This is a genomic window from Microcoleus sp. A2-C3, from assembly GCF_036706065.1.
Classification (GTDB): Bacteria; Cyanobacteriota; Cyanobacteriia; order Cyanobacteriales; family Microcoleaceae; genus Microcoleus.
Genome location: NZ_JAUBVX010000045.1, coordinates 1 through 54,174 on the forward strand (window position 1 = coordinate 1; position 54,174 = coordinate 54,174).

The 54,174-nt window shown below is 46.0% G+C and carries 48 protein-coding genes, 1 rRNA gene and 1 pseudogene; 26 read left to right on the forward strand and 24 right to left on the reverse strand.

Annotated features, from left to right (window positions below; translation table 11 throughout):
* Positions 1–60: 60 nt before the first annotated feature.
* The 4 genes and pseudogenes from QUB66_RS21960 to QUB66_RS21975 all read right to left on the reverse strand — a co-directional run.
* Positions 61–1,755: pseudogene (locus QUB66_RS21960) on the reverse strand (two-partner secretion domain-containing protein); the annotation flags it as partial.
* 144 nt (positions 1,756–1,899) lie between these two features.
* Positions 1,900–4,923, reverse strand: coding sequence for an S-layer family protein (locus QUB66_RS21965; protein WP_332971275.1), 3,024 nt, complete (start codon positions 4,921–4,923; stop codon positions 1,900–1,902).
* Between the two features lie 36 nt (positions 4,924–4,959).
* Complete coding sequence (locus QUB66_RS21970) at positions 4,960–8,007, reverse strand: S-layer family protein (protein WP_332969724.1); 3,048 nt, start codon at positions 8,005–8,007, stop codon at positions 4,960–4,962.
* Between the two features lie 36 nt (positions 8,008–8,043).
* Entirely contained in the window at positions 8,044–10,986 is a 2,943-nt protein-coding gene (locus QUB66_RS21975; protein ID WP_332969725.1) for a two-partner secretion domain-containing protein, read from the reverse strand.
* Positions 10,987–11,323: 337 nt separating this feature from the next.
* Between QUB66_RS21975 and QUB66_RS21980 the strand changes: the two genes are divergently transcribed.
* The 3 genes from QUB66_RS21980 (at position 11,324) to QUB66_RS21990 (ending at position 12,336) form a co-directional block, all read left to right on the forward strand.
* The gene (locus QUB66_RS21980; protein WP_332969726.1) at positions 11,324–11,629 is read left to right on the forward strand and encodes a hypothetical protein; all 306 of its coding nucleotides are present in this window, start codon (positions 11,324–11,326) and stop codon (positions 11,627–11,629) included.
* Between the two features lie 120 nt (positions 11,630–11,749).
* Entirely contained in the window at positions 11,750–11,965 is a 216-nt protein-coding gene (locus tag QUB66_RS21985) for a hypothetical protein (protein ID WP_332969727.1), read from the forward strand.
* Positions 11,962–12,336 carry a type II toxin-antitoxin system VapC family toxin gene (locus QUB66_RS21990; protein ID WP_332969728.1) on the forward strand — a complete coding sequence of 125 codons (375 nt, stop codon included), beginning with the start codon at positions 11,962–11,964 and terminating at the stop codon, positions 12,334–12,336. The genes QUB66_RS21985 and QUB66_RS21990 overlap by 4 nt, the downstream gene beginning before the upstream one ends.
* Positions 12,337–12,445: 109 nt before the next feature.
* Here the strand turns inward: QUB66_RS21990 and QUB66_RS21995 are convergent, their stop codons facing one another.
* The 4 genes from QUB66_RS21995 to nadC form a co-directional block, all read right to left on the reverse strand.
* Positions 12,446–12,598 (reverse strand): WD40 repeat domain-containing protein, encoded by a 153-nt coding sequence (locus QUB66_RS21995; protein WP_332969730.1) that lies wholly within the window; start codon positions 12,596–12,598, stop codon positions 12,446–12,448.
* Between the two features lie 13 nt (positions 12,599–12,611).
* Positions 12,612–14,633: a ShlB/FhaC/HecB family hemolysin secretion/activation protein gene (locus QUB66_RS22000; protein ID WP_332969731.1), complete on the reverse strand. Its 2,022-nt coding sequence runs from the start codon at positions 14,631–14,633 to the stop codon at positions 12,612–12,614.
* A gap of 125 nt (positions 14,634–14,758) precedes the next feature.
* Entirely contained in the window at positions 14,759–15,004 is a 246-nt protein-coding gene (locus QUB66_RS22005) for a hypothetical protein (protein ID WP_265234303.1), read from the reverse strand.
* 529 nt (positions 15,005–15,533) lie between these two features.
* Positions 15,534–16,397 (reverse strand): carboxylating nicotinate-nucleotide diphosphorylase, encoded by an 864-nt coding sequence (gene nadC / locus QUB66_RS22010; protein ID WP_332969763.1) that lies wholly within the window; start codon positions 16,395–16,397, stop codon positions 15,534–15,536.
* 181 nt (positions 16,398–16,578) lie between these two features.
* On the opposite strand from nadC, the gene vapB reads away from it, so the two are divergent.
* The 3 genes from vapB to QUB66_RS22025 all read left to right on the forward strand — a co-directional run bounded on the left by vapB (position 16,579) and on the right by QUB66_RS22025 (position 18,863).
* Positions 16,579–16,782, forward strand: a complete 204-nt coding sequence (gene vapB, locus QUB66_RS22015; RefSeq protein ID WP_332969733.1) for a type II toxin-antitoxin system VapB family antitoxin — start codon at positions 16,579–16,581, stop codon at positions 16,780–16,782.
* A gap of 171 nt (positions 16,783–16,953) precedes the next feature.
* Positions 16,954–18,087 carry an AAA family ATPase gene (locus tag QUB66_RS22020; RefSeq protein WP_332969734.1) on the forward strand — a complete coding sequence of 378 codons (1,134 nt, stop codon included), beginning with the start codon at positions 16,954–16,956 and terminating at the stop codon, positions 18,085–18,087.
* 2 nt (positions 18,088–18,089) lie between these two features.
* A complete protein-coding gene (locus QUB66_RS22025; RefSeq protein WP_332969735.1) occupies positions 18,090–18,863 on the forward strand; it encodes a DUF3226 domain-containing protein in 774 nt (257 codons plus the stop codon).
* A 60-nt stretch (positions 18,864–18,923) separates the two neighbouring features.
* On the opposite strand, the gene rrf is transcribed toward QUB66_RS22025, so the two are convergent.
* The 3 genes from rrf to sufR all read right to left on the reverse strand — a co-directional run bounded on the left by rrf (position 18,924) and on the right by sufR (position 20,507).
* Positions 18,924–19,040 (reverse strand): 5S ribosomal RNA (rrf, locus tag QUB66_RS22030).
* A 243-nt stretch (positions 19,041–19,283) separates the two neighbouring features.
* Positions 19,284–19,691, reverse strand: a complete 408-nt coding sequence (locus tag QUB66_RS22035) for a hypothetical protein (RefSeq protein WP_332969736.1) — start codon at positions 19,689–19,691, stop codon at positions 19,284–19,286.
* A gap of 57 nt (positions 19,692–19,748) precedes the next feature.
* Entirely contained in the window at positions 19,749–20,507 is a 759-nt protein-coding gene (sufR, locus tag QUB66_RS22040) for an iron-sulfur cluster biosynthesis transcriptional regulator SufR (RefSeq protein ID WP_332969737.1), read from the reverse strand.
* Positions 20,508–20,692: 185 nt separating this feature from the next.
* Between sufR and sufB the strand changes: the two genes are divergently transcribed.
* The 8 genes from sufB (at position 20,693) to QUB66_RS22080 (ending at position 28,160) form a co-directional block, all read left to right on the forward strand.
* Positions 20,693–22,132 (forward strand): Fe-S cluster assembly protein SufB, encoded by a 1,440-nt coding sequence (gene sufB, locus QUB66_RS22045; RefSeq protein WP_332969738.1) that lies wholly within the window; start codon positions 20,693–20,695, stop codon positions 22,130–22,132.
* Positions 22,133–22,357: 225 nt separating this feature from the next.
* Entirely contained in the window at positions 22,358–23,149 is a 792-nt protein-coding gene (gene sufC, locus QUB66_RS22050; RefSeq protein ID WP_332969739.1) for a Fe-S cluster assembly ATPase SufC, read from the forward strand.
* Positions 23,146–24,489: a Fe-S cluster assembly protein SufD gene (gene sufD, locus QUB66_RS22055; RefSeq protein WP_332969740.1), complete on the forward strand. Its 1,344-nt coding sequence runs from the start codon at positions 23,146–23,148 to the stop codon at positions 24,487–24,489. Before sufC ends, sufD begins: the two co-directional genes overlap by 4 nt.
* A gap of 193 nt (positions 24,490–24,682) precedes the next feature.
* Positions 24,683–25,933: a cysteine desulfurase gene (locus tag QUB66_RS22060; RefSeq protein ID WP_332969741.1), complete on the forward strand. Its 1,251-nt coding sequence runs from the start codon at positions 24,683–24,685 to the stop codon at positions 25,931–25,933.
* A gap of 178 nt (positions 25,934–26,111) precedes the next feature.
* Positions 26,112–26,507 (forward strand): deaminase, encoded by a 396-nt coding sequence (locus tag QUB66_RS22065; protein WP_332969742.1) that lies wholly within the window; start codon positions 26,112–26,114, stop codon positions 26,505–26,507.
* On the forward strand, positions 26,507–26,935 hold the full coding sequence (locus QUB66_RS22070) for an Imm1 family immunity protein (RefSeq protein WP_332969743.1): 429 nt from the start codon (positions 26,507–26,509) through the stop codon (positions 26,933–26,935). Before QUB66_RS22065 ends, QUB66_RS22070 begins: the two co-directional genes overlap by 1 nt.
* Positions 26,936–27,093: 158 nt before the next feature.
* Positions 27,094–27,726, forward strand: a complete 633-nt coding sequence (locus QUB66_RS22075; RefSeq protein ID WP_332969745.1) for a Uma2 family endonuclease — start codon at positions 27,094–27,096, stop codon at positions 27,724–27,726.
* A gap of 2 nt (positions 27,727–27,728) precedes the next feature.
* Positions 27,729–28,160, forward strand: a complete 432-nt coding sequence (locus QUB66_RS22080) for a hypothetical protein (protein WP_265234290.1) — start codon at positions 27,729–27,731, stop codon at positions 28,158–28,160.
* A 7-nt stretch (positions 28,161–28,167) separates the two neighbouring features.
* Here the strand turns inward: QUB66_RS22080 and QUB66_RS22085 are convergent, their stop codons facing one another.
* Together QUB66_RS22085 and QUB66_RS22090 are read right to left on the reverse strand one after the other, a co-directional pair.
* Entirely contained in the window at positions 28,168–28,992 is an 825-nt protein-coding gene (locus QUB66_RS22085; RefSeq protein ID WP_332969747.1) for an SDR family oxidoreductase, read from the reverse strand.
* Between the two features lie 269 nt (positions 28,993–29,261).
* Complete coding sequence (locus QUB66_RS22090; protein ID WP_265234288.1) at positions 29,262–29,576, reverse strand: zinc ribbon domain-containing protein; 315 nt, start codon at positions 29,574–29,576, stop codon at positions 29,262–29,264.
* Positions 29,577–29,937: 361 nt separating this feature from the next.
* Between QUB66_RS22090 and QUB66_RS22095 the strand changes: the two genes are divergently transcribed.
* From QUB66_RS22095 to QUB66_RS22110, 4 genes are all read left to right on the forward strand, one after another.
* Positions 29,938–30,519 carry a hypothetical protein gene (locus QUB66_RS22095; RefSeq protein WP_332969748.1) on the forward strand — a complete coding sequence of 194 codons (582 nt, stop codon included), beginning with the start codon at positions 29,938–29,940 and terminating at the stop codon, positions 30,517–30,519.
* 228 nt (positions 30,520–30,747) lie between these two features.
* Complete coding sequence (locus QUB66_RS22100; protein WP_265234286.1) at positions 30,748–31,221, forward strand: TspO/MBR family protein; 474 nt, start codon at positions 30,748–30,750, stop codon at positions 31,219–31,221.
* A 6-nt stretch (positions 31,222–31,227) separates the two neighbouring features.
* Positions 31,228–31,713, forward strand: coding sequence for an AAA family ATPase (locus QUB66_RS22105; RefSeq protein ID WP_332969750.1), 486 nt, complete (start codon positions 31,228–31,230; stop codon positions 31,711–31,713).
* A complete protein-coding gene (locus tag QUB66_RS22110) occupies positions 31,694–32,449 on the forward strand; it encodes a tRNA(His) guanylyltransferase Thg1 family protein (RefSeq protein ID WP_332969751.1) in 756 nt (251 codons plus the stop codon). The genes QUB66_RS22105 and QUB66_RS22110 overlap by 20 nt, the downstream gene beginning before the upstream one ends.
* A 121-nt stretch (positions 32,450–32,570) precedes the next feature.
* On the opposite strand, the gene QUB66_RS22115 is transcribed toward QUB66_RS22110, so the two are convergent.
* The 4 genes from QUB66_RS22115 to QUB66_RS22130 all read right to left on the reverse strand — a co-directional run bounded on the left by QUB66_RS22115 (position 32,571) and on the right by QUB66_RS22130 (position 41,579).
* Complete coding sequence (locus QUB66_RS22115) at positions 32,571–34,631, reverse strand: hypothetical protein (RefSeq protein ID WP_265234282.1); 2,061 nt, start codon at positions 34,629–34,631, stop codon at positions 32,571–32,573.
* Positions 34,628–34,783, reverse strand: coding sequence for a hypothetical protein (locus QUB66_RS22120; protein ID WP_265234281.1), 156 nt, complete (start codon positions 34,781–34,783; stop codon positions 34,628–34,630). Before QUB66_RS22120 ends, QUB66_RS22115 begins: the two co-directional genes overlap by 4 nt.
* A gap of 99 nt (positions 34,784–34,882) precedes the next feature.
* Positions 34,883–35,782: an Hsp33 family molecular chaperone HslO gene (gene hslO, locus QUB66_RS22125; RefSeq protein WP_332969753.1), complete on the reverse strand. Its 900-nt coding sequence runs from the start codon at positions 35,780–35,782 to the stop codon at positions 34,883–34,885.
* 163 nt (positions 35,783–35,945) lie between these two features.
* Positions 35,946–41,579 (reverse strand): choice-of-anchor D domain-containing protein, encoded by a 5,634-nt coding sequence (locus QUB66_RS22130; RefSeq protein ID WP_332969755.1) that lies wholly within the window; start codon positions 41,577–41,579, stop codon positions 35,946–35,948.
* On the opposite strand from QUB66_RS22130, the gene QUB66_RS22135 reads away from it, so the two are divergent.
* On the forward strand, positions 41,563–42,639 hold the full coding sequence (locus tag QUB66_RS22135; protein ID WP_332969756.1) for a TIGR03032 family protein: 1,077 nt from the start codon (positions 41,563–41,565) through the stop codon (positions 42,637–42,639). The genes QUB66_RS22130 and QUB66_RS22135 overlap by 17 nt on opposite strands.
* A gap of 143 nt (positions 42,640–42,782) precedes the next feature.
* The gene (locus QUB66_RS22140; RefSeq protein ID WP_332969757.1) at positions 42,783–43,436 is read left to right on the forward strand and encodes a Crp/Fnr family transcriptional regulator; all 654 of its coding nucleotides are present in this window, start codon (positions 42,783–42,785) and stop codon (positions 43,434–43,436) included.
* A gap of 362 nt (positions 43,437–43,798) precedes the next feature.
* Here QUB66_RS22140 and QUB66_RS22145 read toward each other — a convergent pair whose 3' ends face one another.
* Both QUB66_RS22145 and QUB66_RS22150 read right to left on the reverse strand, forming a co-directional pair.
* Positions 43,799–45,019 carry an FtsW/RodA/SpoVE family cell cycle protein gene (locus tag QUB66_RS22145; RefSeq protein ID WP_265234276.1) on the reverse strand — a complete coding sequence of 407 codons (1,221 nt, stop codon included), beginning with the start codon at positions 45,017–45,019 and terminating at the stop codon, positions 43,799–43,801.
* Positions 45,020–45,469: 450 nt separating this feature from the next.
* The gene (locus QUB66_RS22150; protein WP_006634929.1) at positions 45,470–45,673 is read right to left on the reverse strand and encodes a phycobilisome linker polypeptide; all 204 of its coding nucleotides are present in this window, start codon (positions 45,671–45,673) and stop codon (positions 45,470–45,472) included.
* Between the two features lie 37 nt (positions 45,674–45,710).
* Between QUB66_RS22150 and QUB66_RS22155 the strand changes: the two genes are divergently transcribed.
* A complete protein-coding gene (locus tag QUB66_RS22155) occupies positions 45,711–45,842 on the forward strand; it encodes a hypothetical protein (RefSeq protein WP_265234274.1) in 132 nt (43 codons plus the stop codon).
* A 207-nt stretch (positions 45,843–46,049) separates the two neighbouring features.
* Here the strand turns inward: QUB66_RS22155 and apcB are convergent, their stop codons facing one another.
* From apcB to QUB66_RS22170, 3 genes are all read right to left on the reverse strand, one after another.
* Positions 46,050–46,535 (reverse strand): allophycocyanin subunit beta, encoded by a 486-nt coding sequence (apcB, locus tag QUB66_RS22160; RefSeq protein ID WP_006634930.1) that lies wholly within the window; start codon positions 46,533–46,535, stop codon positions 46,050–46,052.
* A gap of 176 nt (positions 46,536–46,711) precedes the next feature.
* Positions 46,712–47,197, reverse strand: a complete 486-nt coding sequence (apcA, locus tag QUB66_RS22165) for an allophycocyanin subunit alpha (protein WP_265234273.1) — start codon at positions 47,195–47,197, stop codon at positions 46,712–46,714.
* A gap of 69 nt (positions 47,198–47,266) precedes the next feature.
* The gene (locus tag QUB66_RS22170; RefSeq protein ID WP_265234272.1) at positions 47,267–47,392 is read right to left on the reverse strand and encodes a hypothetical protein; all 126 of its coding nucleotides are present in this window, start codon (positions 47,390–47,392) and stop codon (positions 47,267–47,269) included.
* A gap of 52 nt (positions 47,393–47,444) precedes the next feature.
* Between QUB66_RS22170 and QUB66_RS22175 the strand changes: the two genes are divergently transcribed.
* Together QUB66_RS22175 and QUB66_RS22180 are read left to right on the forward strand one after the other, a co-directional pair.
* Positions 47,445–47,651, forward strand: a complete 207-nt coding sequence (locus tag QUB66_RS22175) for a hypothetical protein (RefSeq protein WP_265234271.1) — start codon at positions 47,445–47,447, stop codon at positions 47,649–47,651.
* 269 nt (positions 47,652–47,920) lie between these two features.
* Positions 47,921–49,129 carry a hypothetical protein gene (locus QUB66_RS22180; RefSeq protein ID WP_332969758.1) on the forward strand — a complete coding sequence of 403 codons (1,209 nt, stop codon included), beginning with the start codon at positions 47,921–47,923 and terminating at the stop codon, positions 49,127–49,129.
* Positions 49,130–49,239: 110 nt separating this feature from the next.
* Here QUB66_RS22180 and QUB66_RS22185 read toward each other — a convergent pair whose 3' ends face one another.
* Positions 49,240–49,824 carry an endonuclease dU gene (locus QUB66_RS22185; RefSeq protein WP_332969759.1) on the reverse strand — a complete coding sequence of 195 codons (585 nt, stop codon included), beginning with the start codon at positions 49,822–49,824 and terminating at the stop codon, positions 49,240–49,242.
* A gap of 97 nt (positions 49,825–49,921) precedes the next feature.
* Here QUB66_RS22185 and glpK point away from each other — a divergent pair, with 97 nt between their 5' ends.
* Both glpK and QUB66_RS22195 read left to right on the forward strand, forming a co-directional pair.
* Positions 49,922–51,409, forward strand: a complete 1,488-nt coding sequence (gene glpK, locus QUB66_RS22190) for a glycerol kinase GlpK (protein WP_332969760.1) — start codon at positions 49,922–49,924, stop codon at positions 51,407–51,409.
* A gap of 232 nt (positions 51,410–51,641) precedes the next feature.
* On the forward strand, positions 51,642–52,019 hold the full coding sequence (locus QUB66_RS22195; RefSeq protein WP_265234267.1) for a c-type cytochrome: 378 nt from the start codon (positions 51,642–51,644) through the stop codon (positions 52,017–52,019).
* A 16-nt stretch (positions 52,020–52,035) separates the two neighbouring features.
* Here the strand turns inward: QUB66_RS22195 and QUB66_RS22200 are convergent, their stop codons facing one another.
* A complete protein-coding gene (locus QUB66_RS22200; protein WP_332969762.1) occupies positions 52,036–53,580 on the reverse strand; it encodes an NB-ARC domain-containing protein in 1,545 nt (514 codons plus the stop codon).
* A gap of 279 nt (positions 53,581–53,859) precedes the next feature.
* Here QUB66_RS22200 and QUB66_RS22205 point away from each other — a divergent pair, with 279 nt between their 5' ends.
* Positions 53,860–54,120, forward strand: a complete 261-nt coding sequence (locus tag QUB66_RS22205; protein ID WP_332971276.1) for a hypothetical protein — start codon at positions 53,860–53,862, stop codon at positions 54,118–54,120.
* Positions 54,121–54,174: the final 54 nt, after the last annotated feature.

Here is a 54,174-nt window from a genome sequence, read left to right on the forward strand (position 1 = left end):
GGTACTGGTACTCAGCGCCAGGAGCTTCATTTTTCTATTCTCAGTACCGCTTAGACCTTAACCGAGAAGTATTGAGACACCTGCCACTTCTATCGACTCAGTGGCCCTAATTGTTAAATTCCCCCCAGATCCCCCAGTCGTAGCAAATAAGCTTTCTCCTATAATGCCACCACTTGATAAACTAATCCCGGCTCCCTCTGAGGCAATCAACCGCTTCGTGTCGATGGTTATGTCTCCCGCCCTGCCATTCAAACCGATCGCGTTCGTACCGATCAGGGTTTCCACCGCAGTTCCAGTAGGACTGCGTAACACTTCTACTGATTCAGACGCTTTAATATCGATATTCCCCGATGCTGCGTCACTACGGGTAACGCTGACAATAACACCACCATCCCGCACTATCAAACGTTCTCCCTCAAAGGTGATGTTTCCTGCTGTACCTGTACTCCCCTCGAATGTCCCGTTGTCGATAGCAGAACCAGCCAGATCAAAAACTCTGGCACGAATGGTCAGATTTGCCCCATTGCCGGAACCTAACGTGCCGCTACCTAATCCCACCCCATTTTCTATCAGCACTCTAGGGGCATCAATCGTAATATTTCCGGAGTTTCCAGAACCACCAGTGGCACCAATGAGAACAATTTGCGGGTCAAAAGGGTCGATGGTTCCCGATGTCAGAAACTTAGCGAGAAACTGTTGATAACTCTCAAATCCAATCCCACTGAGTTCAACTGAGTCGGTAGCGCGGATATTCACAGCACCCCCCGTACCATTTCCCACTGTCAGGGTGGAGATTTGTGCTCCACCCTCTGCCCGCAACTTTTGGGCATTGATATCGATGCCTCTACCATCAATATTTCCCAGTGTCAGTGCATAAATTCGCGAACCACTCAGGCTGACATTTCCACCTCTAATATCCACTTTGCCACCACCGAGTCCGCTGGTATTAATCAGCGATCCGTTGGTTATTTGAATGTTACCAAAGTTGGAAATATTATCATAATTTAAATTCAAACCTAGCGCAGTTGGCTCGAAACTAACTAAACCCGGACTCGCCACACTACCCAAGTTAATTTGTCCGGTACTAGCAGTTAAATTACCGCCTGTGAGTTGGATATCACCGCCAACTAAGGCTAAAGTTTGACCGGGAGCTACTGCTAAACCAACAGCGTTGTCAATGGGAAGTTCCGGGGGAAAGAGCCGTTCTCCCTCAACCACAGCCCTTGACTGATTGACAATTGTACCGGGATTGTCTCTAAACCTTAAACCCACAGGAATATTAATTGCTAATAATGGTACTGCGTTGGGATTCGCAGCGTTGAATTCAAAACCATTATTAAACACAACACCCGCAGCAGAGGAACCAATAAATGAACCGCGCAAATCTAACCGAGCATTGGGGCCAAAAATAAGTCCTCTGGGATTGATTAAAAATAAATTAGCATTGCCTTGCACTCCCAATACACCTAAAATATTGGAAGGATTACCCCCAGTAACACGGGTGAAAATATTAGAAATGCCGTTAGGATTGACAAAATATGCTCCTCTGCCTGCACCGACGTTAAATTCCCGGAAACTGTGAAATAAACTTACACCACGATTTGCGCCGCCAGTGATTCTATCTGAGGGTAAATTGTTGATATTATCGGGAAGAGTGCGCGAACTTTCCGCGCCCAAGCTGCCATCGGGGACGATTTGGGCGAGGCTGCAAGTAGGAAACAGGCACAAATAACAACTCACAAATAAAAGCTGAATCGCTGCTGAAATATAGTATTTATTTCGGTTTGTGAGTTCGTTGATTTTGGATAGTTGCCAGAAAAAGAGATGTTGGGAAACCATAATTAACCTATTGTTAGCTAACATTCGGCGAGAAATTTTCAAGCATAAACTATTTTGAGATCATCGGGGCGGACAACCCGACACTTGGTGCTTCGTGCGCCCTGGAAATTGACCCGCATCGTCAGCAGCCACCAGCGTAACTTCTCCTTGAGCATTCACCACCCAACCCCGCGCCGGAACAACTTCCTGAGCTTTTTTCCCCCTTTCTTCCCGCATTCCTTCTTCCCTCTTCCCTCTTCCTTCTTCTTCCTCCCTTCTTCCTTCTTCCTTCTTCCTTCTTCCTTCTTCTTCCACCCACGGAAACGGCGTTTCTGCGCTGCTGAGGGCATCGTTAGGACTCGGTGCCACTCCCCCTTTCCCGGTGACAGTAAACTCGTTCTCGCCCCCTTCGAGACAGGGATTTGCAGCAATTAATGCAGCCGGATCGACCACATTTTGTGGCAACTCCACTAAACCTTGAGCGGGATTCACCCCAGAAGAACTAAAAGTTACTGTACCTTGCAAAGCCGGGCCGGCGTTTTGGGAAATCGCGGCGATGTCGCTGGTGGGAACTAGGGAAGTAGGGCTTACTTGCAACGCTGCAAATTGAGCATCTGTTAATCCCAAAGTACCTCTAACTTGTTCGCGAGTGACTGAACTAAAACCGAAAACATTGGGGACATTGATATTAACCCGACCACCTTGGGCCGATCGCGCATTCGCAGTAATATCGCTATTTTCCTTGGGTAAAGCAGCCAGAATATCACTGTTAATATTGATGTTCCCACCGTCAGAACTACCTGCATCCGTTGTAATTCTGCTCCCTCGGCGCAATAGAATGTCTCTCGCTTGCAGGTTAATATTTGCTCCCCTACCCGATACAGTCGTGCCATCAATTATGCTTTTATTATCCAGAGCAATTGAGTCGGCGACAACGTTAATATTGCCAGCCCTACCTGTTCCTGAAGATTGAACATTAACCACTGCACTATCCCGAATAATCAATTGATTAGCATTCAAATTCAGCGACCCTGCATTTCCGGTAGCATTGGAATTAATAGCATTAAACGCCCTACCAGCCGAGGCCTCAATTCCACTCCTCAACCGACTGTTACTCCCAATACCTTGCACTTTTAAGCGATCGGCATTAATTGTAATATCTCCTGCATTTGCTATACCCAAAGAAGCCGCAGAAATAACGCCGCCATTCTGCACAGTTAGTTTAGGTGTTGAGAGGCGGATATCTCCACCCCTACCAGAACTTGCAGTTTGAGTAACAAAAGAACTTGCTACATAGCCCGCATTCCCCAAAAATCTTGACTCGCCGCTCACTTCTATAGACTCGGAGGCTCTCACTGTTAAATTTCCTCCAGTCCCCCCACTTGTAGAAAACACGACTTCGCCAAAAATCGCACCCGTCGTTAAACTAATTGTGGCTCCATTAGAAACACTCAATCGCTTAGTGTCGATGGTAATATCCCCACCTTTTCCATTAGCATCAAAAGTATTCGTACCGAGCCGAGTTTGCCCTAAACCTACAGGGAGACTACCCGACAATTCCACAGATTCACTAGCTTTAATCGCAATATTCCCCGATGCTCCATCACTAAGGCTGAAGCTGGCAAAAGCACCGCCATCGCGCAGCATTAACCGTTGGGCTTCAACAGTGATGTTTCCGCCTTGACCAGTGCTTTCGTTCGTTGTTCCGTTATAGAGCGTTGAACTGACGAGTTCGACGGTGTTGGCGCGGATAGACAGATTTCCGCCATTCCCAGCACCAAAGGTGGGAGCACCGGCCACTACCCCATTGCTCATTAACAGCCGTCCGGCTTCAATGTTAATGTCCCCAGCGGCTCCACTACCAATAGTGCTAGTAAACAAAACAATTTGCGAAATAAAGGGGTTCCCTGTTCCAGATGTCTGAAAATTTTCTGTAAGCTGCTGATAGCCCTCAATTCCTAGGCCGATCATTTCTACCAAGTCAGTAGCGCGAATATTAATATTGCTCCCTTTCCCCTCTCCCAGTGTAGAGGCGAAAATTTGCGCCCCCTGATCTAATCGTAAGTTTTTGGCATTGATGTCAATACCTCTACCATCAATATTTCCCAGGGTCAGTCCATAAATTCCTGAATTACTGAGAGTTACATTTCCACCCCTGATGTCAATTTTTCCACCTCCTAATCCGCTGGTATTTATCAATGCACCATTCATGTCAATATTGCCGAAGTTCTGAATATTGCTGTAGTTTAAATTCAGACCTAAAGCTGTTGGTTCAAATTGCACTAAACCTGGACTTTTGACGCTTCCCAGAAGAATTTGTCCGCTACTGGCGGTAGCGATTCCCCCGTTGAATTGGATATTTCCCCCTACTAGCGCTAAGGTTTGACCGGGGTCTACTGCTAAACCAATATTCTTGAAAATTGGTACTGGTAAGGGAATGTCAGGCGGTGATGGGTTAGGAGCAATTGACTGATTGACAATTGTGCCGGGATTATCTCGAAATCTCAAACCCACAGGAATATTAATTGCTAACAATGGCACTGCATTAGAATTAGCTGCACTAAATTCAAAGCCATTATCAAAGAGAATACCGCTACCAGTTGAACCGATAAATGAACCGCGTAAATCTAACCTCGCATTAGGGCCGAAGAGAATTCCTTTGGGATTAAGTAAAAATAAGTTAGCATTTCCTTGCACTCCCAACACGCCTAAAATATTGGAAAGATTACCCCCAGTAACACGGGTAAAAATATTAGCAATGCCGTTAGGATTGGCAAAATATGCTCCTCTGCCTTCACCCACGTTAAATTCTCTGAAACTGTGAAAGAGATTAGAGCCGCGAGTTGCGCCACCAGTGATTTTATCTGAGGGTAAATTGTTGATAGTATCGGGAACAGTGCGCGAACTTTCCGCGCCCAAGCTGCTGTCGGGGACGATTTGGGCGAGGCCCGAAGTGGGAAAAAAGCACAAGTAACAACTCACAAATAAAAGCTGAATCGCTGCTGAGATATAGTATTTATCTCGGTTTTTGAATTCGTTGATTTTGGATAGTTGCCAGAAAAAGAGATGTTGGGAAACCATAATTAACCTATTGTTAGCTGACATTCTGCGAAAAATTTTCAAGCATAAACTATTTTGAGCTCATCGGGGCGGACAACCCGACACTTGCTGCTTCGTGCGCCCTGGAAATTGACCCGCATCGTCAGCAGCCACCAGCGTAACTTCTCCTTGAGCATTCACCACCCAACCCCGCGCCGGAACAACTTCCTGAGCTTTTTCCCCCCTTTCTTCCCTCGAACCTCTATCCGTTACATCCGTTAAATCCCGTACAGTGCTCGCTGCCGAATCCGTTACATCCGTTACAGAATCCGCTGCCGAACCTTCTGCTTCCACCCACGGAAACGGTGTTTCTGCGTTGCTGAGGGCATCATTAGGACTCGGCGGCACTCCCCCTTTTCCAGTAACAGTAAACTCGTTATCGGCCCCTTCGATGCAGGGATTTGCCGCAATTAACGCAGCCGGATTCACAACATTTTGCGGCAACTCTACTAAACCTTGAGCGGGATTCACCCCAGAAGAACTAAAATTAACAGTACCTTGCAAAGCCGGGCCCCCACTTTGGGAAATCGCGGCGATATCGCTACTCCGAAGCAGAGAAGTAGGACTTACTTGCAAATCTGCAAATTGCGCGTCACTGAGATTCAACCTGCTTCTGACTTGTTCGCGGCTAACTGCTGCAAAGCCCAAGACATTGGAGACATTGACATTCACGCGGCCACCTTGGGCCGATCGCGCATTCGCAGTAATATCGCTATTTTCCTTGGGTAAAGCAGCCAGAATCTCACTGTTAATATTGATATTTCCACCCTCAGCAATACCTGCATCCGTTGTAATTCGGCTCCCTCGGCGCAATTGAATATCTTGTGTCCTGATATTAATATTTCCCCCACCGCCAGAGTTAGTTCTACCGTCAATACTAGCTTGGTTATCCAAGTCAATTGAGTCAGCTAAAACATTAATATTTCCAGCCCTTCCCCTTCCTAAAGACTGAACGCTAACCGTTCCGCCATCTCGGATACTCAATCGATTTACATTCAAATTCAATGAACCCGCATTCCCCGTAGCATTGGGATTGACAATAATCGAAAAACTGCCAGCCGAAGCCTCTATTCTACTTCCAAACAGACCGTTACTTCCTTTGCCTTGAACTTCTATGCGATCGGCATCAATTGTAATATTTCCGGCATCTACTTCACCCAACGCAGCCGCAGAAATAATCCCCCCATTTCGCAGATTGAGTATGGGCGTAGAGAGGTAGATATCTCCACCCCGACCAGAACTTGAAGTTTGAGTAGCCAAAGCACTCGCTCCGAATCCTACATTTGCCAAAACTCCAGACACGCCGTTAACTTCAATTGACTCGGAAGCTCTCACACTTAAATTTCCTCCTAACCCCCCATTCCTAGAAAATACGACTTGCCCAATAACTGCACCCGTAGATAAACTAATTGAGGCTCCATCAGTAACAGTTAGCCGCTTAGTATCGATGGTAATATCCCCGGATTTGCCATTGCCATCAAAAGAGTTTGTACCGATACGAGTTTGCGCGGCACTTCCAGAAATACCACCCGACAATTCTACAGATTCAGTTGTTTTAATCGTGATATTCCCCGATGCTCCATCACTACGGCTGATGCTAACCAAACCACCAGCATCCCGTATGATTAACCGTTCGCCCTCAATATTAATGCTGCCGCCAGAGCCGGTACTTTCTTTAGTTGTTCCATTATTGATTGCTGAACTGACGATCTCGAAGGTTTGAGCGTGGACAGTTAGATTGCCCCCATTTCCAGCACCCAGGGTGGCAGTACCGCCCACTACGCCATCACGCAGCAGCAACCTTCCGGTATTGATATTAACCTCTCCAGCGGCTCCACTACCGACAGTACCACTATTAATTACAATTTGGGGATCAAATGGGTTAAGAGTTCCAGATAATATATATTGGGTATAAAATCGCTGATAGCCTTCTATTCCCAACCCAACCATTTCTACTGAGTCAGTAGCGCGGATATTAATATTACTCCCCTTTCCATCCCCCAGAGTTGAAGTGAGAATTTGCGATCCTTTATCTACTCGTAAATTGTGAGCATTAATGTCAATTCCTCTCCCATCAATATCCCCTAGTGTTAAGCTATAAATTCCTGAACTGCTGACTGTGACATTTCCACCTTGAATGTCAATTTTTCCACCTCCTAACCCACTGGTATTTATAAGTGCCTCATTCATTTCAATATTGCCAAAATTATGAATATTTCCGTAGTCTAACTTTAGACCTAAAGCCGTTGGTTCAAATTGCACTAAGCCGGGACTTTTCACACTTCCCAGAATAATTTGTCCGGTATAAGCTGTTAAGTTTCCACCTTGTAGTTGAATGTCTCCACCAATTAATGCTAAAGTTTGACGGGGATCTACTGTCAAACCAAGTTTATTAGACACAGGAATTTCTATGGGCAATGGCGGTAAAGTTGGTGTGGGGCCAATTGCTTGGGAAGAGTTGACAATTGTGCCGGGATTTTCTCTAAATCTCAAACCCACAGGAATATTAATCGCTAACAATGGCACTGCATTAGAATTAGCTGCACTAAATTCAAAGCCATTATCAAAGAGAATACCGCTACCAGTTGAACCGATAAATGAACCGCGTAAATCTAACCTCGCATTAGGGCCGAAGAGAATTCCTTTGGGATTAAGTAAAAATAAGTTAGCATTTCCTTGCACTCCCAACACGCCTAAAATATTGGAAAGATTACCCCCAGTAACACGGGTAAAAATATTAGCAATGCCGTTAGGATTGGCAAAATATGCTCCTCTGCCTTCACCCACGTTAAATTCTCTGAAACTGTGAAAGAGATTAGAGCCGCGAGTTGCACCGCCAGTGATTCTATCTGAGGGTAAATTGTTGATATTATCGGGAACAGTGCGCGAACTTTCCGCGCCCAAGCTGCCATCGGGGACGATTTGAGCGAGGCTGCAAGTGGGAAACAGGCACAAATAACAACTCACAAATAAAAGCTGAATCGCTGCTGAAATATAGTATTTATTTCGGTTTTTGAGTTCGTTGATTTTGGATAGTTGCCAGAAAAAGAGATGTTGGGAAACCATAATTAACCTATTGTTAGCTGACATTCTGCGAAAAATTTTCAAGCATAAACTATTTTGAGCTCATCGGGGCGGACAACCCGACACTTGGCGCTTCGTGCGCCCTGGAAATTGACCCGCATCGTCAGCAGCCACCAGCGTAACTTCTCCTTGAGCATTCACCACCCAACCCCGCGCCGGAACAACTTCCTGAGCTTTTTTCCCCCTTTCTTCCCGCATTCCTTCTTCCCTCTTCCCTCTTCCTTCTTCTTCCTCCCTTCTTCCTTCTTCCTTCTTCCTTCTTCCTTCTTCTTCCACCCACGGAAACGGTATTTCTGCGCTGCTGAGGGCATCATTAGGACTCGGCGGCACTCCCCCTTTTCCAGTAACAGTAAACTCGTTATCGGCCCCTTCGATGCAGGGATTTGCCGCAATTAACGCAGCCGGATTCACAACATTTTGCGGCAACTCTACTAAACCTTGAGCGGGATTCACCCCAGAAGAACTAAAATTAACAGTACCTTGCAAAGCCGGGCCCCCACTTTGGGAAATCGCGGCGATATCGCTACTCCGAAGCAGAGAAGTAGGACTTACTTGCAAAGCTGCAAATTGGGCGTCACTGAGATTCAACCTGCTTCTGACTTGTTCGCGCCCCACTGCTGCAAAGCCCAAGACATTTGGGACATTGACATTCACGCGGCCACCGGCGGCTGTGCGGGCGTTGGCGGTGATATCGCTGTTTTCTTGGGGAATAGCCAGCAAAGTATTGCTTTTGATGTTGATATTGCCGCCGTCAGAATTGCCTGCATCGGTGGTAATTCGACTCCCGCGCCGCAATTGGATGTTTTGTGCTTGCAGGTTAATATTTGCCCCTGTACCCGATACAGTTGTACCATCAATTCTGGCTTTGTTGTCAAGGTCGATCGCATTTGCGACAATATTGATATTACCAGCGCGCCCGGTTCCCGTAGCCTGCACCGTTACTGTAGCTCCATTTCTGACGGTTAGTCGATCGCGCGCCGTCAGATTCAACGAGCCAGCATTTGCTGTAGCATTGGGATTAGTACCAAAAGTCTTGCCAACCGAAGCATCAATTGTACTGACAAACAGACCGTTATTGCCGCTGCCGCTGACTAAAATGCGATCGGCATTAACAGTAATATTCCCCACATCTCCCCTACCCAAAGAACTCGTAGAAATAATCCCCCCATCCCGCACAGTTAGGCTGGGCGTATCAATCCGAATATCCCCGCCCCGACTAGAGCTCAAAGTTCCAGAAGTCAGCCCACTAGCATTTTGAATTCCGCTGGTCAAAAGTGGAGAAATACCGGAAATTTCCACTGATTCACTCGCCCTAACAGTTAAATTTCCCGCAGGCCCGCCATCCTGAGAAAACAAAAGCCTGCCAATCAATACACCCGTTCCTAATGTAAACGCAGAACCCCCAGAGAGACTCAACCGCTTCGTCTCAACATTAATATTACCAGCACGTCCGGTAGAACCGATAGTTAGTGTGCTAATTCCGGTTGACACAACTGTTCTCGGGCCGCGGTTAGACAATTCGATTGATTCAGCAGCTTTAACATTAATACTCCCAGACGGGCCGCTGCTGTAACTCGTAGTACCCAGAAGAGAACCGTCGCGCATAATTAATTGACTGACATCAATACTAATACCTCCTCCCGCCCCGGTACTTTCTTTCGCCGTCCCGTTGTTGACTCCAGAACCCACCATTTCAAAAGTATTGGCGCGAACAATCAAATTGCCGCCCCGGCCAGCACCAAAAGTTATCCCGCTACCCAGTACCCCATTGTTGAATAGCAAGCGTCCGGTGTCGAAGGTAATACTCCCCCCAGCACCAGCACCTGCACTAGCATTAAACAGCGTAAATAGCGGATCAAACGGGTCTGTGGTTCCCGATACCAGATATGTAATTGCCACCTTTTGAAAGGCATCAACTCCCAGCCCGCTCATTTCTATTGAATCAGCAGCGCGGAAATTGATATTACCTCCGGCACCATCTCCTAGAGTCAAAGTAGAAAATTGCGTGCCGTTTTGCGATCGCAACTTTTGGGCGTCGATATCGATACCTCTACCATCAATATTGCCCAGTGTAATCGCATAAAATCGCGCCGCGTCGAGGGTAATATTTCCACCTTTTAACTCTACTCTGCCGCCACCGATGCCGCTGGTGTTGATGAGTGTTCCATTGGATATTTGAATATTGCCGAAGTTCTGAATATTGTCATAATTCAAACTTAAACTTCCCTGCTGCCGGCCCGATGTCAGTGCCAAATTAACTAAACCGGGACTGGCTATGCTAGTGAGTGAAATTTGTCCGCCACTAGCGGTTAAATTGCCGCCTGGGATTTGGATATCGCCACCAATCAGTGCTAAAGTTTGACCTGGATCTACGGCTAAACCAACTTTATTTGTAATCGGAATTGGCATCGGAGATGCTGGCAGGTTGCTCTTTCCCGTCGCCGTCGATTGATTGACAATTGTACCGGGACTGTCTCTAAATCTTAAACCCACGGGAATATTAACTGTTAAAAGTGGCGGTGGTTGTGGGTTGGTGCTGCTGAATTCAAAGCCGTTATTAAACACAACACTGTCAGCGGTTGTACCGATAAACGAACCGCGCAAATCTAACCGCGCATTTTGCCCGAATACAATCCCTTTCGGGTTAATTAAAAATAAATTAGCATTTCCTAAAACTCCCAGAATTCCTAAAATATTTGAGGATTTACCGCCCGTAACGCGGGTGAAAATGTTAGAAACACCGTTAGGATTTTCTAAATAAGCTCCCTGGCCTTCTTTGATATTGAATTCGCGGAAACTGTGAAAGAGATTCGAGCCGCGAGTTGCACCACCAGTGATTCTATCTGAGGGTAAATTGTTGATATTATTGGGAATTGTGCGCGAACTTTCTGCGCCCAAGCTGCTGTCGGGGATGATTTGGGCGAAGGTTTTCGAGGGAAATAGCAACAGAAAAGCAAACAGTAGGCTGGAAGACAGGCGAGACATAGCTTAAATCCTGTTATATAAATAATATCGTTTCCGGTTCCATCAGAATTATATATTTGGATTATATCAGTGCGATCGCCCCAGTGTTCGATTGACTCTCTTTCACCACTAAAGTGGACTTTTCCCAAATATAATAAAGATAGCTTTTTTCAGTGCGACGGCTGAGGAAATCTGTTGCTGTTTAAATATGTGTGTAGAATATGCGTCCGAACGTTGACTCTCAGAAGATAGAACGATTGATGCAAGTCTTGGGTAGAGAAGCTCAGGGTTCAGTGCTTAGAAGCAAAGTTGAGAACTTGATCGAACGTTTTGAACGTAACTCAGAGGAGGAACAGTCATGAGCTTGAATGAGTTGCCGGGAGCGGAGCTAATTCTACCTGGATTCGACGAGCTTCATCATGGTAAGACGAATACAGTTGGGTCATTGTTAGTCGCGATCGCAGCAACGCGCCTAGCCGAAGCCGGCTTAGATGTTCCTAAAGATCGTCTAGCAGCAGAGCCAGAACTGACCCTGTATGCTCTTCTGGAAGATGAACGAGATGATGCCTACCTCTATTACAATGCTTTGCTGAATCGCCTGAATAGCTTTTGCAACGCACTTGAACTTCGTTATATGTCTAGCAAAACCAATTGCAAGTTGTGAATGGCTCAGGCAATGTTGAGGTTACAGGCGATGTAATTTTGCGCGGAGCAGATTGTTTGGACATGACTTGCTATACTTTAGATAGGCTTTAGATAGGAAGGATTAATTAGGGAAACTCAAATGGCAATTAACACTTCTTTAGAGGAACGGCTTGCAGCAGTGGAAGCAGCGATCGCACAGTTGCAGAAGCAAATTGTGGCTTCTCAACCAACGAATTGGTTGCAACAAATTATAGGGTCTTTCAAAGATGAACCTGCCTTTGAGGAGCTACTTGCATTAGGACGAGCGATTCGCCAAGGGGATGAGTCTCTCCTCGAAGCTCAAGATGAGCTATGAAATATTTACTGGATACAGATCATCTGAGTATTCTTCAACGTCAAGCAGGGAGGGATTTTAGCAACCTTTCGACGCGCATAGCTCAGTACCCACTATCAGATTTTGCCGTATCGACTGTAACGTTTCATGAACAGATGCTTGGCTGTCACGCTTATATTAATCGTGCTCGTAACCCGGATGACGTAGTGAAAGGGTATACAATGATGGCGCGGCTCGTTAGTGACTTCAAAGTGTTGCCCCTTGTCTCATTCGATGCAGGTGCGGCTACAACATTTGATCGATTACAGTCACAACGGATTCAACTGGCTCTCGATGGATGCTCGGATCGCGGCAATTGCAATGTTCCGTGGGTTGATTTTGTTAACCCGTAATCATAGAGATTTTGGTAAAGTAACAGGGTTATTGATCGAAGATTGGACAGTTTAAAGCGTCAGTAGAAATAGTCGTCAATCTCGTTGCTTCTCGAATATTCATGCCGACCTACAGCCGATCGCCCATCAACGTTCTAATATAACGTCCGGTGGCGACATCCCACAACTTAATCGTGCGATCGAGGCCGCCACTTAATAAAATTTGACCGTCAGCGCTAAAGATGAAAGTGTTGGGCGAAGCGAAGCGTTCGATCGCACTCAACCCAACCTACAATTTAGAAAGCAAAGTAATTAATCCGAAAGTATAAGCCTTTTTCTTGGAAAGTTCGATCGCCCGATCGAGCATTAATCAAAGGAATACCATAATCTAGACGCACATTCAAGCGATCGCCCATTTGCCAAATCAGCCCCAAACCCGCACCCAACAACTTATCCGAGTCAGGATTCGGTTTTTCTCCCGAATGGTTCCACCCTACCCCAAAATCGATAAACGGAGCAACCTGCAACAATCCTTTGACTTTCGGCACCCGCCAAACCGGGATTCGCACTTCCGCAGATGCGATCGCACCGCTATCAGTTAACAGCAAATCTTGGCGATATCCGCGCACGCTTTGCACGCCACCGATCCCGATTTGTTCGAGAGAAAGCAGCGGGCGATCGGCTAATTGAATGTCAGAACGCACAATCAGCAAGGTTTCCGGTGCTAACAGCCGCACATACTGGGCTTGTCCCCGCCACGACAGAAAGCGACTATCAGGGCTGCTATCGTTCGCAGTAGCGCCCAAAAAATTGGTGCCGACGGAAAACTGCGATCGCGCCGCGAACACTTGACTGGTATTCCGCTGCACGTATTCCTGAAAAAACCGCACCGCCGAAACCCGCGTTTCGCCGCGCTCGTTGGCTCCCGCCGATAGCGCAAATCTTTCTCCCAACAGGAATGTATCGCTTTCTTGGCGCGATAAACTTACTCCCACAGCTAAATTGCGATCGGGCTTTTCGACAATCGGCTGGCGGTAAGTTAACTCGTAAGTGCGGGATTTCCCCTCAATTTCGGCCGCAGCAAAGGGTTCCTCGATCACGTTGGTGCTCGCAGCACTCGCAGCGAACCGAATCGTGCCGTTGCGCGGGTTGACGGGAACTGTGTAGCTGCCGTTGAATTCGTTGCTGCCATCGGTGTTAGCATAGGAGACCTCTAACCCGTCGCCCAAACCGAGCAAATTCCCTTGATTGACGCGCACACCGCGCCGAAAACTGCCGACGCTGGGCGATCGATTGTTGTCTGCGAACACTTCACCACTAAAGCTGTCTGCTTCTTTGATCCGCACTTCCAATCGGCTGTTTTCCGGGCGGCTTCCGGCTTGCAATTCGGCGGAAATATTGGCAATTAAGGGGTCGAGTTGCAGCATTTGCAAGGCTTCCAGCAGGCGATCGCGGTTGAGTGGTCTTCTGGTGGCGCGCTCTAGGCGCGATCGCACGTAATTTGCATTTAAACGCTTGTTTCCACTAATCTCAATTGCATCTAATCCGCCTTCGATAATCTGAATTTTCACCACACCTCCTTCTCTGGGAAAGGTTTGGTTGGCGGGAATTAAAGCGCCGGAATTGATGTATCCTGCTGCTACGTATTTTTGAGTCACAGCCGCTTCTGCTGCGATCAGTTCGGCAAAGGTGATTTCGCGCCCCGCAAACTGTTTTGTCACTTCTGCAAGTTCGCGATCGCTAAAAGCTGTGTTTCCCTCAAATTCAAAGCGCAAAACCCGAATTGTACCCGGAATCCCCGGTCTCAAGTCGCCGGGAACTGGTGTGAGCGGGGTTGGTTGGAGGGGAGACGGTGGCGGAGGTTGCGGGGCTGTTGGTACAGGTAATTCCGGCTCTCTGGGTTGAATTGGGTTGGGCAGTTGGCTGAGCTGCGAATCTCGATCGCTATCCAAACCCGTTTTTTTGGCGCTAATACTTTCTTCTAGTTTACCCTGGTTAGAAAGCTCGGTTTCTTGGGCTTTTATGGCTAATGTGCGATCGACAGAATTGGCAACTTCCGGCTGTAAATCGGGACTCTCGACAGGTACAACTGGCGCCAAAGTCGATCGGTCTAATTCTTGGGCACGCAAGTCTTCGCGGTGGCTGATCTCGTCAGTGGGAAGCAAAGGTCGATCGGCTCCGCTGCTGACTGCTGCCAAATCCTCAACATTTGAGGTCAAGATTTCAACGTTGCTCGCGGATGTTTTAGCGGGTTTTCCCAACCAAAGTAATCCAAAGATTCCAGCAATTAAAAATAGTTTTTGCGATTGACAGTTCATATGATCGAGTTACTGTTTAGCTGCATTGGGTGGAAATATTTTAAGGAACCTGTGCACCCTATACTCAAAATTAATCTTAACCGAAAACAAGGTAACAACCGTCGCTGCTAACAGTTTCCCAACAGCTAAAAACCAAAAGCTCGATCGAGCTTTTCGTTCATCTGCCACAAATTACGCAGCAACCGGATGCCGATCCGCAAAAATATCTTAACAGTTGACAGTTGACAGGATTTGTCAATATCGTCTTTGTTACCAATTTTTTGGTTGCCATGATCGACTTTGGCGATCCATTTTTGTATTGGCTCGTATCCGACTCGGCGCGCCAGAACTTGGTCAAACCAAACGGCGGAAAATTTGATAGCTTCTCTCATATTCAAGTCTCGATTCTATGCGGGAAATTGCCTGGGAATTCCATCTCAAGTTATACCACCAATTTGACAAATAAATGCAAGAATATTAATATGGTGTGTCGCCATCGATAATATCCCAAAAAAGACGAAAAATAAGCGAGAGCGACGCACCACCGACAATATTTGAATAAACAAACTCAACTAAGAGTATTGTGGCAAGGATTTTTTAAATTGGTATTAGACTATAGCCAGCTTTTAAGCAATAAAGTGCTTGGATTTTTAGTCGGTCAATTACAGTTTGTTGTGACAAAAGTATTTTCAACTCCTTGACTGTTGCATCAATTATTTCTTGATAGTTGACTTTCATAAAATATCCCTTAATTTTGTGGTCTTGTAGCACTTATTCTGCAAAATGGTATTACCTTGAACTAATGACTAACGTAACTGCTAATTGCGAATGGAAAGGGAGAGAGAAAAAACACTTTTCCTTTCCATTCAATCCGTTATATCCCGTACATTGCCCGTTGCCGAAGTTCCTTTAGAAAAGTGACTAATGACTATGAATTTTCATGCTCAAATCTAGCCAAGTCGATCGCGTAATTGGAGCGCTAGTTGAAATATAATCAACTCCAGTTTCCGCAACACTTCTAATAGTTTCTAAAGTAACATTGCCGGAAGCTTCGATTTTTACCCGATCGCTCTCCTGTCTAATTATTGCCACAGCCTGCCGCATCAAATCACAAGACATATTATCTAACATGATAATATCAGCTTTGTGCTGCAATGCCGTTTGTACCTCAGCAAGAGTTTCGGTTTCGACTTCGATTGTCAGCGGATAGGGGATAGAATTGCGGATACAGGCGATCGCCTCAGCAATACCTCCAGCCGCCGCGATATGATTGTCTTTAATCATCACTGCGTCATCTAATCCCATCCGGTGATTGCAAGCACCGCCGACTTGAGTCGCGTATTTTTCCAACAATCTCAATCCGGGCGTGGTTTTGCGGGTATCGACTAATTGCACAGGTAAATCGGCAATTTTGTCAACATATTTGCGAGTTAAAGTCGCGATGCCACTCAAACGCATTGCCAAGTTTAATGCTACTCTTTCACCGGTTAGCAGCGCATCGAAATTGCCAGAAATCTCGGCAATTACTTGTCCTTTGTCGCACAATGTCCCTTCTGGTACTTGCGGGTTGAAGCTCAAGCGGCTGTCTAAAAGTTTAAAAGTGCGATCGGCGATCGGCAATCCAGCGACGACTCCCGCCTCTTTGACAATCCATTTAGCAGTACCTGGGACGCTCTCTGCGGGGAATAAGGTCGATGTTGTGCGATCGCCCCTACCGATATCTTCTAGCAGCCAGTTGTGCAATAGCGGGTCTAAAACTATCCAAGGCGGTAATATTGCTGGCATTTTTCCTTTGTGATTCCTGCTACTAGGAACGATAGTCGATCGGGCGATTTTAGGCAAGTTGCAGAATGATGATGGTGTTAGTGCGATTTTGGGCGATCGGGCTAGATAATGGGCTATTCTGTTGCTGACATTGGGTTTTGGTGCTTTAATGGAGTAGATGGGGCGATCGCGAGAATAAACAATGATACAGCCAGTCATTTTAGAAAAACTAGAAGAACTCCCTGAGTCTCTTCAGACAGAAGTGCTTCATTATATTGAGTTTTTGCTAGAAAAGCAGGCTAAAAACTCCACCCAAGAAAAGCCGACAAAGCGAGGCGGACTTGGAATTTGGAAAGATAAAATCTGGATGTCTGATGATTTTAATGAACCTCTCAAAGAAAAGTAATCACCGTCTATAATAGTAAAATATTGTGATGGCGAGCTCAAGCGAATAAATCGCGATCGCTTTGATAGAGTATACTTGTGGTGGCTATCCTATTGACAACGTTGAGTCTTAGTGATTTGATAGAAGCAATCTCAACTCTCATAAAAAATCAGGCTCTTGAAGCCATTTCCTATGTCTCAGGTCTTTGACCGTTTACAAATCAGTGGCTATCGTGCTCTTAAATCAGTAAATCTGTCTCAACTGGGACAGGTAAATATTTTTGTGGGCGATAACAATGCAGGAAAAACTAGCATTCTCGAAGCTATTTCCATTCTATGCAATCCACTCGATCCCTTTCAGTGGCTTGAGGTTTCACAACGTAGATTGTATCTCGGTCGATCGCAATTAATGAGACTTCGACCAAACATTGAGGCATTAAAATGGATTTTTAATCAAAAAATAGGTGCTTCTAACGACGAACTTTATCAAACAGAATTTCAGATAGAAGCAAATGGGACTGCACCCATACATGAATTGAGAGCAAAGCTTGGAGAAATTTATGGTAGTGGAGTCGAAAAAAACAATCAAAAAAACTTTGAAGAAGATACATCTCCTCCTGAACTTGAATCAGTTAGAGCAGGTTTAGAATTAGAAATAGCAGTCAATCTAGGTTCAGCACAACTTGATTTATTCTCATCTGAAACAGAAACTGAAATATTTCAGTTCTGGGAAAACGAGCGATTTGTTCAGCGCCGACGTAATAAACCAATCGTTAAAAATGCAACTATATTTCCTTCCTATTCTTCATCTGAACCTATTCTAGAGCGACTGTCACAAATCATATTACAAAAAGAAAATGGTAAACATGAAGTGTTAGAATTAATTCGTTCTTTTGACGATAATATTCTTGACATTCAAATACTTTCCACACCAACCGCTACAGCCACTCTTTACATAAAACATAAAGAACTTGGCTTAGCTCCTCTATATGTATTTGGTGATGGATTTAAGCGAGCTTTAGTTATTGCTCTCACTTTGTTGACTACAGCTAATGGTGTACTGCTAGTTGATGAAATTGAGACATCTATTCATGTTTCAGCTCTTGGTAGTGTATTTTCTTGGCTGATTGAAACCTGTCGTCGCCGAGAAATACAGCTTTTTGTGACAACCCACAGTCTCGAAGCTATCGATGCAATGCTACAGCCTGAAATTGCTACAGACAATGTTGTAGCTTTTCGACTAAACAATAATGGACAAGCACCTCAGAGATTTTCTGGTAATTTGTTATATAGATTGCGTGCAGAGCGTGGACTGGATGTGAGGTGATTATGGTTAGGTATTGTTACATCGTTGCAGAGGGCCCTCAAGATATTGAATTTTTGATTTGCTTTCTCAAATCTTACGGTTTAAAGCGAGTTACTTTTTTCTCTAAGCTTGATTCATTTTGGGAACCTCTTGTACCTAAAACATTTCCGATAAATGATGATTTGATGAAGCGTGTGCCTGTTCCAGTATTTTTACAAAATAGTGAGCTATCAATTGCTTTACATAGTGCTATTGGAATCACACGGTTATCAAATACTATCGAGGAAAGTCTTGCTATAATTCCAGTTTCAGAAATTTTTGGTCTTGGTATTTTTTTAGATGCTGATGATGTCGAAACACCTCAAGAAAGATTCGACAAACTCAAAGCTAAGTTGTTTACACTGGGTTTGTCTTTACCTTCGGCACTGGGAGAAGTGATAAAAGTGAAGGGTTCTCCTAAATGTGGAATTTTTATCGCTCCCAATAACAATGATTCAGGAACTTTAGAAGATATTTTGCTGCAATGTGCAAATTTAAATTATCCAAATCTACTATATTTGTCTACCAACTATGTTTCTAGCATTGATACTAATCAATTAACCAGCAATGACTTGAAGGACTTAAATAAACCAGCAGGTAAAAATAAGGCCTTAATTTCAGTCATCAGTAGCATACTAAGACCGGGCAAGACTCTGCAAGTTTCAATACAGGATAATCGATGGATAGATGAGAAAACAATGGCATTGGATAGCCTGAAGCTTGTCAAAAAGTTTCTTGATGAAGTTATTTTGCCCTAAGCCCCAAAAAACTAAAGCCCTTTTCCGTTGTTGCGGGAAAAGAGCTTTAATTTATTATTAACCTGGCACCGAGCTATTTTACCGGGCAGTGACCCGCCGAGTATCTTCGCCATAGTAACGTTTAACAACCGAGTTCGGGATGGATCGGAGTGGTTCCATTACACCATAAGCACCAGGAAAGCTTTGAAAACTTTAAATCCTGTGTCTGCGTTAAGCTTGATGCGCTGCATCTCTTTCGCTCGACTTAATTACATTACCAAGCTTTCCCCAGTTTGTCAACCCCTTTGTCAAAAGTTTTTTTTCGATGATGTCATGGAGTCGGACGAGGGGCGAGAAACCGGGTTTTTATGAAAATATTTCGTTGCAGGCGACAGATGCCGAAAAAACCCGGTTTCTGCCAGTCTGAGCGCGTCAGCCCAATCACAAATCCAAAAAAGCAGCATCGGTTCCCTGCTCTCGGCGAATCTTCCCATCCTTTACAAACCACGCCACGACCTGCTTAACTGTTAATTGCTCGATCGTCCCTCCAACTTCCACAGCAATTTGCTTCAACGGTCGCAAAGACGCAACCACCAAATTAGTAAAAAAGTTTTCAAAACTAGCATCAACTTGAATCGACTGTTGAATGCTCTGATCATTCTTAATCCAATCCATCACCTGCTGGTTAGACACCTCAGTTATCGGCCTCCCAGTCTCCCCAGCAATTTGCTTGAGCACCCTCAAACCATAAATTGCCAATCGAGTCGAAAACTTTTCCTTCGACGACAGCAGCGCCATATCAACTTCGGCGCACTCTTCCGGCTTTAAAAAATCTGCTAAGGGTTCCATAGTTATTAGTTATTTGTTATTAGTTATTAGTTATTTGTTATTTGTTATTTGTTATTGCTAATCGGTGACATCGGTAACATCCGTTACCAAATCCGTTGCCGAACCGACATCCGTTAAATCGGTTACACTCATCCGCTGCCGAACTTCCTTCCTCGCAATAATCAAATAACCGCAGCGATGTTCCCCATCAATAATCCAGTGAGTCCGCTCTATAGTACAATCCGGCAAAACCCCCGCAAACATTTCCAACTCATTGCCGCAAACACTCGGAAAAGTTTCCGCAACATTAGAAATCGCGCAGTTGTGTTCCATCAACACAAATCGATCGCCCTTAACATCGCGATCGCACATTTCCACACCTACAGATTCTACAGGATAACACTCAGCCATATAACCTTCAGCCCTGCGGAGTTCCACCAACTTACTCACCCGCTCTTGTAGCGAACCCGAACCCACCAACCTGCGATAGTCCGTAGCCTTGCGCTGCCACTGTTTTCGTAGGATACTAATCACTTGCTCGCGGCCGACTGTTTCCGCCAACGTATCCAAGAAAGACACAGCAAAATCGCCGTAACGATTCGGGAAGCGATCGCGCCCCAGACTGGTAAGCTCATAAATATGCTGCGGTCGCCCCATACCAGCCTGAACCGACTGATACCGAATTGCGCCCTCCGCCTCCAAATCCTTCAAGTGACGGCGAATCGCCTGCGGGCTCATCTCCAAAGACTCCGCCAACTCAAGAGCCGTCCCCTGACCCCCCTTGAGCAAATATTGCAGGATGTCTTGTTTCGTGGAAGTCTGCTGAGTCGTCTCCATCTTCACAAAAAATTATTAATTTGACTTTGACAATATCACTATTGTTAATGTAGCTTAAAATATACTAAAGCAACAAAACAGTTGTTTAACTTGCCAGCAGCCCCCAGAACTCGCCGGGCCCCCGACAGTTCAAGCGTCTGCCATCTTTGAGAGACTTATCCAGAACACTCGAAAGCACAAAATTAATGAGCTCTACAGTCACAACCCTAGTCAACCAGCCCTACAAATACGGTTTCGTCACCGACATCGAGTCGGACACCATCGCCCGCGGCTTGAGCGAAGATGTAGTCCGCCTGATTTCCTCCAAGAAAAACGAACCGGAATTCATGCTGCAATTCCGCCTCAAAGCATACCGGAAGTGGCTGACAATGACTGAGCCTACTTGGCCTCATGTCAACTATCCCGCGATCGACTACCAAAACATTATCTACTACTCCGCGCCCAAACAAAAGCCCAAAAAGCTCAACAGTTTGGACGAAGTTGATCCGGCACTATTAGAAACCTTCGAGAAATTGGGAATTCCCCTATCCGAACAAAGACGACTGGGAAACGTCGCCGTCGATGTTGTTTTCGACAGCGTTTCAATTGCCACAACCTTTAGAGAAAAGCTAGCCAAAGACGGCGTTATATTCTGTTCCATCACAGAAGCCATCAAAGATTATCCCGAACTAATCGAAAAATATCTCGGCAGTGTTGTACCAGTCGGCGACAACTTTTTCGCAGCCCTCAACTCCGCCGTATTCACCGACGGTTCCTTCGTTTTCATTCCCAAAGGCGTAAAATGCCCAATGGAATTGTCAACTTATTTTCGCATCAACAACGAAGATTCCGGCCAGTTCGAGCGCACCCTAATTATTGCCGAAGAAAACAGTTCTGTGTCTTACCTAGAAGGCTGCACCGCGCCGATGTTTGACACCAACCAACTCCACGCCGCCGTCGTGGAATTGGTAACAATGGACAATGCCGATATCAAATACTCAACAGTGCAGAACTGGTACGCCGGCGACGCGAATGGTAAAGGCGGAATTTATAACTTTGTTACCAAACGCGGCTTGTGTCAAGGAGTCAACTCTAAGATTTCTTGGACGCAAGTAGAAACAGGTTCAGCGATTACTTGGAAATATCCCAGTTGCGTGTTAGTCGGCGACAACTCGGTGGGCGAATTCTACTCGGTAGCACTAACAAACCACAAACAGCAAGCTGACACCGGCACCAAAATGATCCACGTCGGCAAAAATACTCGCAGCACGATTATTTCTAAAGGAATCTCGGCGGGAAATTCTGCCAACAGCTATCGCGGCTTGGTAAAAATGGGCCCGAATGCTAAGGGCGCTCGGAATTATTCTCAGTGCGATTCGATGCTGATTGGCGACAACGCTCAAGCGAATACTTTCCCCTACATTCAAGTGCAGAACCACACTGCTAAAGTAGAACACGAAGCTTCTACTTCCAAGATTGGAGAAGAGCAATTGTTCTTCTTCGCACAGCGGGGAATTTCCGCAGAAAATGCTATTTCGATGATGATTAGCGGTTTCTGTAAAGATGTTTTCAATCAGTTACCGATGGAATTTGCGGCGGAAGCTGATAAGCTGCTGAGTCTGAAGCTCGAAGGCAGTGTGGGATAATCTCGAAGGAAGAAGGAAGAGGGAAGAAGGAAGAAGGAAGAAAGAAGAGAAAAGAAAATTTATCGAAGTTTCTTTCTTTTTCTTGACTCCCAAATTCTCTTGAAATTATCTGCGTTTATCCGTGTTAATCTGCCTAACATCTGCGGTTCCTTCATCAATGCAGAAGTTAGGCAAAAGTTGAATTACAACAAGACCAAAAAATTAGAGGAGTTAGGAAAAAAAGAGATGATTGTTGAAAATAGTCAAGTGGTGCTATCCGTCCGCGATTTAACTGCGAATGTGGAAGATACCCAAATCCTTAAGGGTTTGAATCTGGAAATTAAATCGGGTGAAATTCACGCGATTATGGGCCCGAACGGTTCGGGAAAAAGCACTTTGTCCAAGATATTAGCCGGCCATCCTGCTTATACAGTAACGGGCGGAGAAGTTATTTTCCTGGGACAGAATCTCCTGGAATTACCGCCGGAAGAACGTTCTTTGGCTGGCATATTTTTGGCTTTTCAATATCCTTTGGAAATTCCCGGCGTTAGCAATGTGGATTTCTTGCGCGTGGCTTACAATTCTCACCGCAAACATCGCGGCTTGGAAGAGTTGGATGCTTTTGATTTCCAAGATTTAATCGAGGATAAGCTGGATGTTGTGAAGATGAATCCGGCTTTCTTGAGCCGCAGCGTCAATGAGGGTTTTTCTGGGGGCGAGAAAAAGCGCAATGAGATTTTGCAAATGGCTCTTTTGGAACCCAAGTTAGCTATTTTGGATGAGACTGATTCTGGTTTGGATATCGATGCTCTCAAGATTGTCGCCGGCGGTGTGAATCAGTTGTCAACTGCTGAAAATTCGATGTTGGTGATTACTCACTATCAGCGGTTGTTGAATTACATTATTCCTGATTTTATTCATGTCATGGAAGCGGGCAGAATTATATTGACTGGCCCGAAAGAGTTGGCGCTGGAATTGGAAGAGCGCGGTTATGATTGGGTTGTGGAAGAGGAAGCAGCAGGAGTTGGCGCGCGATGATAAATACGCAAGTTGCTACTAGGGAAATGTTTTTGGCTGATTTGGTGAATCAGTGCGGTAAGTTGGAGGTTGCTAATGGCAAAGGTTCGGCTTACGGGTTGCAGGATTTGCGGGATGCGGCGACTGAATACGTGCTTGCTGCGAGTTTTCCGACGGTGAAGGATGAGGAATGGCGCTTTACTGATTTGTCGTCGGTGTTGCAAATTCCTTTTCATGTACCGCAGAGCTATCAGTCAACGGTTAAGCTGGCTGATATCATTATGCCTGTGAAGAATCGGGATGATTTACCGTTAAGATTGGTATTTGTCAACGGTTTTTATGCGCCGGATTTGTCTACCGTGGAGTCGGCGGTTTTGCCGAATTTGCCTAGCGACTTTTATGCTGGTAATCTATCTAATGTACCCGAAAAATATCGATCGCGCATCACCGATGTTTTGAGCAAGCACAGCCAGCAAACGGAAGTTTTTACAGCGCTGAATACTGCGGGTTTGGCGGATTCTGCGGTGGTATTCGTGCCGGCCAATATGTCCGTCGAGCTGCCGATTCACTTGCTGTTCCTGACTGCACCAGGTGCATCTGCGACGATGTGTCAGCCGCACTGCTTAGTCATAGCTGAGGCTGGCAGCAAAGTTACGCTGATTGAGGATTACACCACAATCGGTAATTTACCCGCTTTTACGAATGCTGTGACGGATGTTTTTGTCGGCGAAAATGCCACGGTGAACCATGTTCGGCTTCAGCGCGAAGGTTTGAATGTGGTTCATATTGGCAAAAGTGCGATCGAGCAATCGCGGAACAGCAGCTATACTTGTCATGCTATCAGCTTGGGCGGCAAAATATCGCGCCACAATTTAGAAGTATTTCAGCGCGGCGAAGGCACCGAAACAATTCTAAACGGCTTAACCGTAGCCTTTGGCGAACAGTTAGCAGACACTCACAGTCTAATTGATTTCAATCATCCCCACGGCACAAGTAGGCAATTGCACAAGTGCATTGTTGGTAACAAAGCTCGTGCAGTATTTAACGGCAAAGTTTTCGTTCGCAAAGCGGCACAATTGACAGATGCCGGACAGTTGAGCCGGAATTTGTTGCTGTCGCCGAGGGCGCGCGTCGATACCAAACCGCAGTTAGAAATTGTGGCGGATAACGTTAAATGTTCCCACGGTGCAACTGTCAGTCAGTTAGAAGATGATGAGCTTTTCTACTTGCAAAGTCGCGGTTTGAATTTGGAAAGAAGTCGCTATTTGTTGATTGATGCTTTTGCGGCGGAAATTCTCAATATGTTGCCGATTATTGGGGTGGCGAAAATGCTTTCTACTTGTGTGGCTGTGCAAGAATAAAGGAATTAGCCACAGACTGGGGGGTGTTTTCTTGCCTTTGCAATCAAACCCGGAGATCCCCCTAAATCCCCCTTAAGAAGGGGGACTTTGAGAATATTCTTGTCCCCCCCTTATTAAGGGGGGCTAGGGGGGATCTCCGGGTTCAACAATACGCCCTAGAAGCAAGTTTCACAACATTATTAACTCAGAAATTATGACACTTATTCAAGAAAAAACCCTAGCATCAAAAGTTCGCGGCGATTTCCCAATTTTGACACAACAAGTTCACGGGAAACCGCTAATTTATTTAGACAATGCAGCTACTTCTCAAAAACCCCTAGCTGTGCTCAACGCTTGGCGCGATTACTACGAACAATACAATGCTAACGTGCACCGCGGCGCTCACTCTCTCAGCGCTAAAGCCACTGATGCTTACGAAGGTGCGAGAGATAAAGTTGCAGCGTTTATCAATGCGGCTTCGCGACAAGAAATTGTTTACACTCGCAACGCCACCGAAGCGATTAATTTGGTTGCTTATTCTTGGGGTTTGAGCAATCTGCAAGCGGGAGATGAAATTATTCTGTCGGTGATGGAACACCACAGCAATCTGGTTCCCTGGCAAATGATTGCTCAAAAAACTGGTGCGGTACTCAAATTTGTGGAGTTAACCGAGACTAACGAGTTGGATTTAGAACAGTTTAAAACGCTGATTTCTGATAAAACTAAGTTGGTTTCAATCGTTCACGTTTCTAATACCTTGGGCTGCATCAATCCAGTCAAAGAAATCTGCGAAATTGCCCACAATTTTGGCGCAAAAGTTTTAATTGATGCTTGCCAAAGTGTGCCGCACATGGTAATAGACGTGCAAGCAATGGATTGCGATTGGCTGGTTGCTTCGGGTCATAAAATGTGCGCTCCGACTGGCATCGGTTTTCTGTACGGTAAACTGGACTTGCTCAGAGAAATGCCTCCGTTTTTCGGCGGCGGCGAGATGATTGCTGATGTGTTTCTCGAATATTCTACCTATGCTGATTTGCCGCACAAGTTTGAGGCGGGGACTCCGGCAATCGGGGAGGCGATCGCCCTTGGTGCAGCAATCGACTATCTTAGTAACATAGGCATGGATCAGATTCACGCTTGCGAAGCCGAATTGACGGCTTATCTGTTCCAACAATTGCGGCAAATTCCACAGATTAAAATTTACGGGCCGCAACCGGACAGCAACGGCGAAGGTAGAGCCGCGCTAGCATCATTTACAGCGGGAGAAATTCATCCTCAAGACTTGTCTACCATGTTAGATCAAGATGGGGTCGCGATTCGTTCCGGGCATCACTGCACGCAACCTTTGCACCGCTATCTTGATATCTCATCTACTGCCAGAGCGAGTTTGTATTTTTATAATACCTATGAGGAGATTGATGTGTTTGTCAAAGCGTTGAAAGAGACGATCGACTTTTTTAGTTAGATTATAGAGTAAGTTGGTTGGCGATGGTTCGCAGGTAGAAATTTAGAAGCGATCGCCCTTTTTTACCGCAGATGAATGCGGATCGAGAAGAGAGCGATCGCACCCCAAATCCCCAAACCAGAACGCAATCTGGTAAAATAGGGGCTGTCAACCCAAAGGAAAGGCAAAAATACAAAGTGTGTTTGATGAACTAGGTGCATATAGACAAAGCCTAGGTTTACCACCGGCTGGCAGCGAAACCGATAAATCAACGATAGCTAAACTAGAAATAGCTGGTCAAAGTTTTTTTGGCATCAACTCTGGCAGCAACCCGAATCGTCGGCAAATAACCTTTAATGTCAATCCTATCACCAAAACCCACGCTGAAGCCGATGCTTTTCAACAAGCAGCCGATGCGGGAATTAGAGGAGGTAAAGCACGTTTGATTTGCGATCGCGAACTTTGTGCAGCCTGCGGCTTAAGAGGTGGAGTAAACTCTATGGCTTGGCAGTTAAATATAGAAGAATTAGAAATTATTACTCCCAGTGAAAGTAAAACAATAACCGTTAAACCCCCAAATAGAAGGAGGCAATAATGTTTGTGTTAAACCTATCAGCAGAAAAATGGGTTGGCAACCAGGATGAAGGTGATTTAATAGAAAGTCCTACTTGGAGTCAAATAGAACAAGCCATTCGCGAGTTAGATGGGAAAAGTAAAACTTTAGTTACCTTGGGTGCAGATGACGAGTGTTATATGAGCATTGGTGGCGGCGAATCCGGTAAATATGTTGTTAACATAACTTTGGATAACGTTAGCTTCCATAATTTAGTAGATCCCTCAAAACCAGATGCAATAGAAAAGCTAGTTGTCGGCGGACAAGAAGGTAATTATTCTGCCAGGATGTGTGTAAATTTAGAGACGGCTTTGTTGGCAGCTCAAACATTTACAGTATCAGGACAACTTCAAATGTCACTGTCTTGGGAAGAAGAGAAAGAATTAGCGGTGTCATCAAATAAGATTTAACACAATCTAAGTGAAGTCCGATCGCCCTTTCATCCATCTGCGTTCATCAGCATCTATCCGCCTGCATCTGCGGTTCAAAAAAAGAACCCCCTTTTTGATAGTATCTGGGCCCGTGATAAAATAAAACTATAGCTTGCTCAACTCAAGGAGATTTTGAGATGATTGCTACTACTTCAAGTTTAGCCGAACAGAGAACACTGTTAGAAAACATTAGCTGGTCAACCTTTGAAACCTTGCTCAAAGAAATAGGCGATAGCCGAGGTTATCGCATAGCTTATGATAACGGGATGTTGGAAATTATGAGTCCTTTATACGAACATGAAAATCCCAAGATTAAGTCTGACCGCTTCATTTTTATTTTAGCAGAAGAACTAGGCATTGAAATCAAAAGTGCCGGCTCAATGACTCTCAAGCAAAAACGAGCTAAAAAGGGCATAGAACCTGACAATTGCTATTATATCCAAAACGAACCAGCAGTCAGAGACAGGCAAGAACTAGACTTAGAAACTGCTCCACCGCCGGATTTAGCAATTGAAATAGATATTACCAGCAGTTCAATGAATAAATTGGCAATTTATTCAGCACTTCGCGTCCCGGAACTCTGGCTATATAACGGGCGAGTTTTGAAATTTTATCAGTTGGTAGAGACAGAATATGTTGAGTGCGACTTTAGTATTGCTTTTCCCTTTGTATCGGTAGCGGAAATGGCTGTTTTTTTTACTCGCACTCAAACTATGGGAGAAATGGCTTTGCTCAAATCCTTTAGAACTTGGGTTAAGGAGAAAATATAGAAATGTCTCACATCATGAAAAAATTACTAACTACTACAATTGTTTTTCTGTCCACAGCAAATCCTTGTTTCGCGATGACTCCCTCAGAGCTAACAATATTCGCAACCAACTATAAATACAATGAGAAGGCTCCGGTAGTTTATTCTTATTATGACAAAGCTTGTTTAACTACTGTTTCTGTTTATTTGGTAAAAACTATGGATTTAGGCAATGGAAGAATCGGAGGAATTACCGGGAAATTTCTGTGCTGGGGAGGTACTTACACTTATTTTGAAATGACTCGCGGCAACTTAGAATCTATTCGAGCCTTTGCGGAAATAAATGCAGGCAGAAGCGCTCGCCATGCAAACTGGGGTCCAGTGGCTAATCCCGGCGATGGCTTCACTGGCAAGTTGACATCTGTGGCAAAAGCGATTATGGCAAATACAAAATGATTTGTATTTAAAACTCCGTAATTTCAGGATGGATAAATTGATAACCTGCTGCCTTAATCTTTTGATTCGACACCTTCGCATTATAAGGTCGCACGCTAGGACTTCCATCCCAAGTAGCTTTCGGCAGATTATGACGTTCAAAAATACGATCGAGCAATTCACGACTAGACAGCGACACATCCCCGACTAAATTGTAAATCCCCTGCAATCGATTGTCCAAAGCAAAGGTTAATCCCCCAACAATATCATCTCGATGCACCCAATTTGTAGCATCTTCCCCCGTACCCGGACGAGTGGTTCCAGCCCAGCCTCCAAAGATTTTAACTAATTCTCGCCCAGGCCCGTAAATGCCACCCAAACGAAGAATGCAGGTGTGAAGATTTGGACTCGATGCTGCTAATAAAATTCGTTCTGTTTCGGCGAGAATTTCACCGTTGGGATTGGCTGGCTGCACGGGCGATTCTTCGTTTACCAGTTTACCTTGACAGTCGCCATACACAGAATAAGTACCCGTATAAATCACCTGCTTGACTGTCGGTACTTGCTGTAAAACTGATACCAAAGTTGTCGCAGTCTCTAAGTAACTTTCTCGATAAGCACGAGCATTTGGAGCGCCGACGCACAGCATAACAGCATCTTGGTCTTGCAGTAAACTCGCGATCGCCCTTGCATCATTTCCCTTAACTACAGCTACCCGCTGGGCGACACCCTCCAATTCACTGACTCGGCTCGCCGTCGTAGTTGTCGCCGTCACGGTACAATCGGGTTTAGCGCGTAAATGTTTGGCTGTCGCAGTACCGACATAGCCGCAGCCAATGATCGCAACTTTCATAAAAAATTCTCCATTGTGTCATACCCTTTAAGATTATTGCCGATTTTTGCGATCGATTCGAGGTGAGTTTTGTGGTATGATCCAGAGCATCGCGATCGATTGGCATTGGCATAGTATTACTGTTTTCAATTCTCTGAAATACAGGACACGGCAGTGCTGTTTCCCTACCCAAGAAATAGAGGACACGGCAGTGCCGTTACTTTACCCAAGAAATAGAGGAGACGGCAGTGCCGTTTCCCTAGCTCACAACCCAATTTTTTGGTAAATTTTCACTCTTTAAGTGGCTTGCCATCTCGATTGACAACACGGCTTTCACCATCTTTCGCCGTGACATTTTCATAAACTCCTTCATCCCGCTTCACGTACTTGGTGAAACCAGAATTTTTGTAATCGGTGTCGGATGTTGGCTTCAGTAACCTCGGAGCGCTCAGCAAACGGCGTACCGGAGCATCTGCGGGAGTGTCCCCAGGTTCGCATTTAGCTACATCGCACAATTGACCCCAAGTCGAAACTTCGAGGTTCATGCTGTGGGAAACTTCTAGCTGCTGGTTATTTTGGGGACATAAATAATCGTATAGAGGCATACTAATAATCTCGATCGCAACTACTAAAACTACTGATTACAGACTTGTTAGTGCTATTGTAGCTCAAAATTACTAACAATTCAAACCAAAAAATTAAAATTTACTATTTTTAACGGTTGTTAAAACAGGAAATCAGCTATATTATTAAGCCTGTGCAGTTGCTCCTGGATGCGATCGAGATCAAGCCCACAAGTACACTACCCTGAAATCGTCTCATGCGATCGATCGCTCGGCGACTAGCATCAGCCGGCAAGACTTCCCTGAATGCCGTCAAAGGATTTATCGTCATTTTCAGACTGTACCCAAAACACAGATTCTAGGTTTCAAGTTTATTCATCTACTCACCAGCGAGGATTTACCGATGAGCGATTTCAAAGTTACGCCAGAAGTAGAGCTAAATACAGCTCAAATGTTGGAGCGATACCAACTCCAAGACGAGACAATTCTGCGGCGTTGGGCAAAACTGCACGCCATCAACAGCACTCGCGGTTTCTTTTATCCCGGTGAAGTAGATTTGATGGATCACGCTCACCACCACCTTTACAATTTGGGCATGAGCATTGCTGAGTACCAAAGTCTTTTAGATAGGCGACGCAGCAATTCCCAGACATCAGGCGACCAAAACAAAACAGTAGCAAGTCAAGTTGCTGACGAAGCTTATGATGCCATAGAAACGCTGACAGAACAGTATTCTGAAGCTGTTGAATTAATGGGAGAACGTATAGCAGATCATTTCATTGATGAACTAGATTTATCTGTGATGCGACACCTTTCTCAAAAAGTGAAAGACCGTCGCAGTCTCAACGGTCAAGCGAAAAAACCCAACCGTTTTCTTCAAGTAATTAAAGCTGTGTTGCAACCAAGTAGCGAAAATACGCTTCTGGTTCCCAAAAAAGATGATGACTCTAGTTTAGAATTAGAACACCATCACCGACTCGGCTAGCCTCCAAAGTTGCTAGGCTAAGTGCTACTTATAGAGGTAAGGTGCGCGCTGCGCACCTACATAATTAGGTTATCTGTCCCGGACTGCGAAGGTAATAAATTTGCCATTTTTAACCAGTTTAATTTACTTTAAATTATCAATTTAAGACTGGAGATAGATGTATTTTGCGCCGGAATTACCTAAAATAGATATTTAATCGGAGCCGTCAATCTAACCAAAGGTAGAGAAATGATTAAATCCTGGATGGTAATCGGAGGTGTCGCCTTTGTAGTAGCACTCGCAGCTAACTTGCTCTCGCCCAGTGACATTCAGTGGTTCAACCGCTTGCAGCGTCCGAAATGGCTAGTATTTGAAAAGGCAATTCCCATCATTTGGACAGTAATTTTTATTTGTGCAGCTTGGTCAGCAGTGATTGTTTGGGAAAAAGAACCGGGAACTCAGGAGACTTGGCTGAGAATGGGTTTGTACCTGCTTTTAGAAATAGTAACCATATCTTATACCTCTGTGATGTGCAAACTTAAGAGTCTAAAAGTCGGGACAATCATCGGCGGAACGGGCGCTATTTTAAGCGTGGTGCTAGCTTTAAGTGTGTTGCCAGTTTCGGAGCCTGCGGCCCTGTTATTGCTGCCTTATATACTCTGGAGTCCGATAGGCACTTACACGACTTGGGCAATGATGCACTTGAATCCGGCCGATGTTTAGCCTTTCATGGAATTAGTCATTTTAATGGGATTGCAAGCATCGGGCAAAAGCACCTTTTTCCGCGACTATTTAGCTGCCACGCACTTTTTGGTCAGCAAAGATTTAATGCGAAACAATAGAAACAAATCGCGCCGACAAATTCAGTTAATTGAAAATGCACTCCAAGCAGGTCATTCAGTCGCGATTGACAACACCAATCCCGCAGTTCTCGATCGCAGACCGCTGATTGATATCGGTCGCACCTATCAGGCCCAAATCATCGGTTACTACTTTGAATCAATAGTCAGCGACTGTTTAGCTAGAAATCAAAAGCGATCGGGCAAATCTCAAGTTCCAGACATAGCAATTTATGCTACTATAAAAAAAATGGTAGTGCCCAGTTACGACGAAGGGTTCGATCGGCTGTTTTCCGTCCGCATAGCAGACAACTTTAACTTAGAAGTAAAAACCTTGCCCGCAGAGGAAGTTATTCATGGACAATCAGATATTTGAAAAAAAAATGCGGGAGCTAGAATACTTTCACAGCTTGCGTTTATTGCCGGAAACTCACACAGTAATTCGCGCCGACGGTCGCAGTTTTTCAAAATTTACTTCCTCAAGTTTTGAGAAGCCTTTCGACTTAAAATTCCACGAATTAATGGTGAAAACTGCCAAAGCGCTCCTGTCAGAACTAGGCGGCATTTACGCTTATACTGAAAGTGACGAAATCTCAGTTTTGTTTCCTCCAGATTGGGATTTATTTGACCGCAGCTTAGAAAAAATTGTCTCTATTTCTGCCAGTATTGCCAGTGCAACTTTCACTTGCGCCGCCCAAACAGCAGTCAATTTTGACACCCGCATTTGTTCCGCAGCGAACAAATCGCAAGTAGTAGATTATTTTCTCTGGCGCCAAGCAGATGCAGCGCGCTGCGCTTTGAATGGCTGGAGTTATTGGATGCTGCGAAAAAATGGCGAAACGGGTGAAAATGCAACAGTTATATTAGACAAACAATCGGTGGCTTTCAAAAACGAATTGCTGTTTCAAAACGGAATTAACTTTAACGAACTGCCGGCTTGGCAGCGCCGGGGAACGGGATTGTATTGGGAAAAATACGATAAACCAGGTTATAACCCGATCGAACGCAAAGAAGTTGTGACAGTGCGGCGGCGACTCAAAGTCGATGAAGAGCTGCCCATGAAAGAGGAATACAAAGAATTTATTTACCAATTTTTAAATGTTGGCGATTAACTCGCCAAGGATATCTTGTCAAATCTGGTGGCAATTGATGAATGCTCAGTCGGTTTTAATCGAATGCAAGCTTTGAGACGGGGGTTTAAACCCCCGCCCCATGTCGGGTAAGCAAGTTAGCCTAGGGACTCGGAGGGCTGCTCGGAGGCTCGGTTTCCGGTGGATCAGGAGCCGGAGATTCAGCGGGCGGAGGATTCAGGGACTCTTCCCAAACTTTGATTTGCGATCGCGCTTGCTCAAAAGCGCGAGAACCCGAAGGAATCTTCTTCAAAATCGCGATCGCCCCAGCCAGATCCGACGACGACTGTTCCACACCAAGCGCCAAAATCCGCTGGCTCCACTCATCAATCGCCTCCCTCGCCTGCGAGGAGAGGGAACTCGATTGCGGTACCTGACTTGCCAGAGAAATTGCTGTTTGCAAAGCGTCAGCAGTTCCTGATTGAGCCGCTTGACGGGCGTTCTGCAAACCTTGCTCGCCCTGAAATTGAGCCTCCCAAGTCCGAATGTTCGATCGAGCTTGCTCATAAAGCACTCTTCCCGATCGAATCCGGCGCGCCATATCAATCGCCCCCGCCAAATTGCCGCCGGCCGCTAGTTGCTGAGCTCTCTCCAAAAACGGCTGGTCTTGAAGGCGCTGTCTTCTCTCGATCCAAGCTTGAATTTTGCCCTGAGCTTCCCCGTAAAGCGCCCTTCCTTGACCGATCCGAGACGCTTGAGCAACGGCGGCCTCCAGGGAATTTGGATCGCCCGTACTCGCCAAATCGTTAGCTCTTTGCAGGTACGGACTGTCTTCCAGCAGCTCGATTTGACGGCTCAAGCGACCAATTTGACTGCGAACTTCCCCAGAGCGAGGATTTGAGCCTGGGACTGTTTGCAATTGGGCGATCGCAGCCCTCAAATCCTTTACCCCTCCCGGCGCTGCCAGCTTGCTTGCCAAATCCAAAGTTTTTACATCAGCCATTTCTTGCTGCCAGCGACCGGCTAAATCTTGAGCTTGTTGGTACAAAGGGCGACCGGAATTCAACTTTTTAGCGAGTTCGATCGCCTTAGACAAACCATCAACAGATCCCGTCAAAGCCTGAGCTGTAGCCTGAGCCAACTCGTTAAAATCCTGTACTTGTTCCTTTAAATTTGCCGCCTCTGGAATCTTGTTAGCGATCGAGATCGCCTCCTGCCAATCGCCCGCCTGCAAGCGTTTTTGGGCGATACCCAGAATTTTTTTGCTAAATTCCGCGATCAGCTTATTGGCAGCTTGATACAAATAACTTTTTTGCTCAATTCCCTGAGCCAGCTTAATCCCCGTCACCAGATTGTCGAGTCCTCCCTCCGAGGCTGTATTTCGGGCTTTGATCAACTTATTGCCTTCAGCCTTTGTCGTCTCAATTGCCTGAGTCAGTTCCTCGTACTTAGTCGATTCCCAGAAAGTATTTCCCGTATCCAACAGCAGATTAGCTTCGCGGAAAGCTTCGCCCCACTCTTCCTGACGCAAGTGGTCTTCGGCCGTGCGATAACGTTTCTCTGCATCGTTCCATGTAGACTGCCACTTTTCAATCTGCTTTTGCACCGTCGGGTAAGCGGGAACGTTTTGAGGAACCTTGCGGGCGATCGCGATCGCCTCTTCCAGCTTTCCTTCTTGGAAACTAGAATTTCCCAACCTGATAATATCCTGAGACCAGCGATCGATCTGACCATTAATTCTCGATCGCAGCGGGTGGTCTTGTGGCAAAGCATTCACTAATTCGATCGCGCGCAGTAAATCATCCACCGTCCGCTTGCTAGCTGCTTCTTGAGCGCAAAAAAAGCGATCGTTAGCAGAAGCCGTCGGCCAAAAAATCTTCGAGCAATTCGACTGCGAAGTCAGGTTGAGCAAAGACGAAATTGCCACAAACCCCATACCCATCGACAGCAGCAAACTCACCGCCAGCCAAAACTGCCACTTCTTTGACCAGATCAGCCACCAAGGATTGTGTTCCCCCGGCTGCCAGTTTTCCCCAGACTCTTTCGGCTGCTGTTCCAGATGCCCTCCCGGCAGTTTTCCCGAAGTAACCAACTCTCGGATCTCTTTAAGTCGCTCAGCGCGGTTTTTCCTGGCGGGAATTGGCACTAGCGAGGAAGTATCCTTTGTTGACTCCAAGGATTCTGATGCAGACCAACGGCCTGGTGTTTTGCGATCTTGACTCATAAATCTCCGCTCACCACAAATAGCAACCAGCCAGTGTTAGTTATTTCAAAACTGCGATCGCTACTATCTACTGCTTTATAAAATGTATCCATCACTTTGACATACTCTCGCAGGCGGAACACTGCAAGAGCCGATCGCCTGCGCCGCGCCAATCAAAATTTCGTGATTAGGTAATTGATAATGCGTAATTGGCAATTGGTCAAGGCCCAAGCCTAACTCGCACTCAATAGAGCCAATTACACATTATCGTCTCAAGAACCGGAGTTCGATCGCAAATCGTCGATCAGTTCAGCCAATTCGTCGCTGTTAGCCTTGTAAACCTCATTGCAGAAATGGCAAGTAGCCTCAGCCCCGCCATCTTTTTCGATCATATCTTGGAGTTCCGCTTCGCCCAACATTTTGAGAGCTCCCAAAACTCGATCGAACGAACAGCCGCAGTGAAAGCGCACCATCTGAGTTTCCGGGAAAATTTCTAGCCCCATATCACCCAGTAACTCTTCGAGAATCTGATGCAGCGTTTTGCCCGATCGTAACAACGGCGTAAAGCCCGAAAGTGCAGCCACCCTAGATTCCAGAGTTTGCACCAATTCTTCATCCGCTGCCGCCTTCGGCAGAACCTGCAACAGCACGCCCCCAGACGCTTGCACCCCGTCAGCCCCCACAAACACCCCCACAACCAGAGCCGAAGGAGTCTGCTCGGAGGTTGCCAAATAGTGAGTCAGATCGTCCCCAATTTCGCCGGAAACCAATTCTACCGTACTTGAGTAAGGGAATCCGTATCCAACGTCGCGCACCACGTACAAATAGCCGTCACCGATAGCTCCGCCGACATCAAGTTTGCCCTTAGCATTGGGCGGCAATTCCACTCCCGGATTGCTGACATAACCTCGAACCGTGCCATCAAGTCCCGCATCAATCAGCAGTCCACCGAGCGGCCCATCTCCTTTGATGCGAATATTGACTCTCGATTCGGGTCGCTTCATACTGGAGGCGAGTAACAGCCCTGCCGACATCGTGCGTCCGAGGGCGGCTGTAGCGACGTAGGAGAGCTTGTGCCGCTGTCTTGCTTCTTCGGTGAGGCGGGTGGTAATGACGGCTACAGCGCGAATTCCGCCATCTGCGGCTGTAGCACGAATTAATTGATCGGCCATGAAAAACCTTACTTTTGCGTTTTGATACTTCCTTCAACTATTTTAGAAGCTCTTGAAGCTTGTCGCAGGAGATAGGGGCATCTGTAGGGAAACGGCAATGCCGTCTCCGGCCCCGGAGGAAACGGCATTGCCGTCTCCCTACCTTTCAGGTATTATTTGAGATTCAAATAACTCGGAAATCGCTAACACCAATTAGGCTGGCGGTGACTCCAGTTAAAGAAGCAACTAATTCTCCACTTCCCTTCAACTTAATCAGCGCACTGTTATTGTTCTGAGTTATTTCTAACTGATTAAAACTCAAACCTCCCGACAATCCGAGGGAATCTTTACCCTTGACAAAATCAGCAATCAAGTCAAATCCCAGATTAGAATTTAACACAAAAGTGTCATTTCCCAAACCGCCAACTAAACTGTTATTGCCCGAACCTCCAAACAAAATATCATCACCTTCGCAACCGAGAAGCGTATCGTTACCTAAGTCTCCATAAATCGAATCGTTGCCCTTACCGCCATCGATTAAATCGTTACCTTGGCCGCCGTAAATGACGTTATCTTGATCACCGCCGCACAAAGTATCATCTCCCAGTTGTCCGAAGAGAGTATCATTACCTTGACTACCGAGAATTACATCATCTCCTTTGCCACCGTAAATTAAGTCATTTCCTTTACCACCGTCGATAAAATCATTGCCTTGATTGCCAAAGATTAAATCATCATCTTCTTTGCCGTTAATTAAATCATTATCCTGATTTCCGAAGATCACATCCTCACCCAAACCACCAATAATGATGTCGCTACCTTTGCCCCCAAACAGGATATCGTCTCCTTGATTGCCATTAATGAAATCGTTGCCTTGATTGCCGTTGAAGATATCCTTTAATTCACCGCCAAACAAGTTATCGTTGCCTTGTTTAGCGTCGAAGATATTGGGGTTATTACTGCCAAAATATGCGTCATTTTTGGGAGTACCAATTAGCAAACCACCACCATTGATAACGTTATCAATTTGTTGGTTTGGTTGGTTAAGGTTGGGATACTCAATTTTGTCGCAAATGCAGTCTGTATCCTCTTGGTTAACAGGCGTTGGAGTTGGTACGGGTGAAGGCGTTGGAGTCGTTACGGGTGCAGGCGTTGGTGTTGGTGTTGGTGCAGGCGTAGGTGTCGGTGCTGGTGCAGGTGTTGGTGTCGGTGCAGGCGTAGGTGTTGGTACTGGTAAAAGTATAGGTTTTGGTACGGGTGCCGGCGTAGGTGTTGGTACTGGTGCTGGTGTTGGAGTTGGCGAGATAGGTGCATTCACCAGAATGATGTCATTAGCTGACAAGGCAGAAACGTTATTCAGTAAGATTTGCCCGCCATCGCTTAAGTTTAAGGCTAAACCCGCAGGAGTCGTTTCTAAGGCTGCTAAGACTTGTGCCACAGAGGTGAAACCAAGGGCAGTATCAAGTTGCAGCTTGTCTTCTCCCGTGGTGAAATCGGTAATTAAGTTTTGCCCTAATGTGGAACCGGGGATGGGGGCGAAACTGAAGATATCGCTACCGGTACCACCTGTGATGGTGTCGTTTCCGGTACCACCTGTGATGGTGTCGTTGCCACTACCGCCTGTAATTACGTCATTTCCGGCACCGCCATCAATCAAGTTATTGCCACTACCAGTATTGATGGTGTCGTTACCATCACCGCCGTTGAGCTGGTTATTGCCATCACCGCCATTGATGATGTCATTGCCATCACTGCCATTGATGATGTCTGCACCGCTACTGCCTGTGAAGTTATCGTTAGAGGGGCTACCAGTAATGTTTACAGGTTCGGGGCTGGTGCCGAAGTTTTCGGTGACGCCGACGGGGGAGGTTGAGTAGTCTAAGACGTTGGCGGGTGCAGGCGTTGGTGCAGGCGTTGGTGCAGGCGTTACTGTTGCTGTGACTGATGCCGAAATCGGGAAATTAAAGGGATTTTCATCACTGTCATCATTGACAAATTGCAACGTACCTGTTTTATTTCCAACTGTCGCTGTATCTACTTGAACTTGGAAAGTTTGACTACCGTTGGCTGTGACACTTGCAGGTAAGGTTCCAACTACGCTAAATCCTGTGGGTAAAGTTAGGTTGCTGAGGTTTAAAGCGGCTGTACCGATATTTTTTACGGTAAAGGTTTTGTTGAGAGTGCCGCCAATAATTGCACCACCAAAGTCGATCGCACTTGTTGTACCATCAACAATATCCGTTGTGCCGTCTAATACTTGGATTTCTGGTGCAGCCGTGGCTGTGACTGATGCCGAAATCGGGAAATTAAAGGGATTTTCATCACTGTCATCATTGACAAATTGCAGCGTACCTGTTTTATTTCCGGCTGTGGTTGTATCTACTTGAACTTGCAAAGTCGCAGTACCGGCAGCTGCGACAGTTGCAGGTAAGTTTCCAACTAAGCTAAATCCGGTTGGTAAAGTCAGGTTGCTGAGATTTAAGGCTGCTGTACCGAGATTTTTGACTGTGAAGGTTTTGTTGAGAGTACCGCCGATTAATCCACTGCCAAAGTCGATCGCACTTGTTGTACCATCAACGATATCAGTTGTGCCGTCTAATACTTGGATTTCTGGTGCAGGCGCGGCTGTGACTGATGCCGAAATCGGGAAATCAAAGGGATTTTCATCACTGTCATCATTGACAAATTGCAGCGTACCTGTTTTATTTCCGGCTGTGGTTGTATCTACTTGAACTTGGAAAGTCTGACTACCGTTGGCTATGACACTTGCAGGTAAGGTTCCAACTAAGCTAAATCCGGTGGGTAAAGTTAGGTTGCTGAGATTTAAAGCGGCTGTACCGAGATTTTTGACTGTGAAGGTTTTGTTGAGAGTTGTGCCGATTGTGGTACTGCCAAAATTAATCGCACTTGTTGTACCATCAACTATATCTGTTGTGCCGTCTAATACTTGGATTTCTGGTGCAGGTGTTACATCATTATCAGTAATCGCAACGTCACCAGTTGTCGTAGTTCCCAGTGTGATACCGCTAGAAGGAGTCGAGATTGTGAAAGTACCTGTTTCAGTAGGTTCTACCAGTGCATCGTCATTAACATTAACGGTAAATGAACCTGTGGTTTGACCTGCGGGAATGGTAATGTTAGCAGGAATTGTGCCTGTAAAATCGGCATCAGTTGCTGTTCCTGAAAGTGCCACATTCACGGTTTGATCTCCGACAACTGCTTGAGATGCTGTGGCGGTGACGGTGATAACTGGACTTCCTGTTTCTGTACTTGTAGCCGGAGAAACGGAGAGGTTAACTGTGGGGAAGTCGTTATCAGTAATTGCAACGTCACCTGTTGTCGTAGTTCCCAGTGTGATACCGCTAGAAGGAGTCGAGATTGTGAAAGTACCTGTTTCGCTTCCTTCTATTAGTGCATCGTCATTAACATTAACGGTAAATGAACCTGTGGTTTGACCGTTGAGAATGGTAATGCTAGCAGGAATTGTTGTAAAGTCAGCAGGAATTGCTGTTCCCGACAGAGCCACATTTACTGTTTGATCGCCAAAAACTGCTTGAGATGCTGTGGCGGTGACAGTGATAACTGGACTTCCGGTTTCTGTACTTGTGACTGGAGAAACTGAGAGATTAACTGTGGGGAAGTCGTTATCAGTAATTGTCAGTGTCGCAGTAGTATTAGCCGCAACTGGATCGAGAAAGTAGTTAAAGCCAGTATCAGCAGTGAGATTGACTTTGACTGTTTCCCCTGGGTTGATAATAGCATCATCAAAGGGGACGGCAGTGAGGACAGCGTTAGTTGCACCAGCGGCAATGGTGAAAGTATTAGCAGTAACATTCGTGATACCTGTACCCGCAGTGAAGGAGTAGTGAGCAGGAGTAGCAGCGGTACTGCCGGTGGTGTCGAAGTTGACGACTAAACCGCCAGCGGGGGCGGGAGTATCGAGGGTGATATTAAATGTGCCGGTGATGGGGCCGGTTTCGGTGGGGGTAGTGCCTGCGGCGATGCTGACTTTAGCGGTGTTGTTGAGGAAGATGGAGGTGGTGTTGCTGTTAAGGTTCGCCACAGCTAAGTCAGGTTTGCCGTCACCGTTGATGTCGCCGATGCTGACCCCTCTGGGGTTAGTCCCAGTAGTGAAGTCAATTTTGGTGGCGAAGCTGGGGGTGGTGGCTCCGGTGGTGGTGGTGTTCAGCAGGATGGAGGTGGTGTTGCTGGTTTGGTTCGTCGTTGCTAAGTCAGGTTTGCCGTCCCCGTTGAAGTCGCCGATTTGGACTGCTCTGGGGTTAGTCCCAGTAGCGAAGTCAACTTTGGGGGCGAAGCTGGGGGTGGTGGCTCCGGTGGTGGTGGTGTTCAGCAGGATGGAGACGTCGTTGCTGTTAAAGTTCGTCACAGCTAAGTCAAGTTTGCCGTCACCGTTGAAGTCGCCGATTTGGACTGAAGTGAGCCCATTCCCAGTAGTGAAGTCAACTTTGGGGTCGAAGGTGGGGGTGGTGGCCCCTGTGGTGGTGGTGTTTAGCAGGATGGAGACGTTGTTGTTGTTAAAGTTCCCCACAGCTAAGTCAAGTTTGCCGTCACCGTTGATGTCGCCGATGCTGGCTTCAACGGGTAGACTCCCAGCGGTGAAGTCAACTTTGGGGTCGAAGGTGGGGGTGGTGGCTCCTGTGGTGGTGGTGTTCAGCAGGATGGAGGTGTTGGCGCTGTTAAGGTTCGCCGTTGCTACGTCAGGTTTTAGGTCTCCGTTGAAGTCGCCGATGCTGACTGCTCTGGGGGTAGACCCAGTAGCGAAGTCAGCATTGGGGGCGAAGGTGGGGGTGGTGGCTCCTGTGGTGGTGGTATTCAGCAGGATGGAGGTGGTGCTGCTGCCAATGTTCCCCGTTGCTAAATCAAGTTTGCCATCGCCGTTGAAGTCGCCGATGCTGACTGAATAGGGGGTAGCCCCTGTAGTGAAGTCAACTTTGGGGTCGAAGGTGGGGGTGGTGGCTCCGGTGGTGGTGGTGTTTAGCAGGATGGAGGTGGTGTTGCTGCCTTGGTTCGCCACAGCTAAGTCAAGTTTGCCGTCCCCGTTGATGTCGCCGATGCTGACCCCTCTGGGGTTAGCCCCAGTAGTGAAGTCAACTTTGGGGGCCAAACCCAGGATACCACTGTAGGTTTTGAGGGCTCTTTCGGTGAAGGGGAGTTTGGGTGAATCGGGGAATGGGGGGATGAGTTGTTGAATTTCCCAGTTGCCTCCCTTGGCTGTGTTGCCTGTGGGGTGGGCGTTGGCGGCGATTTTTGCTCCGGTGAGGTGGTGAAGTTGAGTGAGGAAGTTCGGCAACGGATTCTGTAGCGGATGTAACGGATGGGTTGTTGGTGGGTGGTTTGGCTTTTGGTTGTCGGTTGTCAAATCGGTTGTCGCGGCGACGTTACACCCATACAGTAGGATGGATGCGTCTGCTGTGAGGCTGGCTCGCCACTGCTGTATCTGCTGAGTATATTGAGGGAGTGTGTCAATATTTAATGCTGTATTCCCTAACTGGAGATGGCCGGGAGCACCGTGTGAGATGATATGAATCGCTGAGTATTGTTTGCCTTTGAGGGTTTCGGCGATTTGTGCTACGGCGTTGCGATTTGGATCGAGGATAGTGACATCAATCCCTTGGTGGATACCGTCGAGCAGGGTTTGGCTGTCTGGGACATCGGAGGTGATGAAGGCGATCGCACTTTTTATATGAGACATAGATGTTGCACCCGGAATATTAGTCACTACTCTAGCAGAGAGAATATTGTTTGTAAGCGATCGCGATCGCAACTTGGAGCTAAAATAAATGACTTCTGATTCCATCCATGAGCCGTCAGTTTTGAACACAACTCACGAACACGATATTTTTGGCGATCGCGAGTTTCCAACGTGGCTAATCCAAGAAAAAATCAGCCTCGCTTGCACTACCTATCAAACCAGTAGGTTAATGTTCATTGGTGCTCACCCAGAAACCGACAGAATCTCTGGTTTTTGGCGCATATTCGATCGCGCAATGGGGCTTTACTGCACAGGCGATCGCATTTACTTAAGTTCTAAATATCAACTCTGGCAATTAGAAAATGTGCTAGCCGCCGGACAACTGCATCAAGGTTACGATCGCCTTTACGTGCCTCGCATCGCTTACACCACAGGGGATATCGACATCCATGATGTGGCTGTAGATAGCAGTGGACAAGTAATTTTTATCAGCACCTTACTCAATTGTCTAGCCACAGTGAGCGATCGGCACAGTTGCAAACCTTTATGGAAACCACCCTTTATCTCACAATATATCAACGAAGATCGCTGTCACCTCAACGGTTTAGCAATGGTGGAGGGCAAAGCTAAATATGTGACAGCATCGAGTCAGTCGGATGTTGTGGATGGCTGGCGCGATCGCCGACAAAATGGTGGCATAATTATAGATATAGAATCGAATGAAATTGTCGCATCAGGATTGTCAATGCCACACTCACCCCGCTGGTATCAAGATAAATTGTGGGTACTGAATTCGGGCAGGGGAGAATTGGGTTATGTGGATTTAGATACAGGGAAAATTAATGCGATCGCATTTTGTCCCGGCTATTTACGAGGCTTAGCCTTTTGGCAAAACTGGGCAATAGTTGGACTCTCCAAACCTAGAGGCGGCGACAACACTTTTAGCGGCTTAGAATTAGATGAATTGTTAATAAAAAAAGATGCCGAGCCGCGCTGTGGTATCATGGTAATAGATATTAACACTGGAACAATAGTTCACTGGGTGCGATTTGAAGGAGTAGTTACAGAACTCTATGATGTGCAAATAATCCCAGAAGTGCAAAAGCCAATGGCTTTAGGTTTTCAGACTGAAGAAATTGCTCAATTAATCACTTTGGAAGTTTAACAGTAGTGATATAAAATCTGGGTTCAACTGATGGCTAAAGCTTATACTCCCGCTAACCAGACGATTACCAAACCTTTACCTTGGTGGGTTAGAGTGAGATTCGTAGATCTCAGAGTATTGTTTTTTAGCTGGAAATAACGGATATGCCACCAACATCCAAAGCACTTTTAGCGGAAGTCCAGCATAACACGGGAGCGACTCGAAACTTGCATTTTTATGCCAAGGGCGAAACCATTCCTTTGATGCCACAAGGACTTTGGCGCGTTTGTCAAGGTTTAGCAAAACTGAGCACGCTTTATCCCACCGGGGAAGAAGGACTTTTGGGTTGGGTTGGGCCTTCGATGTGCTTCGGTTTGTGGTTGACTAATTTGCAGACTTACCGAGCTACGGCGACATCAGATGTTTATTTGATGTGGTATTCTATGGTGGAAATCGAAGCTTCTCCTCAATTGGGTCACGAGTTGCTGCCTCAAATGGTTCGGCGGCTGCGGCAAATGGAATCAATTTTGGCGATCGCCGGACAGCGCCGAGTAGAAGACCGTTTGTATCAGCTTCTGCTATTATTGCAACAGGACTTTGGTCAGCCTGTGGTTGAGGGAACTCGTTTGAGTATCCGCTTGACACATCAAGATATTGCTAATGCGATTTGCACGACGCGGGTAACAGTAACGCGAATGCTGGGAAAATTGCAGCAGCAAGGGTTAATCAGTCGAGATGGCGATCGGCATTTAATACTTAACAAAGATGTTTTTGCCTCTACCTCGGATTTGTTTGGCTGCAATCCTCAAGGAGTGTAGCAATCGACAGGAATTTGCATCTACATAACCCTGTCTAATATTAAAGCGAAATTTCAACTACCTGAGAATTATTTGTGTTGCTCTTGCTCCCGCTATCTAGATCCATAGATTTGTAGCCGGAAAAGATATAATTAAGCGGTGCATCTATTTAGGACAAAACTCAATGGCTAACTCTACTCAAGAAACACCAAAACCAGACAAAAAAGAATTAATTGACATCACAGCTAAACCTCAAGAACAAGAAGAACCGCCAAATAAGGGTGATGGACGGAAATAAATATAGTTTTGGAGGCAGAAACCGGGTTTGATGGACGAAAATCCGGTTTCTAGCTACCCGCGCTTCCAGGAAATAATTTGACAAATTACTCGGCTTGTGTACTGCCGTTGGTCGATCGCAACTTAGGCTTTCCAGGCATCTTTCTGCGTCCCTCCAAAGAAACAACATCAGCCTCAGAACTCTCCCTAGCCACCCGAATCAGCAACCCCGACAACAACAAACTCGCCAACATCGATGAGCCCCCGTAACTAAAAAACGGCAGCGGCAAACCCGTAGTCGGCAAAACCCCCGTCGCCACCCCAATATTCAGCAGCGACTGTCCCACCATCACCACCATCACCCCAATTGCCACCAACTGACTCTCAATATTCCGGGCCCTCATCGCCACTCTCAAAGCCACAGTAGCGTAAGCCGCCAACATCAGTAACAGCGAGAAACCTCCCACCAAACCAAACTCCTCAGCAAACACAGCAAAAATAAAATCGCTGTACTGAATCGGCAAATAAAATAACTTTTGCTGCGACATCCCCAAACCAACACCCCAAATCCCCCCAGAACCCACAGCCAGCAGGCTTTGAATCAACTGATAGCCGTCTTGCATCGGATCAGCCCAAGGATTGAGAAAAGACATAATCCGGCGGCGCTGATATTCCCTAAAACTAATACTTAAAACGGCTAAAAGCATACCCCCCACAGCCGTTGCGCCCAACTGCAAGTAAGGTAAGCCCGCCGCCAAAGCCACCAGCCACAAAGTCATCCCGCACAAAGCTGTGGTACTTAAATTCGGCTGCAACAAAATTCCCAACAGCATTGCGCCGAAAATTAACAGCCAACTAAGGCGAACTTTGTTTGTCAATCGGGGCCAGTTGCCGAAAATGCGGGCGCTTTGGAGAACGAAAAATGGTTTAATCAATTCAGAAGGTTGAATAATCGGCACCGGGCCCAAAGATATCCAGCGAGTTGCCCCGTTGACTGTGGTTCCCACTCCCGGAATCAAGGTCAACCAGAGCAATCCCAGCAGCACCAAAATTCCCAACTGAGCTGTTTTCATCAGGTAACGCAGGGGGGAGTACACCATTAAGTTAAAACCTGCCAGCCCGATCGCCACTGCGATTAGTTGCCGCTTAAAATAGTAAAGGCCGTCTCCAAATTCTGAATTTGCGATCGGATAGGAAGCCGAAAACAAAGCTGTCAGCCCTACAAACAGCCACAAAAAAGTCAACCACCTGAGCCACCGGGCCTCAGCGGCCCATTCAGACACGCCGGGGTCAAAAAATGGAATGAAGCGTCGAATGTCATTAGTCATTAGTCAGTTGTCAGTTGTCAGTTGTCAGTTGTCATTAGTTCTTAGTCTAGTTTGCGATCGCACAGACTGTCAGAAACCTGGTTTTTTCACCCAAATATTTGCTTAAAACCCTCAATCTCGATGAAAAAACCCGGTTTCTTTTAACTGGTTCCAAGGCTCTGTCTGGGAACCCATATCACTCTTACTCTGCCTCGGCACAGGATTAAGGAGGCTCTTCCTCGCCCATCTGCGTTACTTTCGCTCTTCCTGGTAACGAGTAGAAAAGTCAACCGCTGGGGGAATGGGCTACGAAGTCAACCGGTGCGCAGTGCACACCCTACAAATTACTACATTCTTCCGTCTTCCTTCTTCCTTCTTCCGTCTTCCTTCTTCCTTCTGCTATAAAATCATAACAAACAAAAAAGAGGTCGCGATCGACCTCTTGCCCCTCTATCAATCCATCCTTGGATTTTAAAGTAGACCAGTATTAGCTCCGGGCTTACCAGTAGCCAATTGCACTTTAATAATTCTGCCACCCATTTTCATAATTCTTTGCTGTTCCCGGAACCAGTTGTCATAAGGAACCAGCTTAGTAAAATAGGTATTTTGCAATTCGCGCTGAGTGCGGATGCGAGTTTGGCTGGGGACGCAAGCAGTCACTTTAAACATTCTCATGGGAAACAAACTCCTGAGTAGGTTTACAGATATTTAGATGGATTTTTTAAAGATTGAAGTCAGGGAGTTAGGAGTCAAAACTAGCTCGTTAAAACTCGTCGGGCTTTCTCGACTGGCCTTTGACGGTCTAGCAATCACTCTCAACTTCCCTGACTTCTTTGAAAGCTAAAGGTAACAAGTCCAAAGTTAAAAGTTTACAGTTAAAAGTTTACAGTTTACAGTTAAAAGTTAAAAGTTAAAAGTTAAAAGTTAAAAGAGGCAAGAAATAAATCTTTTTCCTTCTTCCTTCTTCCTTCTTCCTTCTTCCTTCTTCCTTCTTCCTTCTTCCTTTTTCCTTCTTCCTTCTTCCTTTTTCCTTCTTCCTTCTTCCTTCGATTTAGCTCAAGCCAGAGCAGATGTAGTCGAAATAGACGCCCATTTCTTTACCAGCGTCAGAACCGACCAAACCGGCGGTGACTTCTTTCATTGCTTGGATTGCTTGTACGGTAGAACCGATGGGCACGCCCAAGGAATTGTAGGTTTCTTTCAAACCGTTGAGCACGCGCTCATCGAGGATGGAAGGGTCGCCAGCTAGCATGGCGTAGGTGGCGTAGCGCAAGTAGTAGTCCAAGTCGCGGATGCAAGCTGCATAACGACGAGTGGTGTACATATTGCCGCCGGGACGAGTTACGTCTGAGTACAACAGAGACTTAGCAACTGCTTCTTTGACGATTGTGGCTGCATTGGCGCTGATGGCGGTAGCGGCGCGGACGCGCAGTTCACCAGAAGCGAAGTAGTTCTTAAGCTTGTCTAATGCGCTGATGTCGAGGTACTTACCTTGAACGTCAGAGGAATTGATTACGGCGGTAATTGCGTCTTGCATGGTTGTCTTGTTTCCTAGAAAGTGGCTGAGTCAGTCCAATTTTGGAGCGAAAATTTGAGATTTGGGATTTGGGATTTGAGATTTACAAGTAGTTGATTATCTGCAAAAGCTGTTGGCTTGTTGTCAGCAACCTTCGATTGTTCAATCAAAAATCTATCATCAAAAACCTAAATTCCTTACTGCATCGCACCGATAACGTAGTCGAAGTAAGAGGAAGCTTCGGAAGCATCTTCTCCAGACAGCAACGAAGAAGCTGCATTCTTCATAGCGCGGACGCCTTCGGCGACGGCTGCAATCGGGGTTCCGAGAGAGTTGTACATTTCGCGGACGCCGACAATACCGATTTCTTCGATCGGAGTAATGTCGCCAGCTACGATTCCGTAGGTGATCAAACGCAGGTAGTAGTCCAAGTCGCGCAAGCAAGTTGCGGTCATTTCTTCGCCGTAAGCGTTGCCGCCGGGAGAAACAACATCAGGGCGCTTTTGGAAAAGTTGGTCGCCTGCTGTTTTGACGATACGTTCGCGGGATTCGCTCAAAATTTGGGCGATGCGGACGCGGCGTTCACCAGAGGTGACGAAGCTCTTGATCCGATCTAATTCGCCTGGGCTCAGGTAGCGAGCTTCAGCGTCTGCGTTGACGATTGATTTGGTGACGATACTCATCTTGTGTGTACCCGCTGGATATTTTGCTATACGAACTGCTCTGCGTTGAACTAGGACGTTCGGGCGCTTTCATCCCGTACCTTTCGCTTTGCTGTTGGCAGGAGCTTTGACGGGGAAGGGCGGACTTTCCACAGCCAGCAACTGTTGAAGTTGTTGACGGGTGTCTGCCTTCGTTTGACGACGCTGGTTCTTCACGCCGGTGCGCTTTTTGATGCCCGCACTAAGCCTGTCGCTTAGAATACCACAAATGATTGATGCGATCTTTAATCTACGATCGAGATTGCAGCAGATTCTTAAGTGGCGATCGAGTGACTGTCCGGCAGTTAGTCAGGATATTGCTTCTCTGACACAACTACCTCTCGCAAGTATTTTGAGGCATTATGTTCACATTCTGAGTGTTACTGTAATAGTTTGTAACATTCCTTTTCATATTCGGGCCCAAGCTGGGGTCTAATCGGTGCAAATTTGACAGTAAAAAAAATCGCTAAAATTAACTTGCAGCAGTAGTTACAGGCGATTCCCTACGGGATAGCTTCGCTCGCGCGTCCTTTGAGCAATTTGTGACGGGAAGTGGCGCGAGGCTCAATAGACTTGTCTCTCAAAGGCAGGTGCGGGAGACAGAGACCAGAGGTGCGGGAGACGGAGGGGCGACAGGTGCGGATCGGAAATGGTAAGTTTCGAGCTTGTAGCTAAATTCGAGTCCGACTTTGAACCAGGTGCGCCGTGAAAAGAAATCTATCAGCCCTTAAAAAAGCTTTGCAGTTTGGGATTAGCGGTGCTGTCGGCGGTTTTGCCGGCAATCTCATCACCGAACCTTTCATGCAGCGGCTCAATGATTCACAATCTGTTTTTGACAGTGTATTGTCCACAAGTCGCTGGTTTGGATTAGTAGGCGGTGGCATTGCTACTGCGATCATGTTTGGCTACTATTACTATATCAAAGGCAAGCCCCAAATTAAACAATCTTTAAAAAATGGCGGGTTGTCTGGTGTAATCGCCGGGGCAATTTCTGGAGCGATCGCCGAAGGTGTTTTCAACGGGATTGGCGACGGCGAAAACGAGATATTGCGAGTGATTTGCTGGGGCATAGCCGGCAGTTTGTTAGGATTTGGACTTTCCAAACGAATTCCCAATTTAGGAGCGCTGCGTGGCTTGGGTGGCGGCGGTGTAGGTGGTGTTTTGGGCGGTTGTTTGTTTATTCTGTTTGCTTATAGTTTATCTGGGACGGCGGGCCGTTTAGTTGGCTGTAGTGCGATCGGCTTTTGGATTGGCATTATGCTAGTTGTCGCCGAAACTTTGTTTAACAAAGCTTGGCTGGTAATTAGTTACGATTCGGGAGCAAATCGCACTCTGACTATTGGTGCAGAACCGGTGACTTTTGGGAGTGATGAAAATTTGTCAATTATCTATATTCCTGATGTTTCGCCCTTAGCAATGCGGTTTCAATTGGAGGCTGGTCAAATTGTTTGCGAGAATGTTGATAGCGGGGCGGTGAGTTATTTGCGATCGGGCGACCAAAAGAGAATCGGCAATTGTACAATTACAGTTGGAAACTCTGATTTGCCCGCTGCAACTTCTGCTCAGGTTTCGCCTAGTATTATATCACAAAAATCCTCAGAAGATTCTTTTTCCAGCCATCAATTTTCTCTGAAATTACGAAGTCGAGTGATTCCTCTGAGTGCGGGTACTCAGCTATTCACCGCTGACATCCCGACTTTAACAGCTATGGCATCTAACGGTGTTGTAGCTACGGTGATTTCTCGATCGCGAAACGAGCTATCCTTGGGATTGACCAATTTGGGCGATCGGGCTTGGTGGGCCACAGACATTCAAGGCGAAATAAAAATGATTGAACCTGAAAGCACCCTAACTTTAGCCTTGGGAACTAAAATCGAATTCGGTGAAATCGAGGGCGAGATTGTCAGAAGCTAAATCATGAGTTGGTTCATAGTGCGGACTTTAGTCCGCATCCAAATTAGCGGACTAAAGTCCGCACTACAAACTTTTTTGACTTTTAATAAATCAAATCGCCGCTCGTAAATTCAAGCAGAACTGCCGCTAACACCAGTAATAACCGCCGCACCAATCAAATGAGCCAAACGCAAAGCTTCAGGAACTTTACCAGTATCAGTTAAACGCTGGAGAACCAGTGCAATTACTTCCGGTTGTTCGCCGCAGACTTGAAAGAAGAAAGGTTCAAAAGCGTGAATTTTCCCAGCGCGGCGCAACAATTCTAAACGGTATTCCGAGTCTGGTAAATGGCGTAGAGCTTTTTCGACAGCAGCTAAATCTGGTTGGCGGCGCATGACAGCAACGCACGGAATTTGCAGCCGCGATGCTAACTCCCGAAGGTCAATAATATTGAAGCCGCCGACAGCAATTCCGTCTAGCAAAACGAGATGCAATTGCGGCAGAAATTTGCCTCCGACCAGTAGCCCAGAAATAGTATCAGTGGCATCTAATCCGTCTGGCAGGACTTGTCCCCAGACCATTCCTTCAAATCGAGTGTTCCCGCAGACTATGCCCGCGATCGACACGAGACTGTCGCTGGTACGAGAAAAGGGTGCGTCATCAAAGCCGATAACCTTAATTGTGCGATCGAGTCTGAGCAATTCTGCTAGTTTCAAAGTAGGGACTTCCCTAAACTAAATTTTTTTAGATTAATTTGACTTTACATATTATCATAAATATTAAAGGCTTGATTGCGAAAAAGGTTTTAAATACTTGACCAAAAAATACGTAGCAGCGATCGACCAAGGAACCACCAGCACCAGGTTTATGGTATTCGATCGCCTGGGAAAGATAATTTGCCGCAACCAACAAGAACATCAACAGATTTATCCACAACCGGGATGGGTTGAGCACAATGCCGAAGAAATTTGGCAGCGCACCCAAAGTGTCATTAAAAACGCCCTGGAAATTGGCAATATAGACCCGAAAGATATTGCGGCCCTAGGCATTACCAACCAGCGCGAAACAGCAATTGTTTGGAACAAAAACACGGGCAAATCCTACGGTAATGCGATTGTGTGGCAAGATACTCGCACTCACCAAATTTGTACTAGCTTAGCACAAGTTGACGGCAAAGATCGATTTCGATCGCGCTGCGGTTTGCCGCTAGCAACTTATTTTAGCGGGCCGAAAGTTAAGTGGATGCTGGACAATATCGCAGGATTGCGGGAAGCGGCAAATCGAGGCGAGGCGATTTTTGGCAATGTCGATTCTTTTCTAATTTGGCATCTGACTGGCGGCGCACACATTACCGATGTTACCAATGCCAGCCGCACAATGCTGATGGATTTGCAAACCCTGGATTGGGATGCTGAAACTTTGGAAATAATGGGAATTCCCCGCCGGATGCTGCCAGAGATTTGCCCTTCGAGTCACATTTTTGGCACTGCAAAAGGATTGTTAGATGGTGTTCCGATTGCTGCTGCTTTGGGCGATCAGCAGGCGGCTCTGGTTGGGCAAACTTGTTTCAATGTTGGGGAGGCGAAAAATACTTACGGTACGGGCTGTTTTATGCTGCTGAATACCGGTGAGGCGATCGTCCCTTCAAAGCAAGGATTACTAACAACAGTCGCCTACAAGATGGGAGAATCGCCCGCTGTGTATGCTCTTGAAGGCAGTATTGCGATCGCCGGAGCATTAGTACAGTGGCTGCGGGACAATTTGGGCATCATCAACACATCTGCAGAAGTAGAAACATTAGCAAATACAGTCGAAGATAGCGCAGGAGTTTACATTGTGCCGGCTTTTTCTGGACTCTACGCGCCCTATTGGCAAGATAGCGCCAGGGGAGTAATTGCAGGTTTAACTCGCTACGCGACTAAGGCACACATTGCCCGCGCAGTATTGGAAGCGACAGCGTGGCAAACGCGGGAAGTATTGGATGCGATGAATCAGGATTCGGGTGTGCAGCTTTTGTCTTTAAAAGTAGATGGTGGGATGGTAGGAAATAGCACGCTGATGCAGTTTCAGAGCGATGTTTTGGGAGTGCCTGTGGTGCGGCCTGTGGTAGCGGAAACTACTGCACTGGGGGCGGCTTATGCGGCTGGTTTGGCGGTGGGTTTTTGGAGTAAGCTAGCCGAATTGCGGGATAATTGGGCGGTGGATTGTACTTGGGAACCGCAAATGCCGATCGCACTTCGGGAGCAAAAATATCGCTTTTGGAAAAAAGCAGTTACCCGCACCTTCGACTGGGAAGAATGAATATAAAGGATTCAGGGGCGGGCTAGGAGCAACGCCCCACAAGTAGAATAAAAATTCACTTGTGGAACGGGCATCTTGCCTGTTGCAGTATTGTAAAGCCTTCCGGGGCGGGCTAGGAGCAACGCCCCACAAATAGAATAAAAATTCACTTGTGGAACAGGCATCTTGCCTGTTCCAATATTGTATTTAGTGCTATCATCAAATGCAGCACTATTTTTTAATCTGCAAATAAATGATTTTACTAAATAAATTAAAAAAAATCCTCACCGTCACTTTATTAATACTGACACTGGCATTTGCAGAAGTTGCCACTAATTCCCAAATTGCGATCGCAGATACAGCAACAACTCCCGAAACCGCAACCCCAGCCGAAGTCTTCAGCACCAACTGTGCAGGCTGCCACATCAACGGTGGCAACATTATCAGGCGCGGCAAAAACTTAAAAGAAAAAGCCTTAAAAAAATACGGCATGGACTCCATCGCCAATATTTCCAACCTAGTAACCAACGGTAAAGGAATTATGCCCGCTTACAAATCTCGTTTGTCAGAACAACAAATTATCGATGTTTCAGCCTACGTGCTATCCCAAGCCGAAACCGATTGGAAATAGAACCTCGGTATATTATTTACGACTTAGGCCATCTTACCACAGACATCAGATATGTCTTTACCGCAGGTTGAAGGGCGAACAGGGTTTCACTTTCTGCTGGGACTGTTTCAATTAGCGATCGCCTGAAAAGCGATTCTAACACCTTCAGCAATTCTAAACTCCTCTCTTGCTGAATATCTGAACACAATTTTTCAATATCAACAGGCTTGACTTCTTTCGCCATGCAGTGTAGTAGCTCGATTTCAAATGCTGATAAGCGATTAAACTGCCGAGATAACGTATCGCTATAATCTCCCAGAAATAGCCCATTTCTTAAAAAGTTAGCAATGCTTCCCCCAAACATATCATGAATAGTTGTTGTTACTATTTTTAACGCCAAAGGATTGCCGCTGTAGGCCTCTATCAGTTCTGAGTATTCACCTTCTTCAGACAAACCCTTATTTTTAATGATTTCCACAGCAGCTTCTCCCAAACTGCCCAATTTTAATGACCGTACAGATTGATTTTGACCTTCTAACGCTGCAATTTCTTTAGGTTTTTCGCAGCTAGTCAACAGCAAGAAACTTTGATGCTGCGATTTTGCTAGTTGTTTCAGCAATTCCCCATACACTTGATATCCTTCTCGATAATTTCCTGTTAACTGCTCAGTGCTGAAAACAGCTTCCCACTCATCTAAAATTATCAGGCATCGACGCTTTTGTAAACAATGAATCAGCCGCTGGATACCATCAGCGATGATTGTCTGTTCTATTGCATTTGTGGAAGCAATTAGGTTGTCTAGGTAAAATTCAATGTGCGATCGCTCTCCGAGAGCGATCGCAGCTTGAAAAAATATTTCTTTAGACTGACTAATTAATCCCAATCTCTCTAAATCGATTGGGGGGTTATTTGATAAAAATTCGATTAAATTTACCAGAGTATGTGCCAACAGAGGTGCATGACTGAGGTTGAGCCAAATCAATCTGTCAAACTGGTGTTTAATCATATTGCTCAGCTTAGATACTAAAGCAGTTTTGCCAATGCCGCCCATACCCAATATAGCAACTAAACGACAGTTTTCTTGTAAAATCCATTGCTCTAAGTTAGCAAGTTCTGTTGTGCGCCCGTAGAAAATAGACGTATCAGCCAACATCCCCGATTCAGTTTGATTTTCGATGGAAGTTTCGGGAGTTTGGATATAATTTATCAATGTAGAATGCAAAGTTTCTACATTCCCCTTTTGTTTATAACCAAATATTTCTAGGATACTGGGGATTTCTTTCCAATCTTTCGGTTGTTGCAGCGTTAAAACTTCTATGTAGCGATACAGCCCTCTCGATAAGTCTACTCTAATACCGGCGCATTCACGGTTGAGTGCGGTGGCCATTTCCGGCGGACTATAATTGCAAAGTAATCCTCGCAGGTAAGTTTTTTCTAAAGGAGTGAGTCGCTGCTTTGTACTGCTAGCGTACTCTTGCTTTGCCACTGTCAAGTCTGCATATAACTGTTCGAGATTCCAGCAAGCCGCAGCCTCTATAAACTTCTGTTCTGGTATTTGTAAGGGTTTATTGGGAGGTGTCATGTATATTCATAAGCAGAAGCACACTCATAATTATTTATGATTTTACCAGATTAAGTATCTAACTTATTAAGTATTTTTACTGGCTTATGAGGATATTTTAGATACGTTATAAAATTTATTGTAAATAAAGCCTATCCCTGTGTTGGTGTACTTCTCATAAGAATACCTAATAAAAATACTAATAGCTGTTAGGTAACTTATCAGTCTTGAGTGTTTTATAAATGTAGAAGGCAGTATTTTATAACACCTGCTATCAAAAAAGTTAAAAGGACAGCTTAAATGGCATCAGTTCAAGTGACCAATCAGTTAACTACAACTGACAAGAGTATCCCGACTCCTAATTCGGGCGATGGTCCTGCAAGAACTCGCGCTAAAGATTACATCTTAGAGGTAGAGTTAGTTAATCAGCCTATATCAATTGATCTTTTTAAAGATCTAAGCACTAGCTATGACCCTTACGTGCAAGTCTTTCAAATACCCAAAGGCAACACGGGTGCGAATGTCGCTGATACGAGTGCAGGGCTATTTCATTCTGGTTGAGTAGCTGATATGATAATAAAGTATTGTAGTCATTCACATGATATGTCATGTCTC

What these genes read in the sequence shown, in the direction of transcription:
- QUB66_RS21965 (WP_332971275.1), bottom strand. Translation starts at nt 4,923, where the DNA reads ATGTCAGCTAACAATAGGTTAATTATGGTTTCCCAACATCTCTTTTTC.
- QUB66_RS21970 (WP_332969724.1), bottom strand. Translation starts at nt 8,007, where the DNA reads ATGTCAGCTAACAATAGGTTAATTATGGTTTCCCAACATCTCTTTTTC.
- QUB66_RS21975 (WP_332969725.1), bottom strand. Translation starts at nt 10,986, where the DNA reads ATGTCTCGCCTGTCTTCCAGCCTACTGTTTGCTTTTCTGTTGCTATTT.
- QUB66_RS21980 (WP_332969726.1), top strand. Translation starts at nt 11,324, where the DNA reads ATGAGCTTGAATGAGTTGCCGGGAGCGGAGCTAATTCTACCTGGATTC.
- QUB66_RS21985 (WP_332969727.1), top strand. Translation starts at nt 11,750, where the DNA reads ATGGCAATTAACACTTCTTTAGAGGAACGGCTTGCAGCAGTGGAAGCA.
- QUB66_RS21990 (WP_332969728.1), top strand. Translation starts at nt 11,962, where the DNA reads ATGAAATATTTACTGGATACAGATCATCTGAGTATTCTTCAACGTCAA.
- QUB66_RS22000 (WP_332969731.1), bottom strand. Translation starts at nt 14,633, where the DNA reads ATGAACTGTCAATCGCAAAAACTATTTTTAATTGCTGGAATCTTTGGA.
- QUB66_RS22005 (WP_265234303.1), bottom strand. Translation starts at nt 15,004, where the DNA reads ATGAGAGAAGCTATCAAATTTTCCGCCGTTTGGTTTGACCAAGTTCTG.
- nadC (WP_332969763.1), bottom strand. Translation starts at nt 16,397, where the DNA reads ATGCCAGCAATATTACCGCCTTGGATAGTTTTAGACCCGCTATTGCAC.
- vapB (WP_332969733.1), top strand. Translation starts at nt 16,579, where the DNA reads ATGATACAGCCAGTCATTTTAGAAAAACTAGAAGAACTCCCTGAGTCT.
- QUB66_RS22020 (WP_332969734.1), top strand. Translation starts at nt 16,954, where the DNA reads ATGTCTCAGGTCTTTGACCGTTTACAAATCAGTGGCTATCGTGCTCTT.
- QUB66_RS22025 (WP_332969735.1), top strand. Translation starts at nt 18,090, where the DNA reads ATGGTTAGGTATTGTTACATCGTTGCAGAGGGCCCTCAAGATATTGAA.
- QUB66_RS22035 (WP_332969736.1), bottom strand. Translation starts at nt 19,691, where the DNA reads ATGGAACCCTTAGCAGATTTTTTAAAGCCGGAAGAGTGCGCCGAAGTT.
- sufR (WP_332969737.1), bottom strand. Translation starts at nt 20,507, where the DNA reads ATGGAGACGACTCAGCAGACTTCCACGAAACAAGACATCCTGCAATAT.
- sufB (WP_332969738.1), top strand. Translation starts at nt 20,693, where the DNA reads ATGAGCTCTACAGTCACAACCCTAGTCAACCAGCCCTACAAATACGGT.
- sufC (WP_332969739.1), top strand. Translation starts at nt 22,358, where the DNA reads ATGATTGTTGAAAATAGTCAAGTGGTGCTATCCGTCCGCGATTTAACT.
- sufD (WP_332969740.1), top strand. Translation starts at nt 23,146, where the DNA reads ATGATAAATACGCAAGTTGCTACTAGGGAAATGTTTTTGGCTGATTTG.
- QUB66_RS22060 (WP_332969741.1), top strand. Translation starts at nt 24,683, where the DNA reads ATGACACTTATTCAAGAAAAAACCCTAGCATCAAAAGTTCGCGGCGAT.
- QUB66_RS22070 (WP_332969743.1), top strand. Translation starts at nt 26,507, where the DNA reads ATGTTTGTGTTAAACCTATCAGCAGAAAAATGGGTTGGCAACCAGGAT.
- QUB66_RS22075 (WP_332969745.1), top strand. Translation starts at nt 27,094, where the DNA reads ATGATTGCTACTACTTCAAGTTTAGCCGAACAGAGAACACTGTTAGAA.
- QUB66_RS22080 (WP_265234290.1), top strand. Translation starts at nt 27,729, where the DNA reads ATGTCTCACATCATGAAAAAATTACTAACTACTACAATTGTTTTTCTG.
- QUB66_RS22085 (WP_332969747.1), bottom strand. Translation starts at nt 28,992, where the DNA reads ATGAAAGTTGCGATCATTGGCTGCGGCTATGTCGGTACTGCGACAGCC.
- QUB66_RS22090 (WP_265234288.1), bottom strand. Translation starts at nt 29,576, where the DNA reads ATGCCTCTATACGATTATTTATGTCCCCAAAATAACCAGCAGCTAGAA.
- QUB66_RS22095 (WP_332969748.1), top strand. Translation starts at nt 29,938, where the DNA reads ATGAGCGATTTCAAAGTTACGCCAGAAGTAGAGCTAAATACAGCTCAA.
- QUB66_RS22100 (WP_265234286.1), top strand. Translation starts at nt 30,748, where the DNA reads ATGATTAAATCCTGGATGGTAATCGGAGGTGTCGCCTTTGTAGTAGCA.
- QUB66_RS22105 (WP_332969750.1), top strand. Translation starts at nt 31,228, where the DNA reads ATGGAATTAGTCATTTTAATGGGATTGCAAGCATCGGGCAAAAGCACC.
- QUB66_RS22110 (WP_332969751.1), top strand. Translation starts at nt 31,694, where the DNA reads ATGGACAATCAGATATTTGAAAAAAAAATGCGGGAGCTAGAATACTTT.
- QUB66_RS22115 (WP_265234282.1), bottom strand. Translation starts at nt 34,631, where the DNA reads ATGAGTCAAGATCGCAAAACACCAGGCCGTTGGTCTGCATCAGAATCC.
- hslO (WP_332969753.1), bottom strand. Translation starts at nt 35,782, where the DNA reads ATGGCCGATCAATTAATTCGTGCTACAGCCGCAGATGGCGGAATTCGC.
- QUB66_RS22135 (WP_332969756.1), top strand. Translation starts at nt 41,563, where the DNA reads ATGACTTCTGATTCCATCCATGAGCCGTCAGTTTTGAACACAACTCAC.
- QUB66_RS22130 (WP_332969755.1), bottom strand. Translation starts at nt 41,579, where the DNA reads ATGGAATCAGAAGTCATTTATTTTAGCTCCAAGTTGCGATCGCGATCG.
- QUB66_RS22140 (WP_332969757.1), top strand. Translation starts at nt 42,783, where the DNA reads ATGCCACCAACATCCAAAGCACTTTTAGCGGAAGTCCAGCATAACACG.
- QUB66_RS22145 (WP_265234276.1), bottom strand. Translation starts at nt 45,019, where the DNA reads ATGACTAATGACATTCGACGCTTCATTCCATTTTTTGACCCCGGCGTG.
- QUB66_RS22150 (WP_006634929.1), bottom strand. Translation starts at nt 45,673, where the DNA reads ATGAGAATGTTTAAAGTGACTGCTTGCGTCCCCAGCCAAACTCGCATC.
- QUB66_RS22155 (WP_265234274.1), top strand. Translation starts at nt 45,711, where the DNA reads ATGGATTTTTTAAAGATTGAAGTCAGGGAGTTAGGAGTCAAAACTAGC.
- apcB (WP_006634930.1), bottom strand. Translation starts at nt 46,535, where the DNA reads ATGCAAGACGCAATTACCGCCGTAATCAATTCCTCTGACGTTCAAGGT.
- apcA (WP_265234273.1), bottom strand. Translation starts at nt 47,197, where the DNA reads ATGAGTATCGTCACCAAATCAATCGTCAACGCAGACGCTGAAGCTCGC.
- QUB66_RS22175 (WP_265234271.1), top strand. Translation starts at nt 47,445, where the DNA reads ATGATTGATGCGATCTTTAATCTACGATCGAGATTGCAGCAGATTCTT.
- QUB66_RS22195 (WP_265234267.1), top strand. Translation starts at nt 51,642, where the DNA reads ATGATTTTACTAAATAAATTAAAAAAAATCCTCACCGTCACTTTATTA.
- QUB66_RS22200 (WP_332969762.1), bottom strand. Translation starts at nt 53,580, where the DNA reads ATGACACCTCCCAATAAACCCTTACAAATACCAGAACAGAAGTTTATA.
- QUB66_RS22205 (WP_332971276.1), top strand. Translation starts at nt 53,860, where the DNA reads ATGGCATCAGTTCAAGTGACCAATCAGTTAACTACAACTGACAAGAGT.